Raw genomic sequence first — 57,267 nt, 5'->3', positions numbered from 1 at the left:
GGCTGTTCGATCCGACGATCCAGCCGCTCTGGGCGCTTTACGCCGAGACGGCGGTCAAGGGCCGCCTGCCGGACGCGGCGGAAATCGACGCGGTCCGCGCGCGGGTCGGATGGGCGGGCGTCACGTTCGACAGCTCGGAGATCCGCCTGCGCCCGGGCATGGCGCTTACGCTGAACGGAATCGCGCAAGGCTACATTGCCGACCGGGTGGCGGCGCTTCTGTCGGCGGAGGGCCTGACCGACATCCTGATCGACACGGGCGAACTTCGCGCGCTTGGCGGGCATCCGGACGGCAACCACTGGCCCGTCCGGCTTGCGTCGCGCGGGCAGATCGGCCTGCTGGGCAGGGCGCTCGCGACCTCGGCTCCGCTCGGCACGGTCTTCGACGCGGCGGGAAAGGTGGGCCACATTCTGAACCCTGCGACCGGTCGTCCCGCTGCCCCGGTCTGGCGCAGCGTCTCGCTCTCGGCCTCTTCCGCCGGTCTGGCCGACTCGCTGTCGACCGCGGCATGTCTGATGAGCGACCGCGCCGCGATCGATGCCACCGTGCGGACGTTCCGCGGAGTTTCGGTCGTGGCAGCCGTCGCTGCCTAGCGCGCCGTGCCTCGCGTGCGGCGGCAGACACGTTGTGGCACTTTTGGCCCTCGCGCCGACGCAGGCGCGCGAATTTCGATGACAAATGATCGTCATGCGGGTTTCATAGCGTCGTGCGCATGCAACACGACCGCCATATGCAATCGGACGACCTCGAAAGCCTCGTGGCGGCCATCGGCCGCCGGGACCGGGAGGCTTTTGAGCGCTTCTACCGGGAGATGGAGGGTCCGCTTTTCCGATTTGTCCGACTTAAATTGAACGATCCGTTCCGTTCGGCCGACATAGTCCATGAGGTCTTTCTGGAAGTCTGGCGCGGTGCCGGGGCGTTTCAGAAACGATCGAGCGTGCGTACCTGGGTTTTCGCGATCGCCTATCGAAAGGTCGTTGATGCCTTTAGACAGCAGGGAAGGCTGACATTTGAGGAGGAAGTGCCTGAACAGATCGACAGCCGGCCCGATGCCGAGGCGTGCCTGCTGGCCGCCCAGCAGTCGCAGGCCATTCGTCTGTGTCTCGACACGCTCAAGGCAGAGCACCGGCTCGCCATCGAACTCACGTTCTACGAGGACATGAGCTATCGTGACATCTCATCGGTGACGGGTGTGCCCGAAGGCACGGTGAAATCGCGGGTTTTCCATGCCAAGCAGCTTCTCATGCGATGCCTGTCGGCCCGATTGAAAGCGGAAATGCGCTAATGACGAGTAAACTGGATAGTAAAGAAAGAGTTTCGGAGCTGTTGCCGTTCTACGTGAACGATACGCTCGACGCCGAGGAACGGGCCGAGGTCGAGGCGCTGTTGTCCGTGGATGAGGCTTTGCGTCGGGAGGTGGAGCTTTTGAACCTCATTCGCGGAGCGGTAAAGGAGGACGAAGTCGACTACACACCGGGCGAATTCGGGCTCGCGCGGCTCAGACGGGAGATCGATGGACGCCCGGCTGCGCCCCGCCGTCCCAGGATCGGCATGGTGGCGACATCGGTCGCCGCCGCGATGTTCGTCTTCGGCTCGCTGATCTACCTGTCGATGAACGACCGGGAGCCGCGTTTCGTACAGGCCGGGGCCGATGCGAGCGCCCGGGTCCTGGTTGTTGCATTCCGGCCGTCGGCGCAGGAGCAGCAGATATCGGCACTGCTATTAGGGCTCGACGTGACGATCATCGATGGCCCCTCCGCTATCGGACTGTATCGCGTCGCGGTGCCCGAGGCGCAGGATATGGGCGCGATCATGGCCGCCCTGTCGAACATGACCGACGTCGTCGAAAGCGTGGACGCCACGGAATGACATGGCACCGGGCGTGGCTGATCGCGGTCTGCACGCTGTCGGCGACATGGGCAGCCCGGGCAGGCGCGCCGGACAAGCCCCAAGCAACCCCTCTGATCCAACTCGTGGCCGAGAGCGGGGGCGAGGGGGAACCTTCACCCGATCCGGGCCCTGCGCCGGATCCTGGTCCGGGGCCCGACCCCGCGCCCGAACCGGAGCCCGAGCCGGAGTCCGAACCCGAACCGGAACCGGAACCCGAGCCCGAACCAGTGCCCGAACCCGAACCCGAACCGGAACCGGAACCGGAACCGGAACCCGAACCGGAGCCGGAACCCGAACCGGAGCCGGAACCTAACCAACCGAGCACGCGAGTGAAGGACCGCGACGGGCGGGATGATCGCGCGGGTTCCATGGTGGCGCCCGCGTCGCGGCACGAACGCGCGCTTCCGAGCGGGCGACCCGAATTCCTCATCGTCGGACAGGCGGCCGACGTCGGGCGCGCGGAGCGTGAGATCGTCGACATAAATGGTGAGATCCTGCGCCGGCAGAGCCTCGGCACGCTTGGCATCGTCGTCTCCGCCGTCGATATCGGAGCCCTCATGACTCCGCCGATCCTTCGTGCGCGGCTGGCTCGAAAAGGCATCGTCGTGAAGCTCGACCGCAACACGCTATTCGCCATGGCCGGGCCGGGCCGGAGCTACGCCCAACGCATGGTCGGGTTGCCCGAGCGCGCAACGTGCAGACTCGGCCGTCCGGTCAGAATCGGTCTGATCGACGGACCGGCGGATGCCTCGAATGCGGCCCTTGTTGATGTTCCGATCGTCACCCGGTCAGTACTTGACGTGGACGAGGACGTGGCCGGGACCGGACATGCGACAGGGCTTGTCTCGCTGATCGCGGCGAACCCGAAGACAGGGCCGCCGGCCGGGATCGCACCAGGCGCGCAGATTTTTCTCGCTGTGGCGTTTTCGCGGAATGGCAGCAGCAACGAGATGCGGCTCGATCACCTCATCGCGGCTGTCGACTGGATGATCGGCCAAAGTGTCGACGTCGTGAACATGTCGCTAGCCGGGCCGAGAAACTCCGTGCTGGCCGAACTCATGTCGATGGCGGATGCGCGGGGCCTGATCCTCGTGGCGGCCGCTGGCAACGACGGCCGCGACCGCGTCGCCTTCCCGGCAGCCGACCCCCATGTGATCTCCGTCACTGCGGTCGACGCCCGCAAGCGCCGCTTCATCTCAGCGAATGCGGGACGCGAGATCGATTTCGCCGCGCCTGGAGTCGATGTGCTCGTCGCCGGACCGGGCGGGCAGAGCTACCGTTCCGGTACGTCCTACGCCGCCGCCATCGCGACGGCGCTCGTCGCGCATGAAGTCGCCCGCGGAAACCACACGAGGGAGGCCATCGAACGGTCGCTCGCGGCGCGGGCCGAGGACCTCGGCGCGCCGGGGCGGGATGACGAATACGGCTGGGGCCTTGTCCGGCTTGGGGACTGCTAAAGAGTTCCGTCTCGCCTGAGTGGACATTATCTCCGCGCCAGACAGCTGCGCGCCACGCTCGGATGCGTCTTCAACAAACTGAATATATTAGATAAAAACACCCACCGGCGCGCGCTGCAGTGCACGCCGAGACGTTCCCAAAAAAGATGCGATTTTTTTTTGAACGATTCTCCGCCCACCACGACTAACAGATACAAGGTGTTAGGGGTTGTTAACGAGTTTTCACAGTTTCGGGTCTTGTCGAAACCTGGCGCCGCGGCGTTGGTTGCCGGGTTCGACGTCACTAGTCGCCACTCACATCCCAGGTGTTGGTCGATGTTGCGTGCTGTTGCTTGTGTTTGAAGAGTAGTCCGATCAATGATCTGGCGGGATGGCCGGTGTGACTTCGGGATCGCCCGAAGGTTCGCGCCGGCCATTTCCCTTTGCGTCGGCGCGGCCGGAGCGCTTCCGGGACGTCCAAACAGTTCGCTTCAACAACCTCGGAAAGGTGACGGGTCGCAGCTTTGCCTGGCGGGGCGGCCATCCGTGGATGCGATCTACTTCCGCGACTGCTATGAGGTTAAATGGACAACGGCATGGCCGGGCGCTCGCCCGCGATCGGAGGCAAGTCATGGCGGAGCGCGAGGTTTTTGGACGCATGCCTGACGGACGTGCGGTCGAGCGTGCGGTGATCCAAGGTGGCGGGCTGACGGCGAAGGTTCTAAGTTTCGGAGCAGTGGTTCAGGACCTTCGGCTCGACGGACATGCGCCACCGCTGGTTCTGGGTTTCGAGGCGCTCGACCACTATCTCGCCCATTCGCCATATTTCGGCGCGACGGTCGGGCGGTCGGCCAACCGCATCGCTGGTGCGAAGTTCGCGCTTGACGGCGCGGAACACAACCTCGACCGCAACAACTTGGGAAAGCACCACCTGCATGGCGGAAGCCGTGGTATCGGTGTGCGGCTCTGGACCTTCGACGAGGTGTCGCTCGATAGCGCGACGCTCTCCATCCGGCTCGAGGATGGAGAGATGGGCTACCCCGGTGCGATGCGGATAGAAGTTCGATTCCATTTAGGGCCGGGCGGGGTTCTCGATATCCGAATGACGGCCGAGACCGACCGCGCAACGCTGTGCAATCTCGCCCATCACAGCTACTTCAATCTCGACGGGAGTCCGGACATCCTCGGCCACTACCTGACGGTCGCTGCCGATCGCTACCTTCCTGTCGATGCCGAACTGATCCCGACCGGCGAGACCGCAACAGTCACGGGCACGCCGTTCGATTTCCGCTCGGGCGCGTTGCTTCGCGACGCGGGCCTGGGAATCGACCACAACTTCTGCCTGTCATCCGACCGCGTCGCGCTACGGGACGTCGCGGAGCTGTCTGCCGGGGATGTCCGCATGCGTGTCAAGACAACCGAGCCGGGGCTTCAAGTCTATGACGCCGCGGCTCTCGACGTGCCAGTGCCCGGGCTCGGAGGGCGTAGGATGGGGCCGCATGCGGGGATCGCGCTGGAGCCGCAGGTCTGGCCTGACGCGATCCATCATCCGGACTGGCCGCAGCCGTTGCTGCGGCCCGGTTCTCTTTACGTTCAGCACACGCAGTTCGTCTTCACGAGGCGACCGGGGTGAGCCGAAAGTGAGACTTGAATATCTCCACCCAAACCTCTGTCAACATTGCGCAATGAGCGGTCGGGCCCTTCATCTGGCCCGGCCGCGTTTCTAAAGCGCCTGCGCGAAGCCGATCATCGGATGATCAGTTCGGGACCCATGAATGTGGTCGGCAGCCATGTTGAGACGAACGGAACGTAAGTCACGATGATCAGGAACAGGAACAGGATGCCGAGCCACGGCAGCGCCGCGCGCACGACGTCCATCATCGGCATGCTGGCCACGCTCGATGTTACAAAGAGGTTAAGGCCCACAGGCGGCGTGATCATCCCGATCTCCATGTTCACGACCATGATGATTCCGAGATGGATCGGGTCGATGCCGAGCTCGATCGCGATCGGGAAGACAAGTGGTGCGACGATCACGATGAGGCCCGAAGGTTCCATGAACTGACCGCCGATCAAGAGGATCACGTTGACCGCGATCAGGAACATCACCGGCCCGAAGCCGGCATCGAGAAGCGCCTTCGTGATCGCCTGAGGTATCTGCTCGTCGGTCAGCACGTGCTTGAGGATCAGCGCGTTGGCGATGATGAACATCAGCATGATCGTGACCTTGCCGGATTCGAAGAGCACGTGCTTCACATCCGGGTGGATGAGGGCAGTCAGAAGCGCCCATGGACGCTTCAGGAGCGAGATGTTGTGATCCGAATTCGGCGCGTGAAGCGGCCCCATGTCGCGATAGACGAAATTCGCGATGAGGAAGGCATAGACCGCCGCGACCGCGGCCGCCTCGGTCGGAGTGAACACGCCGCCATAAATGCCGCCGAGGATGATGACGATGAGGAAGAGCCCCCAGCCCGCATCACGCGCAGAGGCGAAGACCTCACCCCAGCCTGCCCATGGCTGGGCCGGCAGGCCCTTCACCCGCGCGGCGATGTAGATGCCGATCATGAGCATCAGGCCGGCGAGCAGTCCCGGCACGACGCCGGCAAGGAACATCCGGCCGACCGAGACATCGACCGAAGCTGCATAGACGACCATCACGATCGACGGCGGGATCAGGATGCCGAGCGTGCCCGCGTTGCAGATGACGCCCGCCGCGAAGTCCTTGGAATAGCCGACCTGCCGCATCCCGGCGATACAGATCGAGCCGATGGCGACGACCGTCGCGGGTGACGAGCCGGAGAGAGCCGCGAACATCATGCAGGCAAAAACCGCCGCCATGGCGAGCCCGCCCCGAAAGTGACCGACAACCGCGATCGCGAAGCGGATGATCCGCTTGGCCACGCCGCCCGTCGACATGAAGGACGAAGCCAGAATGAAGAATGGGATCGCGAGAAGCGTGTAGTGCCCCGCGAAGGCGTTGAAGAGCTGCTGAGCGATCGAGGCGAGCGATGTGTCCGAAAGCATCAGCATGAAGATGATCGACGACAGGCCGAGGCTGACCGCGATCGGAACCCCGATCAGCATGAAGCCGATGACCATGGTGAAGAGGAAGACGATATCCATGGCTCAGAGCTCCCGATCCGCTGCGCCCGCGGCTTCCTCGACCATGTCCTCGGCCTCGTGGCTGGCAATCAGCAGATCGCCCTCGCCGGTCCAGACCCGCCAGGCGGCCTGCACGAAGCGAAACGTCAAGAGCGCCATGCCAATCGGCAGGGCGGCGTAGGGGATGAAGCGGGGAAGCTTCTCGTAGGGCTCGCCCTCGTTCATGATCGGCTCTATGAAACGCAGCCAGTCGGGCATGAGAATGTCGTTCACCTCGTACCAGGCCTGCTGGCCAATGAACGGCGACCAGTAGGTCCAGGAACCGATAAGCAATAGCAGCGCGTAGACGATGCAGATCGCCGCCGCAACGAGCGTCATCACCCGTCGCCGGGGCGCCGACATCATCCGCGCGACCACGTCAACGCCGAGGTGGCCTGAGATCTTCACGACATAGGACGCGCCCAGAAGCACCAGCCAGGCGAAAAGGAAGACCGTCGCCTCAAGCGCCCAGAGCAGGTTGGTGTTGAGTACATAGCGGGCGATCACATTTGCGAAGGTGATCACTGTCATGAGGCCGAGAAGCAACGCGATAAGCGTCTCCTCGATTGAGTTGATGAACCGCCCCACCGGGCCTTTCGGCGTCTTGTGCATGCACTTCCCCTCCCCGAGGCCGGGTCACTTCGCCCGGCTCTGATGCGCGGGGCCCATCGGCGTGGTTGCGACGGGCCCCGGCGTCGTCAGTTCATGACGTTATAAGTCACGGCGCTGTCGATGACGTCTTGGCCGATCTCGCCCGAGAACTTCTCCCAGACGGGCTTCATCGCCTCGACCCAGGCGTCGCGCTGCTCGGGGGTAAGCTCCCGCACCTCAGCGCCGGTCGCGATGATGGCCTGCTTGGATTCCTCCTCGACTTGGGTCACGGCGGCGTTCCGCTCGGCCGTCACTTCGTCCATGATGGTCTTCAGGCCGGTGCGAACGTCTTCCGGCAGGCCTTCCCACCAGTCGTTCGATACGACGACCATATAGTCGAGCACGCCGTGGTTGGTCTCGGTGATGCCGTCCTGCACTTCGAAGAACTTCTGGCCGTAGATGTTCGACCAGGTGTTCTCCTGGCCGTCCACAACGCCCGTCTGAAGCGCGCCGTAGACTTCCGAGAAGGCCATCTTCTGCGGGTTGGCGCCGAGCGCCTCGAACTGCGCCTGAAGCACGTCCGACGGCTGGATGCGGAACTTCAGCCCCTTCGCATCCTCGGGCAGCAGCAGCGGTTTGCTCGCCGACATCTGCTTCATGCCGGAATGCCAGTAGGCGAGGCCCAGAAGTCCCTTGCGCGTCATCGAGGTCAGAAGCGCCTGGCCGTCCTCGGAGGCCTGATAGCGGTCGACCGACGCGATGTCGTTGAAGACGAATGGCAGGTCGAAGAGGCGCAGCTTCTTGGTGAAGGTCTCGAATTTCGACAGGGACGGCGCGGCCATCTGCACGTCGCCGAGAAGCATCGCCTCGAGCACCTTGTCGTCGTCGTAAAGCGTCGAGTTCGGATAGACCTCGACGCAAGCCTTGCCGTTCATCTCCTCGTTGACGCGGTCCGCGAAGAGCTGGGCGGCGATGCCCTTGGGGTGCTTGTCCGAGTTTGTGACGTGGGCGAATTTCACCAGTGTTTCCCCGTCTTCGCAGCTCGCAAAAGCTGCGCCCGACGAAAGCGCAAGAACGCTGGCGGCTGCGGCAAGCAGATGTTGTATACGCATTGATTTCCTCCTGTTCGGTTTGTACCGGCCGTTTTCCGGTCCGGCACTGCCGCTTCTGATGCGACTGCGAAGGATTAGTGCGCATCCGGGCGCGCCATGCAACTGCTGCATGGACGCATTGCGATTTTTCTGGCCGCATTTCACTTTGAGCCGCGCGTTGGAATTCCATCCACCCGCTGGCCAAGGTCCGTTGCGGCGGCGATGTCGGCAAGCGGCACTCCTGACCACCCGGCTGGGCGCCACCGCTCAGTCTGTCGTGTAGGCGAAGGAGGTCTTGACCGCGTGCAGGAACGAACCCGCCGAGGAACGCGCCGACATCAGCAGGAACCGGTCGGCGCCGATCCTGAGGATAAGCGCGCCCATGTGCTCCATCACGGTCCGCGCGAAGGCGCCTTCGGAGAAGGCGGCGACGGAGAGGTCGAGCGGGCAGAGACGTTCGAGCGCCGCGCGAACGCCCGGTCCGGACAGTTCGAGCACGGCCCAGACATCGGTCTGGTCCGTGGTGTAGGCCGCCCCGCCCAGGGCCGCCTGCACGACCGGCTCCGCGTCGGGCGTCGCATGGGGGAAGACGACCATCATCTGATCGGGCGTGGTGCGCAAGGCGCGCATCTCGTCCGATCCCGTGCTGTCGCGCGAGCCGGGCAGGTCGATGCTCCAGGCCCTGGCGAAGGCGTCCTTCACCGCGTCCTCCGCGCCGAGCGGCACCGCGACCGAGACGAGCGCGAGGTCGTCGCGCGACCGGATGCGGTTTTCGCCGAAGCGGAGGTCGGTGCCCGCGAGCGCGGGCGTGGCAGTCAGCACGATCTCAGGCACGCTGGCGGTCTCCTTCCGGGTCGACGTGGTGCGGCGAGACGACCTCGACCAGCGTGTCCTTGCCGCGCACCGGATCGTAGGCGCGCACGATCTCGCCCATCCGCTCCTTGCCGCGCTTGAGGAAACCGAGGCCGACGGAGTGGCCGAGCTCAGGAGAAAAGGCGACCGAGGTCATCCAGCCCTGATCGTGCGCCATGTCCTCCGGATCGCCCTTCGTCAGGAAATGCGCGCCTGCGTTCAGAAGCACCGCCTTGTCGACCGGGTGGAAGCCCACGAGCCTGAGATCGTCCTCGCGGTTCATCTCGTCGCGTTCCGAGAGTTTCGAGCCGATCGAGTCCTTCGTCTTCGACACCATCCCGCCGAGGCCGAGCATCGCGGCCGTGCTCTGGCCGTTCAGCTCGTTGCCCGCCGCATGGCCCTTCTCGATCCGCATCACCCCGAGCGCCTCGGTGCCGTAAGGCACCGCGTCGAACTGCTCTCCCACCTTCATCAGCGCGCGGACCATGGCGTCGCCGTAGCGGGCGGGAACGGCAATCTCGTAAGCCAGTTCGCCCGAGAACGAGATGCGGAAGAGCCGCGCCGGGGTGCCGCCGAAGACCGTGCGCTCCGCGCAGGCCATGAAGGGGAAGGCGTCGTTCGACAGGTCGAGGTCGTCCACCACCTTCTGCAAGAGCGCCCGGCTCATCGGCCCGGCGACCGCGAACTGCGCCCAGCCGTCGGTCGTCGAGATCAGGTGCACGTCGAGATCGGGCCAGAGACACTGCCGCGCGAATTCGAGGTTGCGGAAGACCGCGACCGCGTTCGCCGTGGTCGTCGTCATGACGAAATGCGTCTCGGAGAGCCGCGCGGTGGTGCCGTCATCGTACGCGAACCCGTCCTCGCGCAGCATCAGGCCATAGCGGACCTTGCCGACAGGGAGCTTGAGGAACGGGTTCGCGTAAACGCGGTTCAGGAACTCCGCGGCATCGCGGCCCTGAATGTCGATCTTGCCGAGCGTGGTGACGTCGCAGATCCCCACGGACCGGCGGGTCATCTCGACCTCGCGGTCGACGCTGTCGCGCCAGCCCTTTTCGCCGGGACGGGCGAACCACTGGGCGCGGAGCCACATGCCGGTCTCGACGAAGGTCGCTCCGTTCTCCTTCGCCCATTCGTGGCTGGGCGTGAGGCGGTAGGGGCGGAAGTCACGTCCTCGCGCGCGGCCGGCAAATGTTCCGATCGGGACGGGCGTATAGGGCGGGCGGAAGATCGTGGTGCCGGTCTCCGGGATCGATTTGCCCGCCGCCTCAGCGAGGATAGCGAGGCCGAGAACGTTGGCCGTCTTGCCCTGATCGGTCGCCATGCCGAGCGTCGTGTAGCGCTTGAGAAGCTCGACGGAGCGGAAGCCCTCGCGCTGAGACTGCTTCACGTCCTTCGAGGTCACGTCGTTCTGGAGGTCGACCCAGGCGCGTTTCTTGCCCGCGACGTGCCAGAAGGGGGTGATGTCGGCCGCCTCGTCCTCCGCCTTCGGCGTGACGGCCTTGGCGGGCGTGAGGCCCATGTCCTTGACGGCGGCCTCGGCGGCGGCCCAGCCCTCGACCAGCGCGGCCGCGAGCGTCAGCGTGCCCTTCGCAGCGCCCGCGACTGTCATACCGGGCGGCAGCTCGCCGCCGGGGGTGAAGGCCGCGATGTCCTCGCGCCAGACCGGTCGGCCGCGATGGTGGCAGGTGAGATGGACGTTCGGCGACCAGCCGCCCGCGACGGCGAGGCAGTCGGCCTCGATCCGCTGACCGTTGGTGAGCGTGATGGCGTTGAGGCCGTGACGGCCCGACGTGTCGGCGACGGCGCTGCCGGTCGCGACGAGCGCCCCGGCCAGCGTGTGGCCCGCGCCGTCGCGGGAGTCGATCACGGCGGCGACCTCGACGCCCCTCGCCTGAAGGTCCGTAGCCGTGCGCCAGCCGTCGTCGTTGTTGGTGAAGACCGCGACGCGTTTGCCGGGGGCCACACCCCAGCGGTTGGCGTAGGCCCGGACCGCGCCCGCGAGCATCACGCCGGGGCGGTCGTTGTTGGCAAACGCGATGCTCCGCTCGGTGGCGCCCGCAGTCAGCACCGCGCGGCGGGAATAGATCCGCCAGAGCACCTGGCGCGGCTTGCCGTCCGAGCGGGGCAGGTGGTCCGTCCTCCGTTCCACCGCGCCGTAGATGCCGTGGTCATAAGCGCCGTAGACCGTGGTGCGGGTCATAAGCCGCACATTCTCCATCGCCTGAAGCTCGGCGACGGCCTCGGCGGCCCAGTCCGCCCCGGCCATGCCCGCGACCTCGAGCGTCTCGGCATTGAGCCGCCCGCCCATGCGGAAATCCTCGTCCGCGAGGATCACCCGCGCGCTGGCGCGTCCCGCCGCGAGCGCCGCCGAGAGGCCCGCAGGTCCCGCGCCGATCACCAGAAGGTCGCAATGCAGGAAGCCGTGGTCGTAGACGTCCGGGTCCGGCTCCATCGAGAGCCGCCCAAGACCGGCCGAGGCGCGGATCGCCGGTTCGTAGACCTTTTCCCAGAACGCGGCGGGCCACATGAAGGTTTTGTAGTAGAATCCCGCTGAGAAGAACGGCGCCATGAGGTCGTTGAAGCTCAGAAGGTCCCATTTCAACGGCCCGCGATGGTTCTGGCTGGTGGCGTCGAGCCCGTCGAACAGTTCGGCGACGGTGGCGCGGGTGTTCGGCTCCTGCGCCGCGCCCTTGCGCAGCTGGACGAGCGCGTTCGGCTCCTCCGACCCGGCGGAGAAGATGCCGCGCGGGCGGTGATACTTGAACGAACGCGCGACGAAGTGTTCGCCGTTCGCCAGAAGCGCCGAGGCGAGCGTGTCGCCGGGATGGCCCTGCATCTTCCGGCCGTTCCAGGCGAAGTTCAGCGTCTGGCTGCGGTCGATGAGGCCGCCGCCGATCCGGTGCGTCTGGCTCATCTCGACCGCCCCCGCGCGCGGGCCACATCGCGGGCGAGTTCCACCTTGGTAATCTCGTGCGTCAGCGTGTCGCGCGTGACGACGAGCCACGAGCGGTCGCCCTGTTCGTGATACCAGAGCTCCTGATGCTCGCCCGCCGGATTGTCGCGCAGATAGGCATAGTCGTGAAACGCCTCCTCGACGCCGTCGGCCATGCCGTCAGGCCGGTCGATGAGGCTCGCATCGCCCTTGTAGACGAACTCCGCCGCGTCACGCGGGCCGAGAAGGGGGTGGTTTATGATCATCTCGTTCCCTCCTCAGTGCAGGTTCGGCTGGGCGCCCTGGCCCTTTTCGTCGATCGGCGCGCCGCGGCGGAACCGGCCGAGCCGGTAGTGCTTCGCGGTCTCGTGCGGGCGGTCGGTGGCCAGAAGATGGGCGTAGCAGTAGCCGGAGGCGGGCGTCGCCTTGAAGCCGCCGTAGCACCAGCCGCCGTTGAAGTAGAGCCCGTCGATATGGGTCCTGTCGATGAAGGGCGAGCCGTCCATCGACATGTCCATCACGCCGCCCCACATCCTGAGAAGCCGCGCACGCCCGATCATCGGCATGATCGCCATGCCCCCTTCGCAGACATCCTCGACGACCGGGAGGTTGCCGCGCTGGGCATAGGTGTTGTAGCCGTCGATATCGCCGCCGAAGACGAGCCCGCCCTTGTCGGACTGGCTCACATAGAAATGTCCCGCGCCGAAGGTGATGACCCCGGGGATGACGGGTTTCATGCCTTCGGAAACGAAAGCCTGAAGAACATGGCTTTCGATCGGCAACCGCATCCCTGCCTTGGCCATGACCCGGGAGGATGATCCGGCCACGCAGACGGCGACCTTGCGGGCGCGGATTGCGCCGCGGGACGTTTCGACGCCGCGGCACGCGCCGTTCTCGATCTGGAAGCCCGTGACCTCGCAATTCTGGATGATGTCTACGCCACGGCTGTCCGCGCCGCGCGCATAGCCCCAGGCGACCGCGTCGTGGCGCACGGTGCCCCCCCGACGTTGCCAGAGCGCGCCCTGGATCGGGAAGCGGGCATTGTCGAAGTCGAGAAACGGGCACATCTTGCGGATGCCGTCCCGGTCGAGAAGCTCCGAATCCGCGCCCGAGAGCCGCATCGCATTGGCACGCCGGGCGAAGGCGTCGCGCTGCGGGTCGCTGTGGATCAGGTTCAGGATGCCGCGCTGGCTGACCATCGCGTTGTAATTGAAATCCTGCTCCAGCCCCTCCCAGAGCTTCATCGAGAGCTCGTAGAACGGCTGGTTGCCCTCCAGGAGGTAGTTCGACCGCACGATCGTCGTGTTCCGCCCGATATTGCCGGAGCCGAGCCAGCCCTTCTCGACCACCGCGACATTGGTGACGCCGAACTCTTTGGCGAGGTAGTAGGCGGTCGACAGTCCGTGCCCGCCGCCGCCGACGATCACGACGTCGTATTCCGGCTTGGGATCGGGCTCGCGCCAGACCGGCTTCCAGCCCTTGTTGCCGGTCAGCCCTTCCGTGAAGATCCTGAATGCCGAATAGCGCATCTCGCCGCCCGCTTCTTTAGATCAACCCAGCATTCCATCCGAAAGCCCGACTCGACTTTTCCGAAACGGACGTTCATTTGTACGTTATGGCCGCGATTGGCTCTCCACCGTCTCAGTTTCGCATCGGAATCTTCCCGGTCCCGGGATTCGCGCTCATGTCTTATGCCTGCACGGTGGAGCCGCTGCGGGCCGCGAATCTCCTCGCCCGGCGGCCGCTCTACGACGTCATCCATTTCGGAGATGGCGCGCAGGTCGGAAGCTCGGGCGCGGCGAGCGTCGCGGCGTCGCAGCGCGTGGGCGACATGCCCGCGCTCGATCTCCTCATGGTCATCGCCGGCGGCGACCCGGCGAGCTTTCGCGACCCGGAGGCGCTCGGCTGGCTGAAGCGCATGGCGCGGCGCGGCGTGCAGCTCGGCGGCGTCTCGGGCGGGCCCGTGATCCTCGCCATGGCCGGGCTGATGGAGGGGCGCCGGATGACCGTCCACTGGGAGCACGCGCCGGTGCTCGCCGAGATGTCGCCGGGCCTCGTCGTGGAGCGCCGGCTCTATGTCATCGACCGCGACCGCGTGACCTGCGGCGGGGGGACCGCTCCCCTCGATCTCATGCACGCGCTGATCTCGGAGCATCACGGCGGCGCCTTCGCGCGGCTCGTCAGCGACTGGTTCCTCCATACCCGCATCCGCGCCTCGGCCGATCCGCAGCGTTCCGGCCTCGTCGAGCGCATCGGCACCAGCTCGGCCCCCATCCTCGACGCGGTGTCGGCGATGGAGGATCATGTCGCCGACCCGCTGAGCCTGCCGCAGCTCGCGGCGATCGCGGGCGTGTCGGCGCGCCAGCTCAACCGACTGTTTCGCGACCGCTTTGGTCAGAGCACGATGACCTATTACCGCGCGATCCGTCTTGACGTGGCGCAGCACCTCTTAGGTGCGTCGCCATTGCCGCTGACCGAGATCGCGCTCGCCACCGGCTTCGCGGGATCGGCGCATTTCTCGCGGGCATTTTCGGAACGGTATGGTATGCCGCCCTCAAAGGTGCGGCGCTGATACCTCAGAGGGGGCCATGGTGAGACTGCTCGTCCTTCAACATGTCGATGTCGAACATCCCGGCATCTTCCGGTCTTTCCTCGCCGATGACGGTCACGTCTACGACACGGTGGAGCTTGATGCCGGCGACGCGCTGCCAGCCATCGACGGCTACGATGGCCTGTGGGTTATGGGCGGGCCAATGGATGTCTGGCAGGAGCGCGACCATCCCTGGCTGGTTGAGGAAAAGGCGTTCATCCGTGATGCGGTAGAGGGCAGGGGGTTGCCATTTCTCGGTCTCTGCCTCGGACACCAGCTTCTGGCCGAGGCGCTTGGAGGAGAAGTGGGGCCCGCGAAGACGCCTGAGATCGGGGTCATGGAGGTGCGACTGACCGAGGCCGGCGCGGAAGGCGTCCTCTTCGATGGCCTGCCGGAGCGTTTCCACACGCTGCAATGGCACTCGGCGGAGGTGACGCGGATGCCTGCCGGTGCGCAGTGCCTCGCGACGTCGCCCGCCTGCACGGTGCAGGCGATGAAATGGGGCCCGCGCGCCTATTCGGCGCAATTCCACGTCGAGGTCGAGGCCGACACCGTGACGAATTGGGCTGCGATTCCTGAATACGCGGCGGCCCTCGACCGTGCGCTGGGTGTAGGCGGCGCGGAGCGCCTCGCCTCAGATGTCGAGGACAGGCTTTCTGCTTTCAACGAAATGGCGGAGCGGCTTTACATCAACTGGCTGCAGACTGCCGCGCAGGCGTGAGGGGCGGCGTGCGCGCGACCGACTTGTTCCAATAGATGGGATACTGAGGCGACCCGACTAGCGTGAATTCTGTTAGGTGTCCGCGGCGCGCGTCAGCGACAGGCGCGCGGTCTCCAGATGCTCCTTCATGTGCGCGGTCGCCCGCTCGGGTTCGCGCGACCGGATCGCATTCAGGATCTGGCGGTGCTGAAGATTGTAGGTGGCGATAATCGACGGGTCGAGCGTAAGGTGCCGCATGCGCGTCCATTCATCCATCGACCGGACGCGGTTGATCTGACGGATGATCCAGATGAGAAGCGCGTTGCGCGTCGTCTCCGCCAGCGTCCGGTGAAACTCGCTATCGGCCTCGGCAAAGGCTACGGGATCGTCGACGGACGCCTCCATCCGCGTGCAAAGCTCATCGAGCCGGTCAAAGTCTTCGCGCCTGCCGTGGAGCACGCAAAGCCGACAGACGTGCGGCTCGAGCGCAAACCGCGCGTCGATGAGCTCGAGTGGGCTTGCATTGGCGACCGCCTCGGCTGAAACCTCGTCGCGCTGAAACGTTATGTATGTGCCGCTGCCGGGCCGTGTTTCCAGAAACCCTTCGGCCTCAAGCTGACCCAACGCGTCCCGCAAGGTGTTGCGTGCGACGCCATAAAGCTCAGCAAGTTTCCGCGATGCCGGCAGCCGGTCGTGGCGTTGATACGTGCCCTTCGCGATTTCCCGGCGCATGAGTGCGGCGATGTCAGCGGAACCCATTCTGGCCATGGTTTTGTAGTCCTTGTAGCCCAATTCTGATCCAATATACACGTATGACAGAGAAAATCTAGCGGTTTGGCTTAAAAAAGGTTGATTATTGGTCCGAATCTGCGTCAATGTGCCTGTCGTTGCGCAGACTCAGCGTGGCGATGAAATGCACGGCCAGCCGGGGGGATGAAGTCGATGACGTTTCCTGTGCATGCGAAGTTCTTCGTCGTCGGGCTCGGCCCTCGGTCCGCGACTTCGAGAACATGCTGTACCTGCCGAAGAATATCACCTTGAAGGGTCTCGATGGCGAGGTGCTGGGATGACTGCACCCGGAGTCGCACAGCCCGTAACCGAGAAGATGATCATCGCCGTGAACCGGAACGGCTGTGAAAACGAAGAGCTGATAAGGCCGATACAACAGGGAGAGAGTAAGTGCCTAAGAATTCGTCAAGCAGGAAGCAGACATCGACGGATCTCGAATCATTCGTGAACGCCAAAGGGCGGGACGACAAGATCAAGCAGGTTCGTGCCAAGATAAACGAACTGGGGATTGAATATCTCTACCTCCAGTTCGTCTCCGTGACCGGCAAGGTGATGGGGAAGGGGATCCCCGCCGATCACTGGGAAAACGTCGCGAAAAAGGGCTTCCAGCTTGTCTACGGCGCGACCGTCAACCTTTTCACCAACCGTGCGGGAGAATATCTGGGCTACGGACCCGAGGCCGCTGAACTTGTCGGTATTCCCGAGCCCGAGACCTTCATGCAGCTGCCCTGGGCGCCGCAGATCGGCCGCTTCTATTGCACGCTTTTCCGCAACCGCGAGGAGAAGGTCGATCCCGGCGGCTACCTGACCTCAGACTGCCGTGGCAACCTGAGGCGCATGCACGCGGAGTTCACCAAGAAGCACGGCACCATGCTTCGGATCGGGACCGAACCCGAGATGATGTGGCTGAAGTTCGACGAGGACGGCAAGCCGCGCGACGGCTACTCGAAGCCATATTGCTATCACATCGACCAGTTCGAGAAGCTGCGTCCCGTCTCGCTCCAAGTCATCCGTTACTCCCGCAAGATGGGCCTCGACATGATCCAGGGCGACCACGAGGATGCGCCGGGCCAGCTCGAACTCAACTGGATGTTCGACGACGTCCTCAGGAATGCCGACCGGCTGACGACCTACCGCCAGATCTGCGCCCAGGTCGCGCGCGAAAACGGCATTTTCGCCTGCTTCATGACCAAGCCCTTCATGGGCGTATCGGCCTCGGGCTGCCATCACAACATGAGCCTCTGGCATGGCGGCAAGGATGAATTCGCGCCCTGCGGCAATGACAAGAAGAAGCTGCCCGGCATGGAAGATAACTACATGTATGTCAGGGGTGGCGACAACACGTTCATGCCTGACACGGACGATCCTCAGATGCCGGGCAAGGAGGGCCTGAAGGCGATCGGCGGCGTGGTGAAACATCTGCAAGCGCTGACCGCGATCGGCTGTTCGACCGTGAACTCGTACCGCCGGCTTTGGGACACTGGCTTCTGGGCGCCGGTCTTCTCGGACTGGGGCTTCCAGAACCGCACGACGGGGCTGCGCGTCTCGGCGCCGGGCCGGTTCGAATACCGTTCGGTCGACTCAATGGTGAACCCGTATCTCATGGGGACCTGCCTGCTGGCCGCGATGGATGACGGGCTGGACAACAATCTCGATCCCGGCAAGCCGGAAGAGCGCAACATCTACGACGCGATGGCGGCCGGCAAGAAAGTCAAGAAGCTTCCGATGTCGCTCGGCGAGGCGCTCGACCACCTGCGCAAGAGCGAGGTCGTCCAGCGCGGCCTGCCCGGCGAGATGTACCGGCTCTACGACGAATACAAAACTGACGAATGGGCGCGCTTCATGTCGACCGTCACCGAATGGGACAAAGACAGGTACATGGAGTGCCTGCCCTAGGTAAAACTGCAATCTGACGGCGGGTCGCGGCTGACCGCGCCCGCCGCCGAATATTCACACGAGGAGACGCAGCTAAATGTGTGGAATTGCTGGAATTATCCACAGGGGTAAGAGCTCCAACGTGGGCGGCGAGATGACCGCGATGTTGCAGGCCCTGAAGCACCGCGGCCCGGATTCGACCGGCTATGCGGTCTACGGCGAGGGCGGCGACCCCAAGGACTACATCATGCGGATCAAGGTCGCGGAGGCCGAGGACCGCAAGACCGGTCACGGCGTCCACAAGCTGATCGCCGACCGCATCGCGCGGGTGGACGAGATCCTTGCCGAGCACGGCGCGAAGGTGAAGTCCAAGGAGGCGATCCGCGAATACGCGCTTCGCTACGTCCTCAGCCACGACGGCGACACCGCCGCGATGGCGACTCATATCGAGGAGGACAAGGGCACCGAGATCCTGTCAATGGGCAACGGTCTCGAACTGATCAAGGACCTCGGCGACGCGAGCGACGTGGCGGGCGCCTACGGGCTCAACGACTTCACCGGAACTCACGGGATCGGCCACACAAGAATGGCGACGGAATCGGACGTCGACATCAAGTCCGCCCACCCCTACTGGGCCTTCCCCTACAACGACATCAGCGTCGTCCATAACGGCCAGATCACCAACTACTGGATCATGCGCCGCGAGATGGAGCGCAAGGGCCACCGGTTCCAGTCGAACTGCGACAGCGAGCTTCTGGCGGTCTACACCGCCCACAACCTCAAGAACGGCATGAGCCTCGAGGATTCGCTTAAGAAGTCGATCAGCGAGATCGACGGGGTGTTCACCTATCTCGTGGCCACCAAGGACCAGCTCGGCATGGCCAAAGACACGATGGCCGCGAAGCCGCTGGTGCTCTACGAAAGCGACGACCTGATCGCCATGGCCTCCGAAGAGGTCGCGATCCGGGCGATCCTTCCCCAGGAAATCGACACCTATGATCCCTACGACGAGGAGGTTCGGGTATGGCAAGCGTGAGTGACGCCGACCTCAAGAAGATGAGCCAGGAAGAGCGTGTCACGGCGCTCGGAATGCGGACAGAGCAGCTTACCGGCAAGACGCTCTATATCGAGTTCGACCCCGAGGCTGAGGAACGGTTCACCTATCCCTGGGCGCCCGACGTCGACTTCAACAAGCGGACCGAAATCGACACCGACGACATGACTACGACCGAGGTCAATGCCAAGATCCGAGACCTGATGGGCGAGGGCTACGGCACGATCGTGCTCAAGAACCCGCGCGGCAAGCATTCGCTCGGCGTCGGCATCCTCAGCCGCCTCAACCTGATCATCGAAGGGTCGTGCGGCTATTTCGGCGTCGGCCTGATCGACGGGCCGAACGTGCGGATCAACGGCCGCGTCGGCTGGTCCTGCGGCGAAAACATGATGTCGGGCACGATCGTCATCGAGAAGAACGCGGGCTCCACCTTTGGGGCGGCGCTCCGCGGCGGCGATCTCGTCTGCAGGGGATCGGTCGGGTCGCGCACCGGCATCGACATGAAGGGCGGAACGATACTTGTCGGCGGCGATACCGGGGCTCTGTCGGGCTTCATGATGCAGCGCGGCCGGATGGTCGTGTGCGGCAATGCCGGCAAGAACCTCGGCGACTCGATGTACGACGGCACGATCTATGTCGGCGGCGAGATCAAGTCGTTGGGCGTCGATGCCGTCGAGGCCGAACTGACCGATCTCGACAAGAAGTGGCTGACCCGCAAGCTCACCCAGTACGGGCTGATGCCTCAAAAGGGCGTCGATCACTTCACCAAGATCGTCGCGGGCAAGCAACTCTGGAACTACGACAATCTCGAACCGACCGAGAAGAAACTCATCCTCTGACGCTGTCGAAAGGAACGAAAACATGGCCGATGGCAGCCCGACCCAAAAAAAGCCCATTGGACGCGACACCTACCGTCTGGGCGACTCCTTCATCTTCCCGCCCAGAGTCATCGACGACATTCACGTCAAGGCCGAGTTGGGACGCTACCGGATGCGGGGCTTCTCGCTCTTCAAGAAGATCCCGCACTGGGACGACCTGACCTTCCTGCCCGGAACGCTCACGCGCTTCGTCATCGAGGGCTATCGCGAGAAATGCGAGACCAAGACGGTGATCGGGCCGCGCGCCAAGCGTCCGCTGGAGCTGGACATTCCCGTCTACATCACCGGCATGTCCTTCGGCGCGCTCAGCTACGAGGCGAAGACCGCGCTCGCGCGGGGCGCCACGATGGCGGGCACCGCGACCTGTTCGGGCGAGGGCGGCATGATCCCCGACGAACGGCGGTTCTCGTCGAAATGGTTCTACCAGTGCATCCAGTCGCGCTACGGCTTCAACCCGAATCACCTGATCCTCGCCGATGGCTGCGAGTTCTTCATTGGCCAGGGCTGCAAGGTCGGCCTCGGCGGACACCTCATGGGCCAGAAGGTCACCGACCAGGTGGCCGAGATGCGCTCGCTTCCCGCCGGCATCGACCAGCGCTCGCCCGCCCGGCACCCGGACTGGCTGGGGCCGGACGACCTCGCGCTCAAGATCCAGGAGATCCGCGAGGCAACCGACTGGCAAATCCCGATCCAGCTCAAGCTCGGCGCGGCGCGGGTCTATGACGACGTGCGGATGGCGGTGAAATGCGATCCCGACTCGATCTACATCGACGGGATGGAGGGCTCGACCGGCGCCGGTCCGCACCTCGCGACCGAGGATACCGGCGTGCCCGGCATCGCCGCGATCCGCCAGGCGCGAAAGGCGATCGACGACCTCGGCAAGCGGGGCGAGATCAGCCTCGTCTATGCCGGCGGCATCCGGAATGGCGCGGACGTCGCCAAGGCGATCGCGCTCGGCGCCGACGCCATCGCCATCGGCCATTCGGCGATGATGGCCTTGAACTGCAACAAGGACATCCCCGAGGCCAACTATCCCGAGGAGATTGGCACGGAACCGGGCCATTGCTACCACTGTCACACGGGGCGCTGCCCGGTCGGCGTAGCGACACAGGACCCGAAGCTGCGCGAACGGCTCGATCCCGACGCGGCCGCCGAGCGGGTCTACAACTTCCTCCATACGCTCACGATCGAGGCGCAGCTCTTCGCGCGCGCCTGCGGCAAGACCAACCTCCATTCGCTGGAGCCCGAGGACCTCGCCGCGCTGACGATGGAGGCGAGTGCGATGGCGGGCGTGCCGCTCGCCGGCACCAACCACACGGTCGGCGTCGCCGACTACCACCACCTGTAAGGAGGACGCCATGGCTGGAACACAGTACCGCGGTTCCGAGATCAAGGATGTCGACCAGTTCCTGAAGGACTCGGCGGGTCTCGAATCCCAGCGCGAGAAGGAGATCGGTCAGCATATCGGCTACCGCTATGACGTGAACCTCGTGCCTGATTACGACCGGATCACCCCGTTCCTGAAGAAGTACATGGAGGTGATGGGCTGGGATGACCTCAACTGGCTCGAAGACGTCCATATGGGCTACGAGGAGGGCTCGGCCGCGGTCTTCGACCGCAACAACAACGGCTGGGTCCGGATACCCGACTCCATCGACTTGCCGGATAACCAGCAGGACCGCGACATGATCGCACGCGAGCTTCTCCTGAAGTTCCAGATGTCGGACCGGCATCCCCTGGTGACGCTCAGAAAGGCGTATATGAAGTTCTGACATGCCGCGCCCGCTCAACATAGCTTGCCTCCAGACCCGGCCGATGCCGGACTTTCGTGCGGCTCTGGACGAGGCGCTGCCGCTGGCCGAAGCGGCGATCCGGTCGGGCGCGGAAGTGCTGTTTCTTCCCGAGTACTGCGGCGGGCTGCGGTCCGATGGCCCAAGGCTGGCGCCGCCCTCGGCACCAGAGGCGAAGCATCTGGTGCTGACCGAGTTCCGGGAACTCGCCGCGCGGCGAGGGGTGTGGATCAATGTCGGCTCGATCGCGGTCGACGGACCCGATGAGCGCATCTACAACCGGGGATACATGCTCGACGATCGTGGCGATATCCGTGGCCGCTATGACAAGATCCACCTCTTCGACATCACGCTTTCCGAAACCGAGACCTACCGCGAAAGCGCGACGGTCGCGCCTGGCCGCCGCGCCGTCCTGCACGACACGCCCTTCGCCCGGATCGGCCACACAATCTGCTATGACCTGCGCTTCCCGCAACTTTTCCGCACGCTCGCAAAGGCTGGGGCCGAGATCATCTGTTGCCCAGCTGCCTTCACGCGCCGTACCGGCGAGGCGCATTGGCATGTGCTGAACCGCGCACGCGCCATCGAGAATACCTGCTTCGTCGTCTCCGCCTGCGCGATCGGTCCGATTCCGGGCGGCGGCGAAAGCTACGGTCATTCGCTTGTCGTGAATCCGTGGGGTGAGGTGATCGCGGATGGCGGAACCTTGCCCGGCGTCGTTCATGCGCAGATCGAACTCGACAGGGTCGAGTCAGCCCGGTCACGCATCCCGAGCCTTTCGCACGACCGCACCATTCGTTTGGAGACAACAGAGGACGCGCTGGCGAGCTAAACAAGACCCACTTTCAATCCGTCCCGCATTCCTGGGGCGCAAACGAATGAACGCCCCGCACGCACAGCGGGCGACCAGAAAGAAAGGAGCCACGCCGATAGCACCGGATCTGCACCGACAGTTCGGACTCGATCCCGACCCGCATCCGCTACGCGATGCCTTCCTGAAGTGGCAGTGCCGCGTCAGGCAGTTCGCGGTGCGCGAGCGAGACGGCCGGCCCGATGACGGGATCATGCCGGCGGTGTTCCTCGGCGACGACGACGTGCCTCTGGGCCATGTCATCACCGTCCTGAACAAGGCGCCGGGGCATTCGCTCACACCCGAGCTTACACACATGAGCGCCAAGACCAATGATCCGGCACAGCGGCGCGAGCAGGCAATCCGGTTCCTGGGTTCCGCCTACTACCAGAAGGCGCACGAGTTCTCAGATATTCTGACAGCGACCTTTCCGCCGGTATCTCCCGGCGCGGCAACGATCCGTGCGGCTGAAGCAGTCCGCCTCGTGTTCGATGCCTTCTCGCAACGCTTCGACCTTAAATGCCGGGTCTGGAAGCTCGCGCCGCGCAACCCGCTTTACCAGGCGACGATGGCGCACAACCGACTTTTCAATCCGGGTTTGCCGGGCAAGACCGAAGTGCTTGGCTTTGAACCTGACTGGCAACGATCAAGCGCCGATCCCATGCCGGGCTCCATCCGAAACGCGCGAACGGGAAGCTAGCAAGCGAGATCAGCTGGGAGGTTACATCATGAAAGAACGTATTTGCATCATCGGTGCCGGGCCGTCGGGTCTCGCCCAGCTCAGGGCATTCCAGTCCGCCGCCGCGAAGGGGGCCGACATGCCCGAGATTGTCTGCTACGAAAAGCAGGCCGACTGGGGCGGGCTCTGGCGCTACGACTGGCGCACCGGCGTCGATGAGCACGGCAATCCGAACCACGCCTCGATGTACCGCTACCTGTGGTCGAACGGCCCCAAGGAAGGTCTGGAATTCGCCGACTACACCTTCGATGAGCATTTCGGAAAGCCGATCGCCTCCTACCCCCCGCGCGCGGTCCTGTTCGACTACATCGAGGGCCGCGTGAAGAAGGCGGGCGTCCGCGACAAGATAAGGTTCAACACGGTCGTACGCGACGTGCGCTTCGATAACGGCAAGTTCGAGGTGACGGCGCGCGATTGCGCGACCGACAAGGAGACCCGCGAGATCTTCGATAACGTGATCGTCGCCACGGGACACTTCTCGATGCCGAACGTGCCCCACTATCCCGGATTCGAGAGCTTCCGGGGGCGCATCCTCCACGCCCACGATTTCCGCGACGCGCGCGAATTCACCGGCAAGGACATCTTGATCCTCGGCACGTCCTACTCGGCCGAGGATATCGGCAGCCAGTGCTGGAAATACGGCTGCAAGTCTGTCACCGTGGCACATCGCACGGCCCCCATGGGCTTCAAGTGGCCCGACAACTGGCAGGAGGTGCCCGCGCTCGTGAAGGTCGAGGGGCGCACGGCGTACTTCAAGGACGGGACCTCGAAAGAGGTCGACGCGATCATCCTGTGCACGGGTTACAAGCACCACTTCAATTTCCTGCCCGACGATCTGAGGCTGAGCACGGCCAACCGGCTCGCCGCGACAGATCTCTACAAGGGCGTGGTCTGGGTGAATAACCCCGCGCTCTTCTACCTGGGCATGCAGGACCAGTGGTTCACTTTCAACATGTTCGACGCCCAGGCCTGGTGGGTCCGCGACGCGATCCTCGGACGGATCGAGCTGCCGGAGGCCAAGACCATGGAGGCCGACTGGAAGAAGCGCCAGGCCGACGAGGACGCGCTAGCCGACGACTATGCCTGCATCGCCTACCAGGGCGCCTATACGCAGGAATTGATCGGCGAAACCGACTATCCGAGCTTCGATGTCGAGGCCGCCAACAAGGCGTTTTACCAGTGGAAGAAGCACAAGAAGGAAGGAATCATGACGTTCCGTGACCACGGCTACGTCAGCCCGATGACGGGCGCGATGGCGCCGCCGCACCACACACCGTGGGTGAAGGCGCTGGACGACAGCCTCGAGGATTATCTTCAGACAGAGCCCGCGAAGACGGGTCAGAAGATTGCGGGCTAGACGCAGGCGAGACCCGAGCAGTAACCAGTGCGGCATCCACGTCGCAACGCAATAGGGAGAAAGAGAACGATGAAATGGACTGCAAACGGCCTTGTGGCCGCCGCGTTGGCAGTGGTGCCGGCGTCAACATTCGCTCAGGACAGCAGCGACCCCATCATTATCCCGATCCACAACTGGTCCAGCCAGATCGTGATGAGCAACGTGGTGGGTCAGATCTTCGAGGAGATGGGCAACCACGTTGAGTATGTGACGACCGACAGTCAGGCGGTCTACGAGTCAGTTCGCTTGGGTGACGTGCATCTCGAAATGGAGGTCTGGGAAGGCGCGTTCGGCAAGTCGTTCCGCGAGGCGCTGGAAAAGGGCGGTCTGCACGATGCGGGCGACCATGACGCCGTGACGCGCGAGGATTGGTGGTATCCTGCCTGGACCAAGGAGTCCTGCCCAGGCCTGCCGAGTTGGGAAGCGCTCAATGAATGCGCCGCGGCGTTCGCGACGCCTGAAACCGGCGACAAGGGCCGGTTCCTCGGCGGGCCGGTCGACTGGCTGAAGCACGACCAGGAGCGTGTCGACTCGCTCGACATGAACTTCGTCGTGGTGAACGCGGGCTCGGCTGCGGCGCTCTGGGCCGAGATTGGCGCAGCGGAAGCCGACAAGAAGCCCGTCGTCGTCTTCAACTGGACGCCGAACTTCGCCGAAGCGGTCTGGCCCGGCGAGTTCGTCGAGTTTCCGCAATGGGTCGACGGCTGCGATGTCGATCCTGCGGTCGGGCCGAATCCCGACGCCACCTACGATTGCGGCAACCCGGCCAACGGCTATCTGAAGAAGGCCGCCTGGGACGGCTTCGAGGAAAAGTGGCCCGCTGCCTACAATGTGCTGACGCAAATCAGCTTCACCAATGCGCAGATCGCAGAAATGGCCAAGCTTGTCGATATCGACGAGATGGAACCCGAAGAAGCTGCCGAGGTCTGGCTGGAAGACAATCAGGACCTGTGGCGGCCCTGGGTCGACGGGGCCAGCTGATAGCCGGCGACCGCTGACACCAATGACCGTTCCGGCACAATGCCGGGACGGTCCGAACTGAAAGGGGATGCGATGACGCAACCGGTCATCACCTGCACGAATGTCTGGAAGCTGTTTGGCCCGAACCCGGAGGCGTTTCTCAAGAAGATGCCCGCCGGGCTCAGCTACGAAGATATCCGTCAGCAAGGCTACATCGCCGGGGTCAAGGACGTCTCGCTTTCGGTCGGGCGCGGTGAAATGCTCGTTATCATGGGCCTCTCGGGCTCTGGTAAGTCGACGCTGGTGCGCTGCCTGACCCGGCTGCATGAGATCACCGGAGGCACGATTGAGGTCGAGGGTCAGGATATAGGCGTTCTGAGCGAGAAGGAGCTGATCGAGCTCCGCCGCCGCAAGATGGGTATGGTGTTCCAGAGCTTCGGCCTCCTGCCGCACCGGACCGTTCTCCAAAACGTCGCCTTTCCGCTGGAAATGCGCGGCCAGGACCGGCATGAGCGCCGCAAGCGCGCACTCGAAGTCATTGAACTCGTGGGTCTTTCGGGGCGCGAGGATTACTATCCCCGCGAGCTCTCGGGCGGTCAGCAGCAGCGTGTTGGAATTGCGCGCTCGCTCGCTATCGAGCCCGACATTTGGTTCCTCGACGAACCGTTCAGCGCGCTCGATCCGCTGATCCGGCGCGAAATGCAGGACGAATTCCTGCGGCTGCAGGGCATGCTCGGCAAGACGATCGTGTTCATCACGCATGACTTCGACGAGGCGCTGCGCCTAGCCGACCGCATCGCGATCATGAAGGACGGCGCGGTGGAGCAGTGTGACACGCCCGACAAGATCGTGCTGCAGCCCGCGACGGAGTACGTCTCGAAGTTCACCGAGGATATCGACAAGGCCCGGGTCGTTCATGCCGGGGCACTTGCCGGCGCCGTCAATGGCTCGGCGCTGACCGGATCTCCCGTCGCAGCAAGATCGACGATTCACTCGCTCGCGCGGCTTCTGGTAAACGACGACCGGGACAAGCTTCCGGTGGCGGATGACAAGGGCATGGTGATCGGGGCGCTCGACCGTCAAAGCGCGCTCGACGTGCTGCTGGGGCAGGGCTGATGGTCTCGGTTTCGCCGAACATGCGCATCGAGGCGCGTGGATTTGACCGGGTGCGTGCGGCACAGATACTGCTCGCGCTGGCGGTTGCGTTCGCGATCGCCAAGCCGTTTCTTCCGGCCGGGCTCGTTCGTCTGCCGGAATGGGCGCTTTTGCCCTGGGAGGTCTGGTTTCAGGCGCTGTTCGACTTCATCAAGGACGATCTGGGCCTGATCCACCTCACGCGCGCCATCGCGGGGGCGCTGGAATATGTTCTCGACGCAACGGCTAACCTTCTCTACGGCAAGCGGCGGTGGCCCAATCTCGGACCCATCCCGTGGTCAGCGGTCGCCGCGTCGATGGCCATCCTCGGGTACTGGCTCGGCGGCTGGCGTATTGCCGCGCTGACGTGCGGCACCTTTGTCTGGACCGCGGTCATCGGGCAATGGGACATCGCGATGCAGACAATGTCGGTCATCGTCGTGGCCGCACCGCTTGCCTTCGTCATCGGGCTCGGGCTCGGCATCCTTGGCTGGAAATACCGCCGGGCGGAGCGGGTGATGCTGCCGATGCTCGCGGTCCTTCAGACGCTGCCCTTCTTCACCTACCTGCTGCCCGCGGTGATCTTCTTCAAGGTCGGCCCGACCGCCGGGGCGGTGGCGACCGTCATCTTCGCCATCCCGCCGATGATCCTCATGACGACGCTCGGGCTGAGGAAGGTTTCGCCCGAAGTCATCGAGGCGGGCAAGATGAGCGGCTCGACCCGCTGGCAGATGCTGCGCTACGTCTATATCCCAGCCGCCCGGACCGAAATCCTCGTGGGCGTGAACCAGGTCATCATGCTCTGCCTCGCTATGGTCGTGCTCACTGCCTTCATTGGGATGCCGGGGCTTGGCGCCAAGCTTCTGTCGCTGATGAATTCGTTCAAGCTCGGCCGCTCGTTCGAGATCGGGGTGACGATCGTTCTGATCGCGATCACGCTCGACCGAATGTCGAAGGCATGGGTGGTCAAGCAGCCAGAGCATTATGAAAAGGGCACGCCCTGGTGGCGTCAGCATATCTACCTGCTCTCCGCCATCGGGGCCTTCGTGGGCTTCTGGCTCATCTCGCTTGCGATTCCCTACCTGGCCGAGGTCGGCCGGCGGCAGGACCTGTCGATCGGCGACGAGATCGACGTGGCGATCAAGTGGGTCCTCAATGTCGACTGGATTCAGGCCATGACTGAATGGCTGCGTTGGTTTCTCAACACGCAAGTCCTGATCCCGTTCCGCGATGGCATCCTTTGGCTGCCGATCCCAGCGGTGATTCTTGCGATCGCCGGGCTCGCCTGGGCGGTGGGGGGGATCAATTCGGCCCTTCTCGCCGCGGCGTTCTTCGGTATGGTGGCGCTTTCGGGCTGGTGGGACCGGTCGATGATCACGCTCTACACTGTAATCTCGGCCGTCGTCCTCGCCACCCTCATCGGCATTCCGCTCGGCATCGTGGCCAGCCGGGACGAGGCCTGGTCGCGTCGCCTACTTCTTGTTTGCGACACCGCCCAGACCTTTCCGAGCTTCATCTACCTGATCCCCGCGATCATGCTCTTCGGCGTGAACGATGTCGCGGTCGTCTTCGCGATTCTCATCTTCGCGACAGTCCCCCTCGTGCGCTATACTATCGAAGGGCTGCGCGCTGTGCCGCCGGAGTTGACCGAAGCGGCGGACATGTCGGGTTCGACCCGCTGGCAGAAACTGCTCAACGTGCAACTGCCGATTGCGCTGCCAACGATGGCCGTGGGGTTCAACCAGGCGATCATGTTTGCCTTCTTCATGGTCATCATCGCGGCCTTCATCGGCACGCAGGATCTGGGGCAGGAGTTGCAGAAGACGCTCGCTGGCAACGAACTCGGCAAGAATTTCGTGCTCGGGATGAACGTGGCGCTGATGGCTCTGACGTTCGACCATATCATTATGCGCTGGGCGAGGGACCGCAAAGCAGCTTTGGGGTTGGGCTGATGAACATAAAGCCGGTCATCGAGACACCGTTCGAACGACGCGGGGTGCTGACCCCGGGCCTGCCCATTCTTCCGCACGGCGTCGAACGCCACCCGGTTCCTGGCGGCGGTTCACGCGCCGTGCCGATCTGGAAGGGCGACGAGATTTCGATCATGGACCGCGAAGGTCTCCAAGCGGCCGAACTGGTCTTCTTCTCGCCCGACAAGACGTCGGACGCAGCACGACTCGGCGCGAAGGGGCAGGGGCGGCCGAACGCGCTGATCGAGACACTCGCCAATGGGACACGCTCGGGCGCCAAGGTGCTGAAGGCGCTCGCTGCGGCCGGTTTCGACATCGAACGCGGTGATGCGATCCGCGCGCTGGGCGACGGTTCGCGCCCCGGCGATATGGCGCATTTCGTCGCTGAGGGCGACGGGCTTCTAATCGTCGCCGCGCCCGGTGGGCCCATGTCGCCCGAGGGTCAGGACGCGCCGACCGAGCTTGTCCTCTACATCCGCCGCGCCGCGCCGAAGGATCCGAAGGCCGATATCGGGCCACCCGATCCACTGGCCGACCCGCTTCAGGATTTCAACATCCAGCCGGGCAATGCCACCGCCTACGAGGTGAAGCAGGGCGAATACATTCAGATCCTCGACGTCAAGGGGCGCGAATGCTCGGACTTCCAGGCGTTCTCGATGCGCGCCCTCGACAAGGGGCTGGAGCGCGAGATCGACCCGACGACGACACGCTCGCTCATGGGATCACTCTATCCTCAGCCGGGTATCTTCTCCAAATACTGGACCGTCGATCAGGAGCCGCTCGTCGAAATCGTGCAGGATACCTGCGGACGACACGACACGTTCGGTCTGGCCTGCACGGCGCGGTACTACGAGGACCTCGGCTACCCGGGCCACGTGAATTGTTCCGACAACATGAACAAGGATCTGTCGCGCTACGGTGTGCGTCCGCGTGGCGGCTGGCCGGCGATCAACTTCTTCTTCAACACGATGCTCGACGACACCAACGCCATCGGCATGGACGATCCGTGGTCTCGGCCCGGCGACTACGTGCTTTTGCGCGCGCTCAGCGATCTTGTCTGCGTCTCGACAGCCTGTCCGTGCGATGTTGATCCGGCGAACGGCTGGAACCCGACCGACATCCAAGTGCGCACCTATCGCGCGAAGGAGGAGTTCGACCGCTCGATCGGCTATCGGAAATCTGCGGAGGCGGATGTGGAAGACACCAAGAAGACCGCGTTTCACGAGTGCTTTGCCCGCCACACGCGCGATTTCGTGGAATACAACGGCTTCTGGCTGCCCAACTCGTTCACCAATCATGGCCCGATCGCCGAGTACTGGGCGGTGCGCGAGAAGACGGCGGTCATGGACCTCTCGCCGCTCAGGAAGTACGAGGTCACGGGGCCGGATGCCGAGGAGCTGCTGCAGGCTTGCGTGACGCGCGACATGAAGAAGCTGAGCACCGGGCAGGTCGTCTATACCGCGATGTGCTACGAGCATGGCGGCATGATCGACGACGGCACCGTCTACCGGCTCGGCGACACCAACTTCCGTTGGATCGGCGGCAACGACACGTCGGGCCTGTGGCTCCGCGAACAGGCCGAGAGGCGCGGGCTGAACGCCTGGGTTCGTTCGTCCACAGATCAGCTTCACAACATCGCCGTGCAGGGCCGCCATTCGCGCGACATCCTCGCCAAGGTCTTCTGGACGCCGCCGAAGCAGCCGACGATCGAGGAACTGCCGTGGTTCCGGCTGACCATCGCGCGGGTGGGCGACGTGCATGGCACTGCGGTCGTCATCTCGCGCACGGGCTATTCGGGCGAGCTCGGCTACGAGATCTTCTGCCACCCGAAGGATGCGGTCGAGATCTTCGACAAGGTGTGGGAGGCAGGGCGCGAATACGGGCTCACGCCCCTTGGTCTCGCCGCGCTCGACATGATGCGGATCGAGGCGGGGCTGATCTTCGCGGGCTCCGAATTCGACGACTCGACCGATCCGTGGGAGGCCGGGATCGGCTTCACCGTGCCCCTGAAATCCAAGGAGGACGATTTCATCGGCCGCACCGCGCTCGAGGAACGCAAGGCGCACCCGCACCGCAAGCTCGTGGGCTTCGAGATAGAGGGTGGCACTGTGCCGTCGCCCGGCGATTGCGTGCGGATCGGTAAGGCCCAGGTCGGTGAGATCACGTCCGCAATGAAATCTCCGATCCTCGGAAAGGTCATAGCTCTTGGCCGCGTGGCGGTAACGCATTCCGAGTCGGGCACCAAGCTCGAGATCGGCCAGCTCGATGGACAGCAGAAACGCCTGAAGGCAGTCGTGACAGCGTTCCCGCATTTTGATCCCGCGAAGGAACGGGTTAAGGGCAACTACGATTGATCCGGTGGACCGGAGAGGCCGAACCCGGCACGCCCTACTGGTGGGACGGTGCCGAGTGGCCTGATCTGACGGCGCCTCCGCCAGACCGTGTCGACCTATTCGTGATCGGGGCCGGTTACACCGGGCTTTCCGCCGCGATCGCGGCGCATGACGCAGGTGCTCGCGTCGCTGTCGTCGATGCCGGACAGCCGGGGCATGGCGCGTCGACGCGCAATGGCGGCATGATGGGCGCGCATCCCCGCCTCGGATGGGGCGCACTCCGCGACCGGTTCGGAGCGGAAACGGCGGATGCACTCTTCGCCGAGGCCGCGCCGGCGCTCGGTTTCGTCCTCGACCTCATCGCGCGCGAAGGCATCGACTGCGACCTCGAGCGCACCGGCCGTATCCAGCTTGCCTGGACACGCCGGCATTTTGAGGCACAGAAGGTGACGGCGGCGCATGTGCGCGACAAGGGCCAAGTGGCGTGCGAAGTCGTCGAACGCGATGCGCTGCCGCGAGAGATCACGACGGAGCTCTATCACGGCGGCATCCTCTTTCCCGACCATTGCGCGATGCATCCATGGAAGTACCATGCCGGGATGCTCGGAGCCGTCCTTCGGCGCGGCGTCACCGTATCGTCACATTGCGCCGCGGTGTCGATCGAGCGTGTCGGAGAGGCGTTTCGCGTCGAAACCAAGCATCGCGCGGTTCGCGCGGACAAAGTGCTGCTCGCGACGAACGGCTACACGCCAAGTGCCTTCCGCTGGTTCGCGCGGCGCGTCTTCCCGATCCCGAGCTTTCTCATTGCGACCGAGGAGCTCCCCGCCGATCTTCTCGCCCGGTTGGCGCCCGGTCGGCGCATGATGGTCGAGACCCGCGCGCGCCACAGCTATTTCAGGATATCACCCGATGGCGGGCGTATTCTCTTCGGCGGGCGCGCGTCGATGAATGAGATCGATCTGACCGCGGCGGCGGCGCGGCTGGTCGACACGATGCGGGCTATTTGGCCGGAAATGCGCAGCGTCAGGTTGAGCCATGCCTGGACCGGAAGCACGGGTTTCAGCTTCACTCACGTGCCCGCTATCGGCGTGCATGAGGGCATTCACTATGCAATGGGGTTTTCCGGGTCGGGCACCGTCATGGCGCCTTATCTCGGGGCCAAGGCTGCATGGGCGGCTCTGGGCGACGCGCGGGGCGAGACTGCCTATTCCCGAACCGGGCTTGAGGCGCGCTGGTTTCACCGCGGCGGAGCACCGCATTTTCTGAAGGCTGCGGATCTGTGGTATCGTCACTGGGTCGATCTGGCCGAGAACCTCGCGGCGCGGCGTCTCTGATGCAGTGTACAGGTTACCGTGGCAGGTCGCGGAAGTAGCGTCGCTCGTGCGCGCTTCGTGACGCTCCAAACAGGGCAAATTGACTTGGCGGGAATCCATTGGTTTGCTAACGTTGGTCCGAAAGAGGACCATTTGAAGTTATTGGTTTAAATGCGGATCAATCGATCCGGAAGGGGGCGGCCGCGTCCATGCCGGGCTCATTCAAAAACGCCGCACAAAGAAAAAATAGCGGTGCCAACACGGGAGGACTACTATGATTTCCAGACTGGTGGCCTCCGGCCTGACCCGCCGGACATTTCTGAAATCGACCGCCGTCACGGCGGCCAGTGCTGGGCTGCCCGGCGCTGCGTTGGCGCAGGATAAGATTATCAAGATCGGCTTCCTCGCGCCGTTGACCGGTCCGGTCGCAGCCTGGGGCAAGCCCGGGCTTGACGGTTGCGAGATATGGGCCGAACGGGTGAACGCAGCCGGCGGGATCAAGCTGTCGGACGGCGACTACATGGTCGAGTTCGTTAGCTACGACAACGAATACGACCCCGCAAAGGCACGCACCGGTGCCACCAAGCTCATCCGAGAGGACGAGGTGAGCTTCATCATGATGCTCGGCGGCGATACATGGCCGGGCGTGCAGCCGGTGGCAGAAAAGACCGGGATGCTGTTCTCGACGCTTCTGCCCTCCGACCTCTCGCCCGACACGACAACACTGATCGCGCCGGCCGAAGTGCACCCGATCTACAACGTGACAGGCGTCGAGTGGCTGGCCGAGACCAAGCCGGACCTGAAGACGGCCGTGATGTGCGCCCAGGACGACGCGCTCGGCCTTCCGTCGGTCGCAACCTATCTCGCCGCTTTCGAGGCGGCGGGCATCGAGATGCTGGAGGCACCGCTCCTCTTTGACCCGGCGACGACGGACTTTGCGCCGGTCGTGACGCGGCTCATCTCGGGCAATCCCGACATCGTCTGCCTCGACACCTGCTATTCGGACTACGTGCATCCGATCTGCGAACAGCTCTTCCAGCAGGGCTATGAAGGCCAGATCATCTCGTGCACGGCGGATTTCTACGACCAGATCATCGCCAAGACCTCTAAGGAGTTCATGGAAGGATTCGTCTTCCAGTTCCCGGACTTCGACGATCCGGCGCTGAACGCCGACAACATCAACTTCGACGATCCGAACGGGTTCTTCGCCGAATACAACAAGCGCCACCCCGGCCAGTGGGGCGCGGTGAGCTGGGAATACGCCTCGATCATGGATCTGTGGAAAGCCGGCGCCGAAAAGGCAGGATCGGCCGCGCCCGACGCTGTGATTGCGGCCATGAAGGAAGGCGGCAAGGGGCTTCACGCCTTCGGCGAGGCCAACTGGTGGGGCACCGAGCTTTTCGGCATCGACAACGCGCTCGTCGGCGACTGGCCGGTCGTGGTGATCGAGGACGGCAAGGCCGTGATCAAGGGCTTCAAGAACATCCCGGCCTGGTACGACAAGCACGGCGAATTGCTGATCAAGTACATGAGTGAATACGACCAGATGTGGAATCAGCGGAGCTAGACTTGCAGCCACATGGCGGAGGTCCGGGTTTCATTCCGGGCCCCGGCTCAACTCTCGAAAGATACCACAGATGCTCGAACTCCTCGCGCAGACAGGGCTGAACGCCCTCTACGCGGCCAGTTACATTTCGCTCGTCGCGGTGGGGCTGGTTCTGATCTTCGGTGTCATGGGCGTAATCAACTTCGCCCATGGCGAGTTGTTCATGGCGGGTGCCTACACCGTGGTGGCGCTCTATACCGACATGCAGATGCCGTTCCTCCTCGCGGTAGCCGCCGGCCTCGTCTTCGTGGGGCTCCTGGGGCTTCTCATGGAGCGGGCTCTTTTCCGGCCGCTGAGGGGAAATCCACTTGGCGGGCTCGTGGCGTCGATCGGGTTTCTCATGATCCTTCAGGCACTGGCGGTCATGGGATTCGGGGTCCGGATGGAACACATTCCGCCCGTCACGCAGGACGTCATCGTCTTTTCCGACAAGGTGCGCCTGCCGGTCGCGCGTCTCTACGTCATCGTCGCCGCCATAATGCTGCTGTCGGCACTCTGGTACTTCCTGAAACGCACGCGGTTCGGCTGGGCGCTCCGCGCCTCGGCGCAGGACCCGGAGGCGGCCGAGCTTCAGGGCATCTCGATCATCCAGACGGCGCGGATCGCGATGTTCATCGGGGCGGCGCTCGCAGGGATCGCGGGCGCGCTGACGGCACCGCTCGTCTCGGTCAATCCATTCATGGGCCATTCGGTCATCGTCACCGCCTTCATCGTGATCATCGTGGGTGGCGTCGGATCGCTCGAAGGCGCGGTCGTGGCCTCGGTCGCCTATGCGATCGTCCATACCTTTGTCACGACCTTCTTCGACGGAGTGATCGCCGACATCGTCGGATTGTCGCTGATGCTTCTCGTGCTCATCGTCCGTCCTACCGGCCTGTTCGGGAGCGCCGACCGTGCCTAGGCTCCTCTTCTTCGCGCTCCTCGCGGTCGCGCTCATCCTCTTGCCGCATGGCTTGAGCTTCTCGCAGCAGGAGATCCTCGTCTTCCTCACGATCAATGTGCTTCTTGTGTCGTCCTACCGGCTTCTGACGCTGACCGGGGAATGGTCGCTCGGCCATGTCGTGATCATGGGGGTGGGGGCCTACGCGAGCGCCCTCTACACCAAAGAGTTCGGCGTCTTCGTCCCTGTTTCGATCCTGCTGGGCGGGATCACTGCAGCGCTTCTAGCCGTGCTGCTGAGTTTTCCACTGTTCCGCATGAAGGGCTTCTACTTCCTTATCGGCAGCTTCGCGGCGGGCGAGATCATCCGGCTTCTCTGGAAGCGCTTCCGCGATCCGTTCGGCGGGCCAAAGGGCATCAAGGGCATCGACCCGATGCCGGATTTCACGATCGGCATTTACGATTTCGATTTCTTCGAGCCGATCAGCTACTTCTACTTCGCCGCCGCCGTCGTGGCCTTCTGCCTGTGGATCCTGTGGCGGATTGAGAAGAGCCCGGTGGGTCTGACGTTCCACGCAGTCCACTGGCAGGACAAGCTGGCCGAAGCGTCGGGCGTAAATCTGCGCGCCTACCGCACGCTCGCCTTCGCGATCGCAAGTGGGTTCGCTGGGGTCGGCGGCGCGCTTCTTGCCCACTATGTCGGCACGATCAACCCCAATAGTTTCGACGTCGAAGTGATGGTCTTCGTGCTGACCTGGGCCATCGTCGGCGGAACGGCGACTTTCTATGGGCCCATCCTCGGCTGCGTCGTGCTCACGATCCTAAATGAGATCGTGCTGCGCGAGATGGGCTTCGAGCAGATGCGCCCGCTCATCTACGGGGCGATCCTGATCCTGTCGATCCTGTTCCTGCCGAACGGGCTGGAAAGCCTCGTGCAGCGGGCCCTGCCAAGGAAGGCCGCCGCATGACCCATCTGCTCGAGGTCAAGGACCTGACCATGCGCTTCGGCGGGCTGACCGCCGTCGATGCGCTCAACTTCAAGGTGGAACACGGGACGATCCACGGTCTTATCGGACCCAACGGTGCGGGCAAGACGACCACGTTCAACATGATCTCGGGCTTCTACCGGCCGAGCGCGGGCGAGGTTCTCTTGCGCGGCGAGCCGATCTCGGGCCTCAAGATGTACGAAGTCGCGCGGCGCGGCATCGTGCGCACGTTCCAGCATTCCACGCTCTTTGCCGAACTGACCGTGATGGACAATGCGCTCATCGGCACGCATATGGCTTTCCGCCCCAACATCTTCGCCGCGATCGTCGGATGGGACCGGGAAGACCGGCGCGGCGCTGCCGCGCGGGCGCGCGAGGCGCTTGAGTTCTTCGATCTGCACGGTCACAGAAACGAGCGCGCGGGCGATCTGAGCCATGGCCACCAACGGGCGCTCGGGCTCGCGGTGGCCTATGCGAGCCATCCCGACGTGATGCTTCTGGACGAGCCGTTCACGGGCATGAACGCCGAGGAAACGCGGCACATGATGGAGTTGATGAAGCGGCTCTGCGGCGAGGGGATCACTATCCTCATCGTCGAGCACGACATGCAGGCGATCATGGGGCTTTGCGACAACATTACCTGCATGAGCTTCGGCAAGCTTCTGGCCGAGGGCGTCCCGGAAGAAATCCGCAGGCATCCGGACGTGATCGAAGCCTATCTCGGAGGCGCGCGCCATGTTGCTTGAGATGAAAAGCGTGTCCGCAGGCTACGGCCGGATCGCCGCCGTCCGCGATATCTCGATCAGAGTGCCCGAAGGCAAGATCGTCACTATCATCGGCGCGAACGGCGCGGGCAAGACGACGACATTGCGTGCCATGTCGGGGATGCTGCCGATCACGCAAGGAGAGATCACATTCGACGGCAAACGCATCGACGGAATGCCGGCGAGCAAGGTCGTGGCCCACGGCATCGCCCACGTGCCCGAAGGTCGGCGAATATTTCCCGACATGACGGTCGAGGAGAACCTGCGCACAGGCGCCTTCTTGCGGAAGGACAAGGAGGGTGTGGAGCGTGACCTCGCAAGCGTCTTCACCCGCTTCCCGCGGCTTCGTGAGCGGCGCAGGCAGCGTGCGCAGACCATGTCCGGCGGCGAACAGCAGATGCTCGCGATCGGCCGCGCGCTGATGTCCAAGCCGCGCCTGATGCTGATGGACGAGCCGTCGATGGGCCTTGCACCGGTGATCGTCGAAGAGATCGCGCGGATCATCGAGGAGATCAACGCCGAGGGGCTGTCGGTCGTGCTGGTCGAACAGAACGCGGAACTCGCGCTCGAACTGGCTGATCACGCCTACGTACTCGAAACCGGGAGATGCGCGCTCGAAGGACCGGCGGGGGAGCTTCATGACAACGAACATGTCCGTGCCGCATATCTGGGGATCTGAGCGCGCGAATGCCGAAATGCGGATCGCCCGCGAGGCCGGGTGGCGCCGTGCGGACCTGATCTGGGAACGACTGATGGAGGCCGCGAACAGCGAGTGGGCGAGCGGACGGGCGGGGCGTGCGCGACACCTGTTCCTTGTCGCCGACATCCACGCGCGGCTGACCTTTCCGGTGCACGATCCGCGCCGCGCAACAGCCCCGGGCGCACGGGCGGCGCTCGCCCTCGCCGCCGGACGCTCGTGCGGCGCCAGGCGCCTGCAACGGCGGGCGCTGTCGCTTTTTGGCTGCGCCGAAGCGTTCATCGAGGGCATGGAAATCCGGCCCCGCGCGCGCAGCTCGCTCTTCCATCTGCGTATGGAGGCCCGGCACCTGGACACCTATCACAGGAACCTGCGCCTGCGGCTGACGCGGATGGCAGAGGAATTTCGCGAAACGCTCGAGGCGCTCGACCGGCCCGGTGCGGCCGCCCATCGCGGGTATTCCCGTTGGCGCGGCGAGAAGCCGCCGGTCTTCGACGACACGCGCAAGATGCTGGCGGCCTGCCTCCTGATCCCCGACGGCCCGTTCCGATAGGGTGTCAGGGGCCGAATGCGGGCACAGCCCGCGACGGGCGTTTCGCGCACCGCTAAAGTCCCGGTCACCGCCACGCGACTTCGCCATTGACGTAAATTTTCGCCCGACAGTACTTTCAAGGCAAGGCAACTGCGAAAAGCTGCCGATCCAAGGGCCGCAAGTTCGAAACGAAACCGGCCCGCGACCTGAAGTCCAGCCAGCAGAGGTACAGCCATGATGTCATTCTCCAATCCCTTCAGACCCGTCGCAGGCGCCGTTCTGGCCGTCGGCCTCACGCTTGCAGGGCCAGCCCATGCCGATCTGGTGATCTCCAACTGGGATGGCTACATGGCGCCGGATGCGGTCGAAAGTTTCTCCGCAGCGACTGGCGAACCCGCCGAGATGGTCGTCCATGCCACCAACGAAGAGATCATGGGCAAGCTCATCGCCTCGGGCGGTGCGGGCTATGATGTGGTCTTCGTTTCCTCTCCCTTCGCGGAAGTACTGAACAATCTCGGACTGCTTGAGCCGATCGATCCCCAGAAGGTGCCAAACCTTGTCAATCTCTACCCCGAGGCGATGGAGCTTTCGCACGATCCCGGCAACACCTTCTCGGTGCCGTATGCCTGGGGCACGACGGGGCTCTGCTATCGCTCCGACCTCGTCGATCCCGCGCCAACCTCGTGGAACGACCTCCTGCATCCGGCCGCGGCGCAGGCTGGCAAGGTCACGCTCTTGGGCACCGACCGCTGGCTGCTGGCCGCGGGTTTCCTCGCGCACGGCTATTCGGTCAACGAAACCGACCAGGCCAAGCTCGACGAGGTCGAGGCCGACCTGATCGAGGCGAAGAAGACCATGCTCGCATTCGACGACACCACCTTCTACGCCAAGCTCGTCTCGGGCGAGGCGACGCTCGTCCATGCCTGGGACGGCTGGTGCAACTACGGCATCGCCGAGAACGGCGACATCAAGTTCGTTGTGCCAAGCGAGGGGTCCGATCTTTGGGTCGACACGATGGTCGTGATGAAGGCGTCCGAGAACAAGGACGCGGCCTTCGCCTTCATCAACTACATCCTTGATGCCGGGAACCACGCCTGGGCAGCCGAGAACATCCTCTACAAGGTGCCCAACAAGCCGGCGATGGAAAGCCTTTCGGAGGACGTGACCGGCGCCTTCCCGAACATGGCGATGAGCCCGGCCGACCTGCTCGCGCTTGAACAGCTCCGCGACGTGGGTGAGGCGAGCCGCGCCTATGCCAAGGCGGTCAGCGCGATCAAGGCCGCCCAGTGAGCAAGCAGGGCCGGGCGGGCGTGAGCGCCACCCGGCCCGCAAGCCGCCGGGACCGCGCGCCGTGACCCCATCCAACGCCCGCTCGACCGTCCTGATGGCGCCGGCGCTCGCCTGGCTCACGGCGCTGATGGTCGTGCCCTGCGCGCTCGTCCTCGCGCTCGCCTTCTTCCGGAGGGGGCTCTACGGCGGGATCGAATACACCTTCACGCTCGAGAACTTCGCGCTGATCGCCGACCCGCTCTACGCGGGCATCTTCCTGACATCGGCCCGTATCGCAGGCCTCGCCACGCTGATCGCCGTGATCCTCGGTTACGCCGCCGCCTACGCGATCGCCGCCGCGCCGCGCCGGCATCAGCCGCTTCTCCTCTTCCTCGCGGTGCTGCCCTTCTGGTCGAACTATCTGATCCGGACCTATGCCTGGATTGTCATTCTGAACCGCGAGGGGCTGATCACCCAAGGATTGAGACTCCTTGGCTACGAGGGCGAGCCGCCCTCGATGCTCTATACCGAAGGCGCGGTGATCCTCGGGCTCGTTTACAACTACCTGCCCTTCGTGATCCTCGCCTGCTTCGCCCCGCTTCAGCGGTTGAATCCGGAGCTTGCGGAGGCGTCGCGGGATCTCGGCGCGTCGGGTTTCACGACCTTCCGCCGGGTGGTCCTGCCGATGACGCTGCCGGGCATCGCGGCGGGGGCGGTCTTTGTCTTCGTGCTCTCGATCGGCAACTTCATCACGCCCGCGCTTCTCGGCGGCGGGCGGTTTCAGATGATGGGTAATCTCATCTACGCGCAGTTCCTGACTGCCAATGACTGGCCGTTCGGGGCTGCGATCTCGATGGTGCTGATCGCCATCATGATGGGGCTTCTGACACTGCAGGCGATGGCCGCCGAACGTGGTGCGGGCGAACGGCGGAGGGACGGCTAATGGCTGAGGCGTCGCTTCGCGTCCGACGGGGGCTCTGGGCCTATCTCGCGGCCATCTTCGCATTTCTCTATGTGCCGATCGCGGTCCTGATCGCGCTCAGCTTCAACGAGGGCGGGCTGCCCACCGCCTGGACCGGATTCTCGGCCAAATGGTACGGCGCGCTGGCCGCCAACCGCGACATTCTCCACGCTGCGCGGAATACGCTGATCGTGGCCGTCGTTTCGACCGGGATCGCGACAGTTCTCGGCACGCTCCTCGCGCTCGGGATCGAGACTCGGCGGAGAAAGGGCAGGGCTCTCGAAGCAGTTGTCTTCGCGCCGATGATCATTCCCGACATCGTGCTCGCCATCGCGCTTCTGAGCTTCTTCTCTCTGCTGAAAGTCCCGATGGGTATTCACACGATCATCCTCAGCCACGTCGTCTTCAATCTCGCCTTCGTCTCGGCGGTCGTCCGCGCCCGGCTGAAAAGCTTCGATTGGTCGGTGACCGAGGCGTCGGCTGATCTCGGTGCCTCGGGCTTGACCACTTTCCGCCGCGTTACGCTGCCCCTCATCCTGCCCGCCGTCATCGCGGGCGCGCTTCTGGCCTTCACGCTGTCGGTAGACGAATTCATCATCGCCTTCTTCACGGCGGGCGCGGGGCGCGCCTCGACCACGCTGCCGATGCAGATCTTCGCGATGATCCGCTTTGGCGTGACGCCCGAGATCAACGCGCTCGCCACGCTCGTGATGCTTGTGTCTGTCACCGCGCTGGTCCTCGCGCAGCGACTGAACCGCGGGGTGATTGCGCCGTGAGCGTTCTTCTCGCAATCGACGGGGTGACCAAGCGCTTCGGCGCGGTAACGGCGGTGGACCAGCTCTCGCTCGACATCCGAGAGAACGAATTCTTCGCCCTTCTCGGCGCGTCGGGCTCCGGCAAGACGACGCTTCTGAGGATTCTCGCCGGGTTCGAGCGGCCCGGGTCGGGGCGGCTTTGCCTCGACGGCACAGACATCACCGGACTCGCCCCGAACCGGCGGCCGGTCAACCTGATGTTTCAGAGTTACGCGCTCTTCCCCCACATGACTGTGGAGGGCAACATCGCCTACGGGCTGGAGATGGAGCGGCTTGCCCGGACCGTTATCGCGGCCCGCGTCGGTGAGATCATGGAGATCACCGAGCTTTCGCCCTTTGCCCGTCGCAAGCCCGACCAGCTCTCGGGCGGCCAGCAGCAGCGCGTGGCGCTCGCCCGGGCGCTCGTCAAGCGGCCGCGGCTGCTGCTTCTCGACGAACCGCTCGGCGCGCTCGACAAGAAGCTGCGCGCGGCGATGCAGATCGAGCTTAAGCGGTTGCAGCACGAGGTCGGCATCACCTTCATCGTCGTCACCCACGACCAGGAGGAGGCGCTTGTCATGGCCGACCGCGTGGCGATCCTGAAGGACGGGCGGCTTCTGCAATGCGGAACGCCCGAAGAGGTCTACGAACGCCCTGCCAGCCGCTTCGCAGCCGATTTCATTGGCGTGATGAACTTCATCGAGGGAGAGGGGCGAACCCGCGCCATCCGGCCCGAACGCATCCGGCTCTTTCCCGACGCCGCCGATACTGCGGTCGAAGGCCGCGTCACCGCGCGCGCCTATCACGGGCTTGACCTGCAACTCCATGTCCTGACACCGCTTTCCGCCCGCCCGCTCGTCGTCCGCGTCACAGCAGATGCGGCCGAGCGCCGCCCGGTCGCCGAGGGCGACACCGTCACGCTCGGCTGGAGCGAGGCCGATACCCGCATCTTCGACGATTGACCCGAAAGGAGCCTGACGATGAAAACCTTCGCCTTCTTCCCCGAAGCGGCCTTTGGCCCCGCGCTGAACTCGGTGGGCATCGCCCAGGCCGTGGAGGCGATGGGCCACAAGGCGGTGTTCCTGTCCGACCCGGGCTTCGTCGAGGTCTACGAGGGCTACGGCTTCGAGGCCCATCCCGTCGCGCTCTCCGAACCCATGCCGCCCGAGCAGATGGCGAAGTTTTGGGAGGATTTCATCAATGGCCACATTCCGAACTTCCGCAAATCGCCCTACGAACAGATCGACAACTACGTGAAGGATTGCTGGGAAGCCATTGTCGACAGTGCGAAATGGGCCGAGAAGGATCTGCCCGGCGTGCTGGCGAAGATCAAGCCCGACGTGATCGCGGTCGACAACGTCATCCTCTTTCCCGCGATCAAGCAGTTCGGCGTGCCCTGGGTCCGCGTCATCTCGTGTTCCGAGAACGAGATCGAGGACGAGGCGATCCCGCCTCACCTGTCGGGCTGCGGCGAAAAGGACAGGACCTGCCACGACCGCTTCCGCGCGCGGTTCAACGAAGTGATCAAGCCGATCCACGATGACTTCAACGCGTTCCTCACGACCTGCGGCGAGGCCAACTATCCGCTCGGCCAGTTCTTTGAGGCATCGCCCCATCTGAACCTGCTCCTCTACCCCGAGCCGGTGAAGTTCGACCGCGCCGAACCGCTCGACCCGCAGCGCTTCCAGTATCTCGAAGGCTGCGTGCGGAAGGAGGAGCCCTACGAGGTGCCTAAGTTCGCGAAGAACTCCGACGGGCCGCTTCTCTATGTCTCCTTCGGCAGTCTTGGTGCCGGTGACACGGAGCTCTTGAAACGGATCATCGCGGCGATCGCGAATTCGCGCTTTCGGGCGCTCGTCAATGTCGGGGACTACGAAAGCGAATACAGCGACATACCGGACAATGTTCACGTGGCGGGTTGGTTCCCGCAGCCCTCGGTAATCCCGCAGGTCGACGCGGTGATCCATCACGGTGGCAACAACTCGTTCACCGAATGCCTCTATTTCGGCAAGCCCGCGATCATCATGCCCTATGTATGGGACGGCCACGATAACGCGACACGGGTGCAGGAGACCGGCCACGGTTTCAAGATGCCTCGCTATGACTGGACCGATGACGATCTGATTGAAAGGCTCGAAGAATGCATTGAGAGCAAGGAGATGAAGGCAAAACTTGCAGAGACGTCGAAACACATGCAGCGCCAGGACGGTCCCACCAAGGCGGCGAGGCTTCTGGTCCAGCTGACGGAGGCATGAGGCGATGAGCACCGCACCCCTGCTGCGTAAGCCGCTCGACGAGACCGACATCACGGATTGGGGCGCGGTCCCGACGATGCTGGAGGGCGAGTCCCGCACCTCGGGCAAGGTGATTCACAAGGGCCCGGATGGCCAAAGCGAATGCGGGCTCTGGATCTGCACGCCGGGGAAGTGGCAGTGCCACGTCACGAGCGACGAGTTCTGCCACTTTCTCGAAGGCCGCGCGACCTACGTTCACGAGGGCGGGGAAGTCATTGAAATCTCGCCGGATACGGCGGCCTTCTTCCCGGAGGGATGGAAGGGCGTCTGCACGGTGCACGAGACGGTGAAGAAGGTCTATATGATCCGCTGAAGGAATGACGATGGCGTTCGATCCGGCCCGCCCGGCCTACTACCTCGCGCCCCGCTACTGTCCGATGACGGGATCGGCGCACCCTGTCATCGATCCCGCCACGCTCGAAATTGTCGGCCACACCGCCGATGCCACGGAAGCGGAACGCGAGACCGTGCTCGACGCAGTGACCGCCGCGCAGAGGGCCTGGCGGGTGCTCGATGCGAAGTCCCGGGCGCGGGCCCTGCACCGCCTCGCGGACCGGATCGAGGGGGCCGACCACCGGGAGACGGCGATCCTGATGAGCCGCGAGATGGGCAAGCCCTATCCCGAGGCGATCGGCGAGATCGCCAATTGCGCGCCCGTCTTCCGCTACTATGCCGAGATGGCGCGCGACGAGGCAGGCAAGGTGGCGGGCACGACGCAGGCGGGGTCGTTCCAGTACGCGCGCTATGAACCGCTTGGCGTCTCCGTTCACATCGTTCCCTTCAACTTTCCGGTCCTCCTCATGTGCTGGACCGTCGCGGCCTCGCTCGCCGCCGGCAACGGATGCATCGTCAAGCCGGCGCTAGAGACGACGCTGTGTTCGCTCGATTTCATGCGACATTTCAACGAGGTGCCGGAGAGTCTTGTCGCATGTCTTCCGGGTGGCGCCAGGCTTGGCCAGGCACTCGTGACGTCGTCGCGCACACACGCCGTTGCCTTCACCGGCTCGGTCGCGGCGGGCCGCGCGGTCGCCGCCGCCGCCGCGCAGGCGATGAAGCCCGCCGTGATCGAGGCGGGCGGCAGCGATCCGATGATCATCAGCGACAGCGCCCCGCTCGATGTCGCCGCCGCCGGTGCCGTGACGGCGGCCTTCCACCTCACGGGGCAGGTCTGCACCTCGGCTGAGCGGCTGTACGTCGTGGACGCCGTCCATGACACCTTCGTCGCCGAGTTCGCCCGCCGCACGCGGTCGCTCCGCATCGGCAGCGGGCTTGGGCGGAGCGAGATCGGCCCGCTGGTCAGCGAGGCGGCGCGAGACAGGGTGGCAAGGCTCGTCGAGGATGCCCGCGCGAAGGGGGCCGAGGTCGAAATTGGCGGGTGCATCCCGCCCGATCAGCCGAAGGGCTGGTTCTACGAGCCGACGATCCTGACCGGCTGCCACGAGGAGATGGAACTGCTTCGCGCCGAATGCTTCGGTCCGGTCGCCGCCGTCGTTCGTGTGAAGGATTTCGATGAGGCGATAACCCGCGCCAACGCCTCGCCTTTCGGGCTCGGCGCCTCGGTTTTCACGACGCGGCTCGGCGAGGCGATGGAGGCGGCGGAACGGCTTGAAGCGGGTATGGTGTGGGTCAACAACCCCTTGATCGACAACGACGCGCTGCCCTTCGGCGGGTGGAAGGCGTCCGGCGTGGGGCGGGAACTCGGGCGGCAGGGGCTCGACGCGTTCCGGCGCACGAAGATGGTCGTCATCGACCACAAACCCAGGATGCAGGACTGGTGGTATCCCTATCCCGACGACTGGTTCCTCGACGGCGGCGGGCGCGGGACTGGCTAGGCGGCCGTCTCGGCCAGAAGCTCGCGCCAGCGGTGGCAGGCGACCTCGTGCCCGTCGCCCGGATGCTCCAGGAGCGGCTCCTCGGCCCTGCAGCGGTCGATCGCGAAGGGGCAGCGCGTGTGGAACTTGCAGCCGGAGGGCTGGTTGGTGGGCGAGGGGATCTCACCCTCGAGCTTCTGCGCGCGGCCGCGATCGTCGGGATCGAGCGACGGGATCGCCGAGAAGAGAGCCTTGGTGTAGGGATGGCGCGGCGCGGCGAAGAGGGTCCGGGTCGGTGCGGATTCGACGAGCCGGCCGAGATACATGACCGCGACGTGGTCGCAAGTATGTGCGACGACCGAAAGGTCGTGGCTGATGAACAGGAAGGTTATCCCAAGATCGCGCTGGATCTGCTTGAGAAGGTTGAGAACATCGGCCTGAATCGAGACGTCGAGCGCCGCCACGCTTTCATCGGCCACGATGAATTGCGGCCCGGAGACGAGGGCGCGGGCGATCGAGATGCGCTGACGCTGGCCGCCCGAGAAGGCGTGCGGGAACCGGCGGAGATGTTCGAGGTTCAGACGGCATTTCGCGGCGATCTCGCGCACACGGGCGTCGGTTTCCTCGCGCGTCTTCGTGAGGCCCATAACCTCTAAGGGCTCGGCGATGATGTCTCGGACGGTCATGCGGGGCGACAGCGCCGCGTAAGGGTCCTGAAAGATGAGCTGCGCGCGTTTGCGGTAGTCCTTCAGCGCAGGACCCGACAGCGTCGTCAGGTCATAGTCGACCTCGCCGTCCCGGTAGTGCGCTGTGCCCCCGGTAATCGGCACCGCCTTCAGGAGCGCGCGGCCAAGCGTCGTCTTGCCCGAGCCGCTTTCGCCGACGAGGCCGAAGAACGAGCCTTTCGCGATGTCGATATCGACGTGATCTACTGCCTTCAGGATCGACTTGCCGAAAAAGCCGGAGCCGATCTTGAACCCCACCGACAGGTCCCGCGCGGTGATGAGGCTGTCGTCGCTCATGCGGTGACCTCTTCGGAATGGAGGTGGCAGGCGACGCGATGGGTCGGATCGACACGCGCGTCTTGCGGCAGCGCAGTCTTGCAGACTTCGCCGATGAATTTCGGACAGCGCGTGTGAAAGACGCAGCCCGTCGGCCGTTCGAGCGGCGAGGGGATGTCGCCGGCGACCGGCGTCAAGGGCGCGTCGAGATCGTCGAGCTTCGGCAGCGCCGCGAGGAGGCCCTGGGTGTAGGGATGCTTCGGATTGCGGATGACCTCGCGCACCGGGCCCTCCTCGATCACCCGGCCGAGATACATGACGGCGACCTTGTCGGCGGTCTGGGCAATGACGCCGAGGTCGTGCGTGATGAAGATGATCGCCATGTGGAACTCGTTCACGAGGTCTTTCATGAGGTCGATCACCTGGGCCTGGATCGTCACGTCGAGCGCGGTCGTGGGCTCGTCCGCGATCAGAAGCTGCGGCTTGGTCGAGAGCGCCATCGCGATCATCGCCCGCTGGCGCATGCCGCCGGATAGTTCGAACGCATACTGGTCGAACCGTCGTGACGGGTCGGAAATGCCGACCCGGTCGAGCATCTCGACTGAGATTTCCTTGGCGCGCGCCTTGGACATGTCGGAATGCAGCTGCAACTGTTCGACCATCTGCTTGCCGATCGTGATCGCGGGCGCAAAGCTCGCCATCGGCTCCTGGAAAATCATGGAGATCGCGCCGCCGCGGACGATCTTCAGATCGCGCGGGGTCCTCAGCGACAGGACATCGACCTGGCGGTTTCCTTCGTGAAGAGTGATCTTGCTTTCGGGCGTGTAGACGGCGTTCCGGGCGTTGAGATGCATAAGCGATTTCGCCGTCACAGACTTGCCCGAGCCGGATTCGCCCACGAGTCCCATGACCTCTCCCTTGTCGAGCGAGAAGCTCACGTCCTCGACTGCGGTGATCAGCCCCTCATCCGTCCTGAACTTGAGCGTCAGGTTCTTCACGTCGATCAATGCCGTCATTTCTTGGTATCCGAGTAGGGGTCAGCGGCGTCGCGCAGCCCATCGCCGACGAAGACGAAGGCCAGGACCAGCGCCACGAAGAAGATGACGGGGATGAAGTACCACTGGTAGTTCAGGAGCACGTCGGCCTTGGAGACATTCTGCATCAGCGCGCCCAAGGAGTTCACCGGGTCCTTCAGCCCGAGACCGATGAACGACAGCGCGGTTTCCGACCGCACCATGTAGGGGAACGAGATCATCAAGTCGACGATGATGTAGCTCGTGAACGAGGGCAGCAGGTGGCGGCGGATGATATGGCCCGCCGAGGCGCCCGAGAGTTCGGCGGCGAGCACGTATTCCTGCGTCCGCTCCGTCAGCAGGTGGGTCCGTATTCGTCGGGCGAGCGTCGGCCAGCCGATTAGGCCTAGAATGATCGAGATGAAGAAGAACCGTGTCTCGGACGACCAGTGATCGGGCATGAACGCCGCGAGCGCCATGAAAAGTGGAATAGACGGCACCGTTCGGATGGCGTCGGTGATCATTTGCAGGACGCTGTCGATCCAGCCGCCGAAATAGCCCGCGACACCCCCTATGATCAGCGCGAGTACGAAGGAGATCAGAACCCCGAGCGTCCCGACCGCGAGCGACGTCCAGATTGCGTGCAAGGTTCGTCCGAAGATGTCCTTGCCGCTCGCATCCGTGCCGAACAGGTGGATCTTTCCCCCTTGGTCGACGCCGAAAAGATGCACGTTCGAGGGGATGAAGCCAAGGAGTTTGTAGTTCCAGTCTCTGACGAAGAATCGCAGGTAGAGCCGCTTGTCGCGGTTCTCGGTCACCACCCAGCGGAAGTTCGTCTTGATCGACCTTTCGCGTTCGGTCGCGTAGATGAAGGGCCGCGCTGAAAAGCCGTTCTCGTCCCAGAATTTCGGGATCTGCGGCGCGCCGTTCTCATAGGCCGCGTCGCGGCCCGCGATGGTAGGATTGTACGGCGACAGGAATGGCGCGAACAGCCCCATGAGGATCATCAAGATCAGCGCCCAGGCCGCGATCATCGCTGTGCGGTTGCCCTTGAAGCGCGCCCAGATGAGTTGCCCCTGCGAGGCGGTGAAATAGGCCTCCTTGGCCTTCTGGTCGACCTCGACGACGGTTGCTTGTCTGGTGAGGAATGCCATCGTCTATCCCATCATCCCGCGCCGGACCCTCGGGTCGATCACTGCCAGGAGTATGTCGGTGAAGAAGTTCAGCGCGACGATGCTTGCCGTCAAAAGGAAGATGATCGCGCCGGCGAGCTGCTGGTCGTTCGACCGGGCGAGACTTTCGAACAGAAGCGCTCCGGATTCCGTCAGTGTCAGGATCAGGGCTACGATCGGCAACTCGTTGAAGATCCGGTTGAGGTCGAAGCCGAGCGAATTGACGACCGGCCCGAGCGAATGCTTGGCCGGGTAGCGCCAGAGGAGCTTCGAGCCCGAGACGCCTCGCGCTGCGGCCGCAGTGACGTAGAGCTTGCCGATCTCGTCGAGCATCAGCGCCCTGACGGTCTGGAGCGCGAAGGCGGTCGCCGACCAGCCGAGTATGAAGACAGGCAGCCAGGCGCGACTCAGGAAGTCGCCGAACTTCGCCCAGCTCCACGCGGCGTCACGGTATGCCTTCGAGAAAAGCCCCGTCAGGCTGTCGCCGAAGAGGACCGTGGAGATCAGCATGATGATCAGCGCCAGAAGGAAGTTCGGCAGCGCGAGGCCGAGATAGCTTACGAACCGCAGCGAGTTGTTGGTCACGGCGCTCGTCGAACTTGCCGTGACGATGCCTACCGGTACGGCGATTGCATAGGACAGGATCAGCGCCGCCATGCAGATGCCGAGCGAGATCCAGAACTTGTCGGCGAGAAGCTGGTTGATGTTGAGCCTGAGGATGCAGCTGTCGCCGAACTCGCCATGGACGAAGACGTTGTAAACCCATTTGGCCCAGCGTTCAGGGAACGGCCGGTCGAGGCCAAGGCGTTTCTCCTCCGCCACGATATCGGCGATCGTGATCTGCGAGCCTTGGGTGTTCTTGAACGCTAGGTAGCGTTCGGCGCAGGTGCCGGGCACGAGCTCCATCAGAGTGAACACAATCAGCGACACGGTCAGAAGCGTCACCAACGCGAGAAAGGCACGGGTCAGCGCGAATTGGGCGAATTGAGCCATGTGAGTGCCGGTTCCAGTCTGTCCAGCGGCTGGTTCGTCCGGGGCGGAATTGCGTGCCCGCCCCGGACGACTCTTAAGGCCGGATCAAGAGTTTACTCGTCGAACCACCACTGCTGCGCGCGGTAGGGATACGTCCGGTAGTATTCGTAGGACGCCGTCTTGAACTCGACGAAGTTCTTCAGCGCGTTGCGGTGATAGATCGGGTCGGGCGTGAGCGCCGTGCCGATGAACAGGAGGTTCCCGGTCATGTTCTCGACCAGCCGGTTGGCGAGAGCCTTGAACTCGTCGGTTCCTGCCGGGGTCGATTGCAGCGTGTTGATGTCGTCGATCAGCTGCTTGACGTAGTCGGGCGGCTCGACGCCGCTCGAACCGCCGGAATCCACCCATTCGGCCCAGAGCATACCCGTGCGGTGGGCGAAGTAGTTCTCGAACGGCGGCACCCAGAGTTCGTTGTTGCCGAGGATGATGCCGACTGGCTGGCCTTTTTCCCAGAGACCGACATCAAGCTGATTGGAGGACTGAGCCGAGCGGTATTCGTCCGGCGTGATCTCCTTCACCGTGGTCTTGATGCCGGCATTGGACCAATGCTGACCGATGAGTTCGACGACCTGACCGGCAATGCCCTGGGTCGCGAACTGCAGGTTCAGGACCAGCGGCTGACCGTTCGGCAGGTCGCGGAAGCCATCGCCGTCGCTATCGACCACGCCGACCTCGTCCAAGAGCGCCTTGGCGCCGTCGGGATCGAACTCGGTCGCGAAGGTCTTCCACTTCGCGTCGATATAGTCCGGCACCGGCGAGAAGCCGGTATATTGCTGGATCTCCCCCTCACCGAAATAGGCAGTCGCGTTCAGCTCCTCCCGGTTGATCGCGATCGACATCGCCTGGCGGAAGCGCAGGTCGCCGAAGACCTTGCGCTTTTCCTCATCCGCCGACGTCACGTTGAACGATACCGCGTGCATCGCGATCTTGGGTTTGAGGTGGATCGTGTAGTCGCCCTTTTCCTGGTTCTCCAGAAGAAGCGGCGCATCCGAGAGCTGCAGCGACTGCGTCTTGTAGTCGGCCTCGCCGTTCACGAGCTTCAGCAGCCGGACTTCCTGGTCGTTTGCGTAAACCTCGTCCTGCTCGTTGATGTAGGGCAGTTGCTGGCCTGTCGTGTCGACCATGTGGAAATAGGGATTGGCAACGTAGTGGCGCCCCTCGGTCGTGTCGCGGATCAGGATGTAGCTTTCCAGCGTCGGCATCGTGTCGGCCGGCATCTTCGCCACCTTGTCGGGCGAGTTGAGCTGCGGCGTCGGCGTGTCGGTCCAGTCCGAGTTTCCGAAGTAGGCTTTGATCACCTCATAGCCGTCCGCGAACCCCAGATCCTGCGCCATCGTATCGGCATCGGGGTTCACGTCCGGGTGGAACTGCCCGAGGAAGTGCTTCGGCTGGAAGCCTTGGCCGAAATGGGTCGCGAAGTGCGCCAGAAGTCCCGGCTTCGGCGCCGGCAGGTTGAAGACGACGGTCACGTCATCCGGCGTGTCCACGGTCATCCGCTCTCCTGCCACGAGAACGTAGTCCTTCGGCTTTTCGATAACCTTCGGATCGAGTGCGAGGTTGTCGTACCAGAACTTCACGTCCGCCGAGGTGAAGGGCTGGCCGTCTGACCATTTGTGGCCCTTGCGCAATGTGAACGTCAGCTGGGTGTAGTCGTCGTTCCACTGCCAGCTTTTCGCGATATTCGGCACGATCGTCTCAAGGTCGTCCGAATAACGCACGAGGTTGACATGGCGCGTCGAGAGGAAGTCGGATGTGCCGGCTTCGGTCGCATTCGACAAAGCGTCGAGCGTCCCGCCGTATTTGCCGACCGAGTCGTAGGGGACGACGACAAGCGGCTCCTCCGGCAGACGCTCGGCCAAAGCTGGCAGGTCGGGATTGCCCCGGATCTGGCCGTTCAGGTCGGCGATGGCCGGGTTCTCCGAAAACTCCATCGAGCAGCCGGCGGCGCCCTGGAACTCAGCCAGGTCGTATTGCTGCGGGAAGGTCCCCGGTGCGACGCCTTGCATGTCGGCGACCGTTATGCCGGGGCAATTCGCGTACGCAGCCACGGGCAGGGCCAGAAGCGTCACGCTTCCAAGCAGTAGTCGTTTCATGATCTCTCCTGTCGGTTGGTCACTGGTTGATACTCGTTTCTTTTTCGTTTCTTTCGTTTGCGGGTCTTGCGTGTGTCTGGTTCAGGGCTGAAGCCTAGTGATCCGGTGGAATGGGCGCACAGGTCCAGACCCCGGCTGCCGGATACGGCCAGAGATCGACTCCGCTTAGATCGTGCAGACACCCCCCACTTCGCGTCCGGCTCAGGCAAGTCGCCGTTGCCGGAATACATTGGCGAGTATCGGGCAGCGCGCCGGAATGCGTCAAGCGAAGGATGGGGTAACGCGGGCCGCATTAGGTCACCTTGCTCCTCTCGGCGCCGTCAGGCAGCCATCCGCAGTCACCATCGTCCGGATGAAGCGCCCGTCGGCATGGGTCATCCGGTGGTCCATCATGGCCCGGTACATCGCGATGAGGGCAGCGCGCGCGCCAGGGTCGGCGGCGATGTCGCGCATCTCGCCTTCGGCGCGGTTGTCGAACAGAAGGGGCGGCAGGCCGCCATTGAAATGCACGAGCGTGTGGTCAGCGCCGCGCAAGACCACAAGATTGGTCGTCTCGGGTGCGAGCCCCAGCGCCGACTGCGGCACCGTGGGCTCGATCGGATCGCCGAAGTCCAGTTCGGAAAACGTGAACTGCCGCCACTCGTCAGGCCCTTTCCCGTCCATCAGCGGCAAAAGGCTCATCCCGTCCATCGTCTCGGGAATGCCGAGCCCGAGCCAGTCGAGGATCGTCGGCGCCACGTCGACCGATTCCGTTGGCAAGTCGACCGCCGACCCCGCCCGGGCAGTGCGCTTCGGGTCGCGGATGATGAGGGCTGTGTGATAGGCTGCGTCGTAGAAGGTCGACTTGCCCCACGCATGATGATCGCCGAGCATCTCGCCATGATCCGAAGTGACGACGATCAGCGTTTCGTCGTAGGCTCCGGATGCCTTGAGCTCGTCCAGGACGCGGCCGAGATGATGGTCGACCTCGGTCGCAAGCCCGAGATAGATCGCCCGCAGAAGCTGCACGTTCTCATCCGTGGAAGAGAGGTCGGGGAATCCCTCCACCACGCTGGCGATCGGGACGCGGTCGAGGCTCGGACCGACGAAGGGATGGCGCGCGCGTTCGGCCTCCACGGCGCCGATCCGGCGGGGCAGGGGGAGCGTGGCGGGATCGTACATCCTGTTGTAGGGGTCCGGCGCGACGAGCGGCGGGTGCGGCCGGATATAGGTCAGGTGGACAAACCAACCCGGCGCGCGTGCCCTCAGCGCCTTCAGCGCCGCGTCAGTGAGGAAGGCAGTGTCGCTGTCCTCCGCGCGGTAGAGCGCGGGATCGTCCGGCCGGTCGCCGGCCGGGCGGAAGATGTCGGGATAGGGCGGCACGTCGTATCCCTTCGCTATCAGGTCGGCCCGCCAGGGCAGGCTTTCCTCCAGCCGCATCTCAACCGCTTCCTCGAAGCCTTGCATGACCTGTTCGTAGGATTTCAGCGCCGGGTCGCCCGGCGGATAGACGCGCGGGTCCTGAGTCGTGTCGGTGTAACCGAACAGCAGCGGCCTGTAGCCAGCCTTCCGCACCTCAGTCGCGAGGTTCGGCAGGTCATGGGCGAGCGGCGTCCCGTTCCGGACGGATCGGTGATTCATCGCGTAGCGGCCGGTGAGGATCGAAGCCCGCGACGGACCGCAGGGATTGGCGACTGAATAGTGTCGCCGGAAGCTGACCGCCTCGTCCATGAGGGCGCGCAGGTTGGGCAGGTCTACATGATCGGAAAGTGCGCCGAACAGGCAGTCGGCCCTGAGCTGGTCGATAATGACGAACAGAATATTGTTACGTTTCGCCACTACACCCCCCGGAACTGATTGCCATGAAACACGAGGAAATCGATTCGCGGCAACGAAAAATGTGGCCTTTCGTGCGATCTTGTGTGCAAATTTCCGTTCAGGGAGTCGCCACATGCCGCAAAGCGCCGTCGGAAGGGCAAGTCACCGCGAATTTCAGCTTCTTGAGATTCTGCGGCGTCAGGGCGGCTCGGCGCGAAACTCCGAAATCGCCCATGCGATGGACGTGTCAGAGGAAACCGTGCGTCGCCTTGCCCGTGGCCTAGAACGAAGCGGCAAGGTGGAGCGGCTGCACGGCGGGACCGTGCTCGCCGGTGCGGAACCAGCCTTCTTCGACCGCATCGCGCAGAATCCCGACGCCAAGCGGCGCATCGCGGCCGCCGTAGCGTGCGAGGTCGCCGACGGGATTTGTCTGTTTCTCGACGTGGGCAGCACGACGAGTTTCGTGGCTGAGGCGCTGAGGGGGCATACACGGCTGCAGGTCGTCACGAATTCGCTGCATGTTGCCCAGGTGCTGGCCAACCATAACGGAAATCGGGTCGTTCTGACGGGCGGAGAGCTTGGCGGCGACGAGCGTGGGACCTACGGACCGCGCGCGCTTGAGGCGATGCGGCACTACGCCTTCGATATGGCCGTGCTGTCGGCGAATGCCGTCTCCGAGCGGCACGGGTTTCTCGTCTTCAACCCCGCCGAGGCAGAGATCGCCAGTCTTGCCGTCAAATGCGCGCGGCGCGCCGTCATGGCGGTTGATTACGAGAAGTTCGCCCGCAATGCACCGCTTGTATCCTGTCCACCCGACGATATCGCTGCGCTGATCACTGACCGCCCACCGCCCGAGGGACTCGCCGCGGCGCTTGCGCGGTGGCGCGTCGCGGTCACTCTGGCCGGAGGCGACACATGAACAACGCCAGTCTTGACGATGCCCTCGCCATCGCCGCAGCCGCGAGCCGGGTCGCGATGTCGCTGTTCCGCGGCGCTCTCGACGTCGAGTTCAAGGCAGACGACAGCCCGGTGACGCGCGCCGATCGCGCGGTCGAGGCCGAGGTTCGCCGCCTCATTTCCGAGCGCTTCCCAGAACACGGAATATTCGGCGAGGAGCAGGGGTTCGACCGCGCCGACAGCGAAGACCTATGGATCGTTGACCCAATCGACGGAACACGGAGCTTCATGACCGGCCACCCGCTGTTCGGCTTCCTGCTCGCCAAGCTTCATCGCGGAGAGACGAAGCTGAGCATCGTCGCGCTACCCGCCTTGGGCGAGTTTTACGACGCGGAGCGCGGCCGGGGTGCGCGTCTGGGCGGTGCGCGTATCCGCGCCTCCGACAGGCGGGTGGCGGGCGACGCGGTCCTCTACATCTCAGAGGCCGAAAAGATCTGGCGGGATGCGCCGGAGGTCTTCACGCGGCTCCTCGACTTCGGCCGTACGCGGCGGTTCGCTTACGACTGCTACCCCTATGCACTCCTCGCATCCGGGCATGTCGACGCGGTCGTGGACTACGACCTTCAGCCCTACGACTACGTACCCGTGGCACTCCTGGTCGAGGAAGCGGGCGGCGTGATGACCGACTGGCAGGGAAGGCGCCTTGCGATGCAGGCCAACGTACCTGTCATCGCCGCCGCGACGGTGGAACTGCACCACGCGCTTCTCGACACGATCCGCGGCTGAGTCATCTGGCCTCATTCCGTGATGACGGTCGAACACAGTCATTCAGTGCCGGGCAGCGCCATGGTGAATTCGGGGATGGAGAAGCGTTTCCGAAAACTGCCGGGGGCCATTCCGGTCGTCCGCTTGAAAAGCCGACGGAAGAATGCAGGATCCTCATACCCGCAGCGCCAGGCGATCTCGTCGATTGGCAGTTTATTGTCTTCCAGCAGGCGCTTGGCGCTCTCGATGCGCAGGCGTTGCACGTAAGCGAGCGGAGAAAGCCCGGTCGCAGCCTTGAAGCGGCGCGTGAGAGTGCGTTCGGCCAGACCGCTGCGCCTCATCATCTCCTCCACCGGGCTCGCGACCGAGAATTTCGTGGCCAACCAGTCCTGCACCTCGCGTATCGCCGCGTCGCGATGGTCGGTGCGTCCCTTGAAGACGACATAGGGCGTGACCCCGTCGTGATGCCACTGCAGCGCGAAGAAGCGGGCGACGGCCTGGGCGGCAGAGTTGCCCACGTACCGTGCGATCAGGTAGAGCACGAGATCGTGCCAGGTCATCGCGGCGCCCGAACTGACAAGCTCGTTGGCATCGCCGCTGACGAGCAGAACCTTCTCCGGGAAGACCGGAATTCGGGGATAGGCCTGACGGAACGCAGCGTCGTAGCCCCAGTGCACCGTGACCTCGCGGCCATCGAAAGCCCCTGTTTCAGCCAAGAGGAACACGCCCGAACAGGCCGAACACAAAAGTGCGCCCTGCCGATGCATGCTGTCGATCCATGCGGTCAGTTCGGGATAACGACCGTGCCGCCAACAGCCGTCTTCCAGAATAACCGACGGCGCGATGATGATGTCCGTGCGATCAACCTCATCACAGCGCTTGTGGACGCGCACCGGAATGCCGCTGGCCAGCATCACCTCGGGCGCCTCCTGCCCGACGATCTCGATGGTGAACGGCGGTTCGGGCGGGATCGATGCGTGGAATCCCTTCAGCATGCCGAAGGAGTTCAGAACATCGTAGATACCGGTCAGCGTTGAAACGACCGCGTCGGGAAAGGCGACCAATGAAACATGGATCGGACGGTCGCGCATCGACGTCGCCCTTTCAAATGGCAGAAATGAACCTGTTTGGACCAGTATCGCACTCGTGCAAGGGCCGGTCAAAGGTCAGTTTCCCAAACGTCAATCAACGCAATAGGAGACTGACGATGACGATCAATCCAAGTGCGCTCGATTTCCATGTGGAGCGTCTCTTCGCGGACCTTTCGGCCGGCTATGGCGGCGTGATGGTCTCGATCGGGTCCAAGCTGGGGCTTTATTCCGCGATGGATGGCCAGGGCCCGGTGTCTTCGCAGGCAGTGGCGGACCGCGCCGGATGCGCCGAGCGCTACGTGCGCGAATGGCTGAATAGCCAGGTCGCGGGTGGCTATGTCCAGTACCACGCTGCCACGGGCCTATACGAACTGACGGCCGAACAGGCCATGATCCTCGCCGACGAAACCTCGCCCGTGTTCCTGCCGCATGCCTGGCAGGTCGTGGCCTCGATGTGGGCCGACGAGGACAAGGCGATCGAGGCAATCCGCACCGGCAAGGGCGTCGCGTGGGGAGATCATGACGGACGGCTCTTCTGCGGAGTGGCGGCGTTCTTCCGAAACGGATACGCCGCGAACCTCGTCGAGCAGTGGCTTCCTGCACTCGACGGCGTCGTGGACAATCTGAAGCGCGGCGCGCGGGTCGCCGATATCGGCTGCGGGCACGGACATTCGACGGTGCTGATGGCCAAGGCCTTTCCGAATTCGGTCTTCTTCGGATTTGACGTACACGAAGGCTCGATCGAAGAGGCGCGGAGAATAGCCGAAGCGGAAGGCGTGGCCGACCGCGTGCATTTCGCGGTGACCGATGCCAGCGGTTACAGCGATCGGGATCTCGACCTCATCTGCTTTTTCGACTGCCTGCATGACATGGGCCATCCCGTCGCAGCGGCACGCCATGCCCGCGCCGCGCTGGCCAAGGGCGGGTCGGTCATGCTCGTCGAACCGGCGGCTGCGGATCGGGTCGAGGACAACATTAATCCCGTCGGAAGGCTCTACTACGCGGCGTCGACCACGTTGTGCTGCGCCCATGCGATCTCGGAGAACGGCACGCATGTGCTGGGTGCTCAGGCTGGCCGCGGTCGACTGGCCGAGGTCTTCGCCGAGGCCGGCTTCGACTCGTTTTCGCTTGCGGCCGAAACGCCGTTCAACCTGATCCTCCAAGCGCGCGTCTGAAAAGGCGGAAATTCGAAACACAACGATTGGAGACAAGAATGAAACGTTCTATCGCGTCCTCGCTCATGGCCCTCTGGTCGGAGAACGTGATCGGGATTCGCTTGTGCTACGACTGCAAAGCGCCACCCCTCGGGCCGCGCGGACGCAACGGGCGAAAGAGGTCATCATGACCGCCTTGCCGGAGTGGCGCGCGCCGGTGCAGGCTCGCCACCTGCACGAGGCATAGCGGTTCAGTCCCTCGTTAAACGCATCGACCGCAGTCAGGGCGGGGTAACTCCTTTCCCCATGACCTGCAAGCGCCTCGGGAACATGCGTTCCGGGGCGCTTTTTGTGT

52 protein-coding genes (1 of these 52 running past the window's edge) are annotated in these 57,267 nt (G+C 64.0%); 36 read left to right on the top strand and 16 right to left on the bottom strand.

Going from position 1 to position 57,267, the window contains the following annotated elements; all coding sequences use genetic code 11:
- From DEA8626_RS08385 to DEA8626_RS08360, 5 genes are all read left to right on the top strand, one after another.
- Positions 1-593 carry the 3' portion of an FAD:protein FMN transferase gene (locus DEA8626_RS08385; protein WP_108852538.1) on the top strand. The gene continues 316 nt to the left of window position 1, outside the view, so 593 of the gene's 909 nt are visible here — the last part of the coding sequence; its start codon lies beyond the left edge, outside the window; it ends in the stop codon at positions 591-593.
- 137 nt (positions 594-730) lie between these two features.
- Complete coding sequence (locus tag DEA8626_RS08380) at positions 731-1,285, top strand: RNA polymerase sigma factor (RefSeq protein ID WP_181366390.1); 555 nt, start codon at positions 731-733, stop codon at positions 1,283-1,285.
- Complete coding sequence (locus DEA8626_RS08375; protein WP_146188849.1) at positions 1,285-1,869, top strand: anti-sigma factor family protein; 585 nt, start codon at positions 1,285-1,287, stop codon at positions 1,867-1,869. The genes DEA8626_RS08380 and DEA8626_RS08375 overlap by 1 nt, the downstream gene beginning before the upstream one ends.
- Positions 1,866-3,347, top strand: a complete 1,482-nt coding sequence (locus tag DEA8626_RS08365; protein ID WP_181366389.1) for a S8 family serine peptidase — start codon at positions 1,866-1,868, stop codon at positions 3,345-3,347. The genes DEA8626_RS08375 and DEA8626_RS08365 overlap by 4 nt, the downstream gene beginning before the upstream one ends.
- Positions 3,348-3,957: 610 nt before the next feature.
- Positions 3,958-4,959 (top strand): aldose epimerase family protein, encoded by a 1,002-nt coding sequence (locus DEA8626_RS08360; protein ID WP_108852534.1) that lies wholly within the window; start codon positions 3,958-3,960, stop codon positions 4,957-4,959.
- Positions 4,960-5,072: 113 nt separating this feature from the next.
- Here DEA8626_RS08360 and DEA8626_RS08355 read toward each other — a convergent pair whose 3' ends face one another.
- The 7 genes from DEA8626_RS08355 to DEA8626_RS08325 form a co-directional block, all read right to left on the bottom strand.
- Positions 5,073-6,449 carry a TRAP transporter large permease gene (locus DEA8626_RS08355; protein WP_108852533.1) on the bottom strand — a complete coding sequence of 459 codons (1,377 nt, stop codon included), beginning with the start codon at positions 6,447-6,449 and terminating at the stop codon, positions 5,073-5,075.
- Between the two features lie 3 nt (positions 6,450-6,452).
- On the bottom strand, positions 6,453-7,079 hold the full coding sequence (locus DEA8626_RS08350; RefSeq protein ID WP_108852532.1) for a TRAP transporter small permease: 627 nt from the start codon (positions 7,077-7,079) through the stop codon (positions 6,453-6,455).
- Positions 7,080-7,165: 86 nt separating this feature from the next.
- On the bottom strand, positions 7,166-8,170 hold the full coding sequence (locus tag DEA8626_RS08345) for a TRAP transporter substrate-binding protein (protein ID WP_108852531.1): 1,005 nt from the start codon (positions 8,168-8,170) through the stop codon (positions 7,166-7,168).
- 246 nt (positions 8,171-8,416) lie between these two features.
- The gene (locus DEA8626_RS08340; protein ID WP_108852530.1) at positions 8,417-8,983 is read right to left on the bottom strand and encodes a sarcosine oxidase subunit gamma; all 567 of its coding nucleotides are present in this window, start codon (positions 8,981-8,983) and stop codon (positions 8,417-8,419) included.
- On the bottom strand, positions 8,976-11,915 hold the full coding sequence (locus DEA8626_RS08335) for a sarcosine oxidase subunit alpha family protein (protein ID WP_108852529.1): 2,940 nt from the start codon (positions 11,913-11,915) through the stop codon (positions 8,976-8,978). The genes DEA8626_RS08340 and DEA8626_RS08335 overlap by 8 nt, the downstream gene beginning before the upstream one ends.
- Positions 11,912-12,199: a sarcosine oxidase subunit delta gene (locus tag DEA8626_RS08330; RefSeq protein WP_108852528.1), complete on the bottom strand. Its 288-nt coding sequence runs from the start codon at positions 12,197-12,199 to the stop codon at positions 11,912-11,914. The genes DEA8626_RS08335 and DEA8626_RS08330 overlap by 4 nt, the downstream gene beginning before the upstream one ends.
- A 12-nt stretch (positions 12,200-12,211) precedes the next feature.
- The gene (locus tag DEA8626_RS08325; RefSeq protein WP_108852527.1) at positions 12,212-13,462 is read right to left on the bottom strand and encodes a sarcosine oxidase subunit beta family protein; all 1,251 of its coding nucleotides are present in this window, start codon (positions 13,460-13,462) and stop codon (positions 12,212-12,214) included.
- Between the two features lie 155 nt (positions 13,463-13,617).
- On the opposite strand from DEA8626_RS08325, the gene DEA8626_RS08320 reads away from it, so the two are divergent.
- Both DEA8626_RS08320 and DEA8626_RS08315 read left to right on the top strand, forming a co-directional pair.
- A complete protein-coding gene (locus DEA8626_RS08320) occupies positions 13,618-14,505 on the top strand; it encodes a GlxA family transcriptional regulator (RefSeq protein ID WP_245890803.1) in 888 nt (295 codons plus the stop codon).
- Between the two features lie 16 nt (positions 14,506-14,521).
- Positions 14,522-15,244: a type 1 glutamine amidotransferase gene (locus DEA8626_RS08315; protein WP_245890802.1), complete on the top strand. Its 723-nt coding sequence runs from the start codon at positions 14,522-14,524 to the stop codon at positions 15,242-15,244.
- A 72-nt stretch (positions 15,245-15,316) separates the two neighbouring features.
- Here DEA8626_RS08315 and DEA8626_RS08310 read toward each other — a convergent pair whose 3' ends face one another.
- The gene (locus tag DEA8626_RS08310; protein ID WP_108853380.1) at positions 15,317-15,991 is read right to left on the bottom strand and encodes a FadR/GntR family transcriptional regulator; all 675 of its coding nucleotides are present in this window, start codon (positions 15,989-15,991) and stop codon (positions 15,317-15,319) included.
- 411 nt (positions 15,992-16,402) lie between these two features.
- Here DEA8626_RS08310 and DEA8626_RS08305 point away from each other — a divergent pair, with 411 nt between their 5' ends.
- From DEA8626_RS08305 to DEA8626_RS08280, 6 genes are all read left to right on the top strand, one after another.
- Complete coding sequence (locus DEA8626_RS08305; RefSeq protein WP_108852525.1) at positions 16,403-17,908, top strand: glutamine synthetase family protein; 1,506 nt, start codon at positions 16,403-16,405, stop codon at positions 17,906-17,908.
- Positions 17,909-17,984: 76 nt separating this feature from the next.
- Positions 17,985-18,923 (top strand): class II glutamine amidotransferase domain-containing protein, encoded by a 939-nt coding sequence (locus DEA8626_RS08300; RefSeq protein WP_108852524.1) that lies wholly within the window; start codon positions 17,985-17,987, stop codon positions 18,921-18,923.
- On the top strand, positions 18,911-19,780 hold the full coding sequence (locus DEA8626_RS08295) for a GltB/FmdC/FwdC-like GXGXG domain-containing protein (RefSeq protein ID WP_108852523.1): 870 nt from the start codon (positions 18,911-18,913) through the stop codon (positions 19,778-19,780). The genes DEA8626_RS08300 and DEA8626_RS08295 overlap by 13 nt, the downstream gene beginning before the upstream one ends.
- A 22-nt stretch (positions 19,781-19,802) precedes the next feature.
- Entirely contained in the window at positions 19,803-21,167 is a 1,365-nt protein-coding gene (locus DEA8626_RS08290; protein ID WP_108852522.1) for an FMN-binding glutamate synthase family protein, read from the top strand.
- A 10-nt stretch (positions 21,168-21,177) separates the two neighbouring features.
- Positions 21,178-21,591 carry a hypothetical protein gene (locus tag DEA8626_RS08285; protein ID WP_108852521.1) on the top strand — a complete coding sequence of 138 codons (414 nt, stop codon included), beginning with the start codon at positions 21,178-21,180 and terminating at the stop codon, positions 21,589-21,591.
- A gap of 1 nt (position 21,592) precedes the next feature.
- Positions 21,593-22,441, top strand: a complete 849-nt coding sequence (locus DEA8626_RS08280; RefSeq protein WP_108852520.1) for a carbon-nitrogen hydrolase family protein — start codon at positions 21,593-21,595, stop codon at positions 22,439-22,441.
- A 148-nt stretch (positions 22,442-22,589) separates the two neighbouring features.
- On the opposite strand, the gene DEA8626_RS21590 is transcribed toward DEA8626_RS08280, so the two are convergent.
- A complete protein-coding gene (locus tag DEA8626_RS21590; RefSeq protein WP_281261489.1) occupies positions 22,590-22,718 on the bottom strand; it encodes a hypothetical protein in 129 nt (42 codons plus the stop codon).
- 57 nt (positions 22,719-22,775) lie between these two features.
- Between DEA8626_RS21590 and DEA8626_RS21305 the strand changes: the two genes are divergently transcribed.
- The 20 genes from DEA8626_RS21305 (at position 22,776) to DEA8626_RS08180 (ending at position 44,918) form a co-directional block, all read left to right on the top strand.
- Complete coding sequence (locus DEA8626_RS21305; RefSeq protein ID WP_245890801.1) at positions 22,776-23,159, top strand: hypothetical protein; 384 nt, start codon at positions 22,776-22,778, stop codon at positions 23,157-23,159.
- Between the two features lie 28 nt (positions 23,160-23,187).
- Positions 23,188-24,555, top strand: a complete 1,368-nt coding sequence (locus DEA8626_RS08270; RefSeq protein ID WP_181366388.1) for a trimethylamine monooxygenase — start codon at positions 23,188-23,190, stop codon at positions 24,553-24,555.
- A 69-nt stretch (positions 24,556-24,624) separates the two neighbouring features.
- Entirely contained in the window at positions 24,625-25,575 is a 951-nt protein-coding gene (locus DEA8626_RS08265) for an ABC transporter substrate-binding protein (protein WP_108852519.1), read from the top strand.
- A gap of 72 nt (positions 25,576-25,647) precedes the next feature.
- Positions 25,648-26,670 carry a quaternary amine ABC transporter ATP-binding protein gene (locus DEA8626_RS08260; protein WP_108852518.1) on the top strand — a complete coding sequence of 341 codons (1,023 nt, stop codon included), beginning with the start codon at positions 25,648-25,650 and terminating at the stop codon, positions 26,668-26,670.
- On the top strand, positions 26,670-28,640 hold the full coding sequence (locus DEA8626_RS08255) for an ABC transporter permease (protein WP_108852517.1): 1,971 nt from the start codon (positions 26,670-26,672) through the stop codon (positions 28,638-28,640). The genes DEA8626_RS08260 and DEA8626_RS08255 overlap by 1 nt, the downstream gene beginning before the upstream one ends.
- On the top strand, positions 28,640-31,012 hold the full coding sequence (locus DEA8626_RS08250) for a trimethylamine N-oxide demethylase (protein WP_108852516.1): 2,373 nt from the start codon (positions 28,640-28,642) through the stop codon (positions 31,010-31,012). The genes DEA8626_RS08255 and DEA8626_RS08250 overlap by 1 nt, the downstream gene beginning before the upstream one ends.
- Entirely contained in the window at positions 31,009-32,325 is a 1,317-nt protein-coding gene (locus tag DEA8626_RS08245) for an NAD(P)/FAD-dependent oxidoreductase (RefSeq protein ID WP_108852515.1), read from the top strand. Before DEA8626_RS08250 ends, DEA8626_RS08245 begins: the two co-directional genes overlap by 4 nt.
- A gap of 253 nt (positions 32,326-32,578) precedes the next feature.
- Entirely contained in the window at positions 32,579-33,871 is a 1,293-nt protein-coding gene (locus DEA8626_RS08240; RefSeq protein WP_108852514.1) for an ABC transporter substrate-binding protein, read from the top strand.
- A gap of 70 nt (positions 33,872-33,941) precedes the next feature.
- Complete coding sequence (locus DEA8626_RS08235) at positions 33,942-34,811, top strand: branched-chain amino acid ABC transporter permease (protein WP_108852513.1); 870 nt, start codon at positions 33,942-33,944, stop codon at positions 34,809-34,811.
- Positions 34,804-35,757, top strand: a complete 954-nt coding sequence (locus DEA8626_RS08230; protein WP_108852512.1) for a branched-chain amino acid ABC transporter permease — start codon at positions 34,804-34,806, stop codon at positions 35,755-35,757. Before DEA8626_RS08235 ends, DEA8626_RS08230 begins: the two co-directional genes overlap by 8 nt.
- Positions 35,754-36,521 (top strand): ABC transporter ATP-binding protein, encoded by a 768-nt coding sequence (locus tag DEA8626_RS08225; RefSeq protein WP_108852511.1) that lies wholly within the window; start codon positions 35,754-35,756, stop codon positions 36,519-36,521. The genes DEA8626_RS08230 and DEA8626_RS08225 overlap by 4 nt, the downstream gene beginning before the upstream one ends.
- Complete coding sequence (locus DEA8626_RS08220; RefSeq protein ID WP_108852510.1) at positions 36,511-37,218, top strand: ABC transporter ATP-binding protein; 708 nt, start codon at positions 36,511-36,513, stop codon at positions 37,216-37,218. The genes DEA8626_RS08225 and DEA8626_RS08220 overlap by 11 nt, the downstream gene beginning before the upstream one ends.
- The gene (locus DEA8626_RS08215; RefSeq protein WP_245890800.1) at positions 37,178-37,789 is read left to right on the top strand and encodes a tetratricopeptide repeat-containing protein; all 612 of its coding nucleotides are present in this window, start codon (positions 37,178-37,180) and stop codon (positions 37,787-37,789) included. Before DEA8626_RS08220 ends, DEA8626_RS08215 begins: the two co-directional genes overlap by 41 nt.
- A 213-nt stretch (positions 37,790-38,002) precedes the next feature.
- Positions 38,003-39,058, top strand: coding sequence for a polyamine ABC transporter substrate-binding protein (locus tag DEA8626_RS08210; RefSeq protein WP_245890799.1), 1,056 nt, complete (start codon positions 38,003-38,005; stop codon positions 39,056-39,058).
- A 61-nt stretch (positions 39,059-39,119) separates the two neighbouring features.
- On the top strand, positions 39,120-39,980 hold the full coding sequence (locus DEA8626_RS08205) for an ABC transporter permease (RefSeq protein WP_245890798.1): 861 nt from the start codon (positions 39,120-39,122) through the stop codon (positions 39,978-39,980).
- The gene (locus DEA8626_RS08200; protein ID WP_108852507.1) at positions 39,980-40,774 is read left to right on the top strand and encodes an ABC transporter permease; all 795 of its coding nucleotides are present in this window, start codon (positions 39,980-39,982) and stop codon (positions 40,772-40,774) included. Before DEA8626_RS08205 ends, DEA8626_RS08200 begins: the two co-directional genes overlap by 1 nt.
- Positions 40,771-41,754, top strand: a complete 984-nt coding sequence (locus DEA8626_RS08195) for an ABC transporter ATP-binding protein (RefSeq protein ID WP_108852506.1) — start codon at positions 40,771-40,773, stop codon at positions 41,752-41,754. Before DEA8626_RS08200 ends, DEA8626_RS08195 begins: the two co-directional genes overlap by 4 nt.
- Positions 41,755-41,772: 18 nt before the next feature.
- Entirely contained in the window at positions 41,773-43,047 is a 1,275-nt protein-coding gene (locus DEA8626_RS08190; protein ID WP_245890797.1) for a nucleotide disphospho-sugar-binding domain-containing protein, read from the top strand.
- Positions 43,048-43,051: 4 nt separating this feature from the next.
- The gene (locus DEA8626_RS08185; RefSeq protein ID WP_108852504.1) at positions 43,052-43,399 is read left to right on the top strand and encodes a cupin domain-containing protein; all 348 of its coding nucleotides are present in this window, start codon (positions 43,052-43,054) and stop codon (positions 43,397-43,399) included.
- A 10-nt stretch (positions 43,400-43,409) separates the two neighbouring features.
- Positions 43,410-44,918: an aldehyde dehydrogenase family protein gene (locus DEA8626_RS08180; protein ID WP_108853376.1), complete on the top strand. Its 1,509-nt coding sequence runs from the start codon at positions 43,410-43,412 to the stop codon at positions 44,916-44,918.
- On the opposite strand, the gene DEA8626_RS08175 is transcribed toward DEA8626_RS08180, so the two are convergent.
- From DEA8626_RS08175 to DEA8626_RS08150, 6 genes are all read right to left on the bottom strand, one after another.
- The gene (locus DEA8626_RS08175; protein WP_108852503.1) at positions 44,915-45,919 is read right to left on the bottom strand and encodes an ABC transporter ATP-binding protein; all 1,005 of its coding nucleotides are present in this window, start codon (positions 45,917-45,919) and stop codon (positions 44,915-44,917) included. The genes DEA8626_RS08180 and DEA8626_RS08175 overlap by 4 nt on opposite strands.
- Positions 45,916-46,914, bottom strand: a complete 999-nt coding sequence (locus DEA8626_RS08170; RefSeq protein WP_181366387.1) for an ABC transporter ATP-binding protein — start codon at positions 46,912-46,914, stop codon at positions 45,916-45,918. The genes DEA8626_RS08175 and DEA8626_RS08170 overlap by 4 nt, the downstream gene beginning before the upstream one ends.
- Positions 46,911-48,065 carry an ABC transporter permease gene (locus DEA8626_RS08165; RefSeq protein ID WP_108852502.1) on the bottom strand — a complete coding sequence of 385 codons (1,155 nt, stop codon included), beginning with the start codon at positions 48,063-48,065 and terminating at the stop codon, positions 46,911-46,913. Before DEA8626_RS08165 ends, DEA8626_RS08170 begins: the two co-directional genes overlap by 4 nt.
- A 3-nt stretch (positions 48,066-48,068) precedes the next feature.
- The gene (locus DEA8626_RS08160) at positions 48,069-49,076 is read right to left on the bottom strand and encodes an ABC transporter permease (protein WP_108852501.1); all 1,008 of its coding nucleotides are present in this window, start codon (positions 49,074-49,076) and stop codon (positions 48,069-48,071) included.
- Between the two features lie 92 nt (positions 49,077-49,168).
- Positions 49,169-51,208: an ABC transporter substrate-binding protein gene (locus tag DEA8626_RS08155; protein ID WP_108852500.1), complete on the bottom strand. Its 2,040-nt coding sequence runs from the start codon at positions 51,206-51,208 to the stop codon at positions 49,169-49,171.
- A gap of 297 nt (positions 51,209-51,505) precedes the next feature.
- Positions 51,506-53,026, bottom strand: a complete 1,521-nt coding sequence (locus DEA8626_RS08150) for a sulfatase-like hydrolase/transferase (protein WP_108852499.1) — start codon at positions 53,024-53,026, stop codon at positions 51,506-51,508.
- A 112-nt stretch (positions 53,027-53,138) separates the two neighbouring features.
- Here DEA8626_RS08150 and DEA8626_RS08145 point away from each other — a divergent pair, with 112 nt between their 5' ends.
- Complete coding sequence (locus DEA8626_RS08145) at positions 53,139-53,924, top strand: DeoR/GlpR family DNA-binding transcription regulator (RefSeq protein WP_108852498.1); 786 nt, start codon at positions 53,139-53,141, stop codon at positions 53,922-53,924.
- Positions 53,921-54,688: an inositol monophosphatase family protein gene (locus DEA8626_RS08140; RefSeq protein WP_108852497.1), complete on the top strand. Its 768-nt coding sequence runs from the start codon at positions 53,921-53,923 to the stop codon at positions 54,686-54,688. Before DEA8626_RS08145 ends, DEA8626_RS08140 begins: the two co-directional genes overlap by 4 nt.
- A gap of 38 nt (positions 54,689-54,726) precedes the next feature.
- Here the strand turns inward: DEA8626_RS08140 and DEA8626_RS08135 are convergent, their stop codons facing one another.
- Positions 54,727-55,758, bottom strand: a complete 1,032-nt coding sequence (locus DEA8626_RS08135) for a GlxA family transcriptional regulator (protein WP_108852496.1) — start codon at positions 55,756-55,758, stop codon at positions 54,727-54,729.
- Positions 55,759-55,874: 116 nt separating this feature from the next.
- On the opposite strand from DEA8626_RS08135, the gene DEA8626_RS08130 reads away from it, so the two are divergent.
- Complete coding sequence (locus DEA8626_RS08130) at positions 55,875-56,933, top strand: class I SAM-dependent methyltransferase (RefSeq protein WP_108852495.1); 1,059 nt, start codon at positions 55,875-55,877, stop codon at positions 56,931-56,933.
- The last annotated feature ends 334 nt before the right edge of the window (positions 56,934-57,267 follow it).

It is taken from the genome of Defluviimonas aquaemixtae (assembly GCF_900302475.1).
Lineage (GTDB): Bacteria > Pseudomonadota > Alphaproteobacteria > Rhodobacterales > Rhodobacteraceae > Albidovulum > Albidovulum aquaemixtae.
Note: the sequence above shows the minus strand (reverse complement) of the source record. Positions and strands in the feature narration are given on the sequence as shown.

Bases quoted from the DNA above. Each gene is read 5' to 3' on its own strand.
- DEA8626_RS08380 (WP_181366390.1), top strand. From the start codon at position 731: ATGCAATCGGACGACCTCGAAAGCCTCGTGGCGGCCATCGGCCGCCGG.
- DEA8626_RS08375 (WP_146188849.1), top strand. From the start codon at position 1,285: ATGACGAGTAAACTGGATAGTAAAGAAAGAGTTTCGGAGCTGTTGCCG.
- DEA8626_RS08365 (WP_181366389.1), top strand. From the start codon at position 1,866: ATGACATGGCACCGGGCGTGGCTGATCGCGGTCTGCACGCTGTCGGCG.
- DEA8626_RS08360 (WP_108852534.1), top strand. From the start codon at position 3,958: ATGGCGGAGCGCGAGGTTTTTGGACGCATGCCTGACGGACGTGCGGTC.
- DEA8626_RS08355 (WP_108852533.1), bottom strand. From the start codon at position 6,449: ATGGATATCGTCTTCCTCTTCACCATGGTCATCGGCTTCATGCTGATC.
- DEA8626_RS08350 (WP_108852532.1), bottom strand. From the start codon at position 7,079: ATGCACAAGACGCCGAAAGGCCCGGTGGGGCGGTTCATCAACTCAATC.
- DEA8626_RS08345 (WP_108852531.1), bottom strand. From the start codon at position 8,170: ATGCGTATACAACATCTGCTTGCCGCAGCCGCCAGCGTTCTTGCGCTT.
- DEA8626_RS08335 (WP_108852529.1), bottom strand. From the start codon at position 11,915: ATGAGCCAGACGCACCGGATCGGCGGCGGCCTCATCGACCGCAGCCAG.
- DEA8626_RS08330 (WP_108852528.1), bottom strand. From the start codon at position 12,199: ATGATCATAAACCACCCCCTTCTCGGCCCGCGTGACGCGGCGGAGTTC.
- DEA8626_RS08325 (WP_108852527.1), bottom strand. From the start codon at position 13,462: ATGCGCTATTCGGCATTCAGGATCTTCACGGAAGGGCTGACCGGCAAC.
- DEA8626_RS08320 (WP_245890803.1), top strand. From the start codon at position 13,618: ATGTCTTATGCCTGCACGGTGGAGCCGCTGCGGGCCGCGAATCTCCTC.
- DEA8626_RS08315 (WP_245890802.1), top strand. From the start codon at position 14,522: ATGGTGAGACTGCTCGTCCTTCAACATGTCGATGTCGAACATCCCGGC.
- DEA8626_RS08310 (WP_108853380.1), bottom strand. From the start codon at position 15,991: ATGGCCAGAATGGGTTCCGCTGACATCGCCGCACTCATGCGCCGGGAA.
- DEA8626_RS08300 (WP_108852524.1), top strand. From the start codon at position 17,985: ATGTGTGGAATTGCTGGAATTATCCACAGGGGTAAGAGCTCCAACGTG.
- DEA8626_RS08295 (WP_108852523.1), top strand. From the start codon at position 18,911: ATGGCAAGCGTGAGTGACGCCGACCTCAAGAAGATGAGCCAGGAAGAG.
- DEA8626_RS08290 (WP_108852522.1), top strand. From the start codon at position 19,803: ATGGCCGATGGCAGCCCGACCCAAAAAAAGCCCATTGGACGCGACACC.
- DEA8626_RS08285 (WP_108852521.1), top strand. From the start codon at position 21,178: ATGGCTGGAACACAGTACCGCGGTTCCGAGATCAAGGATGTCGACCAG.
- DEA8626_RS08280 (WP_108852520.1), top strand. From the start codon at position 21,593: ATGCCGCGCCCGCTCAACATAGCTTGCCTCCAGACCCGGCCGATGCCG.
- DEA8626_RS21590 (WP_281261489.1), bottom strand. From the start codon at position 22,718: ATGGCCCAGAGGCACGTCGTCGTCGCCGAGGAACACCGCCGGCATGAT.
- DEA8626_RS21305 (WP_245890801.1), top strand. From the start codon at position 22,776: ATGAGCGCCAAGACCAATGATCCGGCACAGCGGCGCGAGCAGGCAATC.
- DEA8626_RS08270 (WP_181366388.1), top strand. From the start codon at position 23,188: ATGAAAGAACGTATTTGCATCATCGGTGCCGGGCCGTCGGGTCTCGCC.
- DEA8626_RS08265 (WP_108852519.1), top strand. From the start codon at position 24,625: ATGAAATGGACTGCAAACGGCCTTGTGGCCGCCGCGTTGGCAGTGGTG.
- DEA8626_RS08260 (WP_108852518.1), top strand. From the start codon at position 25,648: ATGACGCAACCGGTCATCACCTGCACGAATGTCTGGAAGCTGTTTGGC.
- DEA8626_RS08255 (WP_108852517.1), top strand. From the start codon at position 26,670: ATGGTCTCGGTTTCGCCGAACATGCGCATCGAGGCGCGTGGATTTGAC.
- DEA8626_RS08250 (WP_108852516.1), top strand. From the start codon at position 28,640: ATGAACATAAAGCCGGTCATCGAGACACCGTTCGAACGACGCGGGGTG.
- DEA8626_RS08240 (WP_108852514.1), top strand. From the start codon at position 32,579: ATGATTTCCAGACTGGTGGCCTCCGGCCTGACCCGCCGGACATTTCTG.
- DEA8626_RS08235 (WP_108852513.1), top strand. From the start codon at position 33,942: ATGCTCGAACTCCTCGCGCAGACAGGGCTGAACGCCCTCTACGCGGCC.
- DEA8626_RS08225 (WP_108852511.1), top strand. From the start codon at position 35,754: ATGACCCATCTGCTCGAGGTCAAGGACCTGACCATGCGCTTCGGCGGG.
- DEA8626_RS08220 (WP_108852510.1), top strand. From the start codon at position 36,511: ATGTTGCTTGAGATGAAAAGCGTGTCCGCAGGCTACGGCCGGATCGCC.
- DEA8626_RS08215 (WP_245890800.1), top strand. From the start codon at position 37,178: ATGACAACGAACATGTCCGTGCCGCATATCTGGGGATCTGAGCGCGCG.
- DEA8626_RS08210 (WP_245890799.1), top strand. From the start codon at position 38,003: ATGATGTCATTCTCCAATCCCTTCAGACCCGTCGCAGGCGCCGTTCTG.
- DEA8626_RS08200 (WP_108852507.1), top strand. From the start codon at position 39,980: ATGGCTGAGGCGTCGCTTCGCGTCCGACGGGGGCTCTGGGCCTATCTC.
- DEA8626_RS08190 (WP_245890797.1), top strand. From the start codon at position 41,773: ATGAAAACCTTCGCCTTCTTCCCCGAAGCGGCCTTTGGCCCCGCGCTG.
- DEA8626_RS08185 (WP_108852504.1), top strand. From the start codon at position 43,052: ATGAGCACCGCACCCCTGCTGCGTAAGCCGCTCGACGAGACCGACATC.
- DEA8626_RS08180 (WP_108853376.1), top strand. From the start codon at position 43,410: ATGGCGTTCGATCCGGCCCGCCCGGCCTACTACCTCGCGCCCCGCTAC.
- DEA8626_RS08175 (WP_108852503.1), bottom strand. From the start codon at position 45,919: ATGAGCGACGACAGCCTCATCACCGCGCGGGACCTGTCGGTGGGGTTC.
- DEA8626_RS08170 (WP_181366387.1), bottom strand. From the start codon at position 46,914: ATGACGGCATTGATCGACGTGAAGAACCTGACGCTCAAGTTCAGGACG.
- DEA8626_RS08165 (WP_108852502.1), bottom strand. From the start codon at position 48,065: ATGGCATTCCTCACCAGACAAGCAACCGTCGTCGAGGTCGACCAGAAG.
- DEA8626_RS08160 (WP_108852501.1), bottom strand. From the start codon at position 49,076: ATGGCTCAATTCGCCCAATTCGCGCTGACCCGTGCCTTTCTCGCGTTG.
- DEA8626_RS08155 (WP_108852500.1), bottom strand. From the start codon at position 51,208: ATGAAACGACTACTGCTTGGAAGCGTGACGCTTCTGGCCCTGCCCGTG.
- DEA8626_RS08145 (WP_108852498.1), top strand. From the start codon at position 53,139: ATGCCGCAAAGCGCCGTCGGAAGGGCAAGTCACCGCGAATTTCAGCTT.
- DEA8626_RS08140 (WP_108852497.1), top strand. From the start codon at position 53,921: ATGAACAACGCCAGTCTTGACGATGCCCTCGCCATCGCCGCAGCCGCG.
- DEA8626_RS08135 (WP_108852496.1), bottom strand. From the start codon at position 55,758: ATGCGCGACCGTCCGATCCATGTTTCATTGGTCGCCTTTCCCGACGCG.
- DEA8626_RS08130 (WP_108852495.1), top strand. From the start codon at position 55,875: ATGACGATCAATCCAAGTGCGCTCGATTTCCATGTGGAGCGTCTCTTC.